The 54,417-nt window shown below is 66.6% G+C and carries 63 protein-coding genes and 4 pseudogenes (1 of these 67 only partly in view); 24 read left to right on the plus strand and 43 right to left on the minus strand.

Annotation, left to right across the window (positions count from 1 at the left end):
* Positions 1–124, plus strand: a 124-nt coding sequence (locus tag B1790_RS35345) for a hypothetical protein (RefSeq protein ID WP_233165195.1), incomplete at its 5' end; no start/stop codon positions are given.
* Here the strand turns inward: B1790_RS35345 and B1790_RS18195 are convergent.
* From B1790_RS18195 to B1790_RS18220, 6 genes are all read right to left on the minus strand, one after another.
* The gene (locus B1790_RS18195) at positions 121–1,341 is read right to left on the minus strand and encodes an SfnB family sulfur acquisition oxidoreductase (protein WP_079924678.1); all 1,221 of its coding nucleotides are present in this window, start codon (positions 1,339–1,341) and stop codon (positions 121–123) included. The genes B1790_RS35345 and B1790_RS18195 overlap by 4 nt on opposite strands.
* On the minus strand, positions 1,338–2,507 hold the full coding sequence (locus tag B1790_RS18200) for an LLM class flavin-dependent oxidoreductase (protein WP_079924679.1): 1,170 nt from the start codon (positions 2,505–2,507) through the stop codon (positions 1,338–1,340). The genes B1790_RS18195 and B1790_RS18200 overlap by 4 nt, the downstream gene beginning before the upstream one ends.
* Before the next feature lie 10 nt (positions 2,508–2,517).
* Positions 2,518–3,969 (minus strand): LLM class flavin-dependent oxidoreductase, encoded by a 1,452-nt coding sequence (locus tag B1790_RS18205; protein WP_079924785.1) that lies wholly within the window; start codon positions 3,967–3,969, stop codon positions 2,518–2,520.
* A 73-nt stretch (positions 3,970–4,042) separates the two neighbouring features.
* Entirely contained in the window at positions 4,043–4,345 is a 303-nt protein-coding gene (locus B1790_RS18210; RefSeq protein ID WP_142271374.1) for a hypothetical protein, read from the minus strand.
* A 136-nt stretch (positions 4,346–4,481) separates the two neighbouring features.
* Entirely contained in the window at positions 4,482–4,799 is a 318-nt protein-coding gene (locus B1790_RS18215; RefSeq protein ID WP_079924680.1) for a hypothetical protein, read from the minus strand.
* Between the two features lie 129 nt (positions 4,800–4,928).
* Complete coding sequence (locus B1790_RS18220; RefSeq protein ID WP_079924786.1) at positions 4,929–6,098, minus strand: S9 family peptidase; 1,170 nt, start codon at positions 6,096–6,098, stop codon at positions 4,929–4,931.
* 96 nt (positions 6,099–6,194) lie between these two features.
* On the opposite strand from B1790_RS18220, the gene ddaH reads away from it, so the two are divergent.
* The 4 genes from ddaH (at position 6,195) to B1790_RS18240 (ending at position 10,337) form a co-directional block, all read left to right on the plus strand.
* Positions 6,195–6,959, plus strand: coding sequence for a dimethylargininase (gene ddaH / locus B1790_RS18225; protein ID WP_198952038.1), 765 nt, complete (start codon positions 6,195–6,197; stop codon positions 6,957–6,959).
* 16 nt (positions 6,960–6,975) lie between these two features.
* Complete coding sequence (locus B1790_RS18230; RefSeq protein ID WP_079924681.1) at positions 6,976–8,151, plus strand: metallophosphoesterase; 1,176 nt, start codon at positions 6,976–6,978, stop codon at positions 8,149–8,151.
* Positions 8,152–8,182: 31 nt separating this feature from the next.
* A complete protein-coding gene (locus tag B1790_RS18235) occupies positions 8,183–9,202 on the plus strand; it encodes a DUF2993 domain-containing protein (RefSeq protein ID WP_233165185.1) in 1,020 nt (339 codons plus the stop codon).
* Positions 9,203–9,314: 112 nt separating this feature from the next.
* On the plus strand, positions 9,315–10,337 hold the full coding sequence (locus B1790_RS18240; protein WP_079924682.1) for a 1-aminocyclopropane-1-carboxylate deaminase: 1,023 nt from the start codon (positions 9,315–9,317) through the stop codon (positions 10,335–10,337).
* Here the strand turns inward: B1790_RS18240 and B1790_RS34710 are convergent.
* Entirely contained in the window at positions 10,316–10,477 is a 162-nt protein-coding gene (locus B1790_RS34710; protein WP_158083832.1) for a hypothetical protein, read from the minus strand. The genes B1790_RS18240 and B1790_RS34710 overlap by 22 nt on opposite strands.
* Positions 10,478–10,547: 70 nt before the next feature.
* On the opposite strand from B1790_RS34710, the gene B1790_RS18250 reads away from it, so the two are divergent.
* From B1790_RS18250 to B1790_RS18265, 4 genes are all read left to right on the plus strand, one after another.
* On the plus strand, positions 10,548–11,525 hold the full coding sequence (locus B1790_RS18250; RefSeq protein WP_079924684.1) for a GlxA family transcriptional regulator: 978 nt from the start codon (positions 10,548–10,550) through the stop codon (positions 11,523–11,525).
* 4 nt (positions 11,526–11,529) lie between these two features.
* Entirely contained in the window at positions 11,530–12,240 is a 711-nt protein-coding gene (locus tag B1790_RS18255) for an MBL fold metallo-hydrolase (protein ID WP_079924789.1), read from the plus strand.
* 8 nt (positions 12,241–12,248) lie between these two features.
* A complete protein-coding gene (locus B1790_RS18260; RefSeq protein WP_079924790.1) occupies positions 12,249–12,614 on the plus strand; it encodes an RNA-binding S4 domain-containing protein in 366 nt (121 codons plus the stop codon).
* An 84-nt stretch (positions 12,615–12,698) separates the two neighbouring features.
* Positions 12,699–13,283 (plus strand): hypothetical protein, encoded by a 585-nt coding sequence (locus tag B1790_RS18265; protein WP_079924685.1) that lies wholly within the window; start codon positions 12,699–12,701, stop codon positions 13,281–13,283.
* A gap of 4 nt (positions 13,284–13,287) precedes the next feature.
* Here the strand turns inward: B1790_RS18265 and B1790_RS18270 are convergent, their stop codons facing one another.
* The 4 genes from B1790_RS18270 to B1790_RS18285 all read right to left on the minus strand — a co-directional run bounded on the left by B1790_RS18270 (position 13,288) and on the right by B1790_RS18285 (position 15,667).
* Complete coding sequence (locus B1790_RS18270; RefSeq protein WP_142271376.1) at positions 13,288–14,007, minus strand: phytanoyl-CoA dioxygenase family protein; 720 nt, start codon at positions 14,005–14,007, stop codon at positions 13,288–13,290.
* Positions 14,008–14,046: 39 nt separating this feature from the next.
* A complete protein-coding gene (locus tag B1790_RS18275) occupies positions 14,047–14,322 on the minus strand; it encodes a YdeI/OmpD-associated family protein (protein WP_369832371.1) in 276 nt (91 codons plus the stop codon).
* 80 nt (positions 14,323–14,402) lie between these two features.
* Positions 14,403–14,834 (minus strand): pyridoxamine 5'-phosphate oxidase family protein, encoded by a 432-nt coding sequence (locus B1790_RS18280; protein WP_079924688.1) that lies wholly within the window; start codon positions 14,832–14,834, stop codon positions 14,403–14,405.
* Positions 14,831–15,667: an NAD(P)H-binding protein gene (locus tag B1790_RS18285; protein WP_079924791.1), complete on the minus strand. Its 837-nt coding sequence runs from the start codon at positions 15,665–15,667 to the stop codon at positions 14,831–14,833. The genes B1790_RS18280 and B1790_RS18285 overlap by 4 nt, the downstream gene beginning before the upstream one ends.
* An 82-nt stretch (positions 15,668–15,749) precedes the next feature.
* On the opposite strand from B1790_RS18285, the gene B1790_RS18290 reads away from it, so the two are divergent.
* Positions 15,750–16,679 carry an AraC family transcriptional regulator gene (locus tag B1790_RS18290; RefSeq protein WP_079924689.1) on the plus strand — a complete coding sequence of 310 codons (930 nt, stop codon included), beginning with the start codon at positions 15,750–15,752 and terminating at the stop codon, positions 16,677–16,679.
* Here B1790_RS18290 and B1790_RS18295 read toward each other — a convergent pair.
* Genes B1790_RS18295 through B1790_RS18305 form a run of 3 tightly spaced genes read right to left on the minus strand, consistent with a single transcriptional unit; the run spans position 16,669 to position 18,038 of the window.
* Positions 16,669–17,286, minus strand: coding sequence for an FKBP-type peptidyl-prolyl cis-trans isomerase (locus B1790_RS18295; protein WP_369832372.1), 618 nt, complete (start codon positions 17,284–17,286; stop codon positions 16,669–16,671). The two genes, B1790_RS18290 and B1790_RS18295, sit on opposite strands and share 11 nt — an antisense overlap.
* A 39-nt stretch (positions 17,287–17,325) precedes the next feature.
* On the minus strand, positions 17,326–17,622 hold the full coding sequence (locus B1790_RS18300; RefSeq protein ID WP_079924691.1) for a barstar family protein: 297 nt from the start codon (positions 17,620–17,622) through the stop codon (positions 17,326–17,328).
* Positions 17,619–18,038, minus strand: a complete 420-nt coding sequence (locus B1790_RS18305; protein WP_233165187.1) for a ribonuclease domain-containing protein — start codon at positions 18,036–18,038, stop codon at positions 17,619–17,621. The genes B1790_RS18300 and B1790_RS18305 overlap by 4 nt, the downstream gene beginning before the upstream one ends.
* Positions 18,039–18,135: 97 nt before the next feature.
* Between B1790_RS18305 and B1790_RS18310 the strand changes: the two genes are divergently transcribed.
* Positions 18,136–18,681 carry a GNAT family N-acetyltransferase gene (locus B1790_RS18310; protein WP_158083833.1) on the plus strand — a complete coding sequence of 182 codons (546 nt, stop codon included), beginning with the start codon at positions 18,136–18,138 and terminating at the stop codon, positions 18,679–18,681.
* A 3-nt stretch (positions 18,682–18,684) separates the two neighbouring features.
* Here the strand turns inward: B1790_RS18310 and B1790_RS18315 are convergent, their stop codons facing one another.
* A complete protein-coding gene (locus B1790_RS18315) occupies positions 18,685–19,539 on the minus strand; it encodes an NAD(P)-dependent oxidoreductase (RefSeq protein WP_158083834.1) in 855 nt (284 codons plus the stop codon).
* 229 nt (positions 19,540–19,768) lie between these two features.
* Here B1790_RS18315 and B1790_RS18320 point away from each other — a divergent pair, with 229 nt between their 5' ends.
* Positions 19,769–20,425: a cysteine hydrolase gene (locus tag B1790_RS18320; protein ID WP_079924694.1), complete on the plus strand. Its 657-nt coding sequence runs from the start codon at positions 19,769–19,771 to the stop codon at positions 20,423–20,425.
* A gap of 90 nt (positions 20,426–20,515) precedes the next feature.
* Positions 20,516–21,127: a DUF6461 domain-containing protein gene (locus B1790_RS18325; RefSeq protein ID WP_233165196.1), complete on the plus strand. Its 612-nt coding sequence runs from the start codon at positions 20,516–20,518 to the stop codon at positions 21,125–21,127.
* Between the two features lie 116 nt (positions 21,128–21,243).
* On the opposite strand, the pseudogene B1790_RS18330 reads toward B1790_RS18325, so the two are convergent.
* The 3 genes and pseudogenes from B1790_RS18330 to B1790_RS18340 form a co-directional block, all read right to left on the minus strand.
* Positions 21,244–21,585, minus strand: a pseudogene (locus B1790_RS18330) (transcriptional regulator); the annotation flags it as partial.
* 423 nt (positions 21,586–22,008) lie between these two features.
* Positions 22,009–22,854: a GNAT family N-acetyltransferase gene (locus B1790_RS18335; RefSeq protein ID WP_142271379.1), complete on the minus strand. Its 846-nt coding sequence runs from the start codon at positions 22,852–22,854 to the stop codon at positions 22,009–22,011.
* Positions 22,855–22,964: 110 nt separating this feature from the next.
* The gene (locus tag B1790_RS18340; protein WP_198952039.1) at positions 22,965–23,918 is read right to left on the minus strand and encodes an RNA polymerase sigma factor; all 954 of its coding nucleotides are present in this window, start codon (positions 23,916–23,918) and stop codon (positions 22,965–22,967) included.
* 120 nt (positions 23,919–24,038) lie between these two features.
* Between B1790_RS18340 and B1790_RS18345 the strand changes: the two are divergent.
* Positions 24,039–24,122 (plus strand): annotated as a pseudogene (locus B1790_RS18345) (hypothetical protein); the annotation flags it as partial.
* Between the two features lie 54 nt (positions 24,123–24,176).
* Here B1790_RS18345 and B1790_RS18350 read toward each other — a convergent pair.
* From B1790_RS18350 to B1790_RS18395, 10 genes are all read right to left on the minus strand, one after another.
* Positions 24,177–24,746, minus strand: a complete 570-nt coding sequence (locus tag B1790_RS18350) for an HD domain-containing protein (protein ID WP_079924699.1) — start codon at positions 24,744–24,746, stop codon at positions 24,177–24,179.
* A gap of 71 nt (positions 24,747–24,817) precedes the next feature.
* Positions 24,818–26,203 (minus strand): FAD-binding oxidoreductase, encoded by a 1,386-nt coding sequence (locus B1790_RS18355; protein ID WP_079924700.1) that lies wholly within the window; start codon positions 26,201–26,203, stop codon positions 24,818–24,820.
* Positions 26,200–27,090: an ABC transporter permease gene (locus B1790_RS18360; RefSeq protein WP_079924701.1), complete on the minus strand. Its 891-nt coding sequence runs from the start codon at positions 27,088–27,090 to the stop codon at positions 26,200–26,202. Before B1790_RS18360 ends, B1790_RS18355 begins: the two co-directional genes overlap by 4 nt.
* Positions 27,087–28,046 carry an ABC transporter permease gene (locus B1790_RS18365; RefSeq protein WP_198952040.1) on the minus strand — a complete coding sequence of 320 codons (960 nt, stop codon included), beginning with the start codon at positions 28,044–28,046 and terminating at the stop codon, positions 27,087–27,089. The genes B1790_RS18360 and B1790_RS18365 overlap by 4 nt, the downstream gene beginning before the upstream one ends.
* The gene (locus tag B1790_RS18370) at positions 28,043–29,191 is read right to left on the minus strand and encodes an extracellular solute-binding protein (RefSeq protein ID WP_079924702.1); all 1,149 of its coding nucleotides are present in this window, start codon (positions 29,189–29,191) and stop codon (positions 28,043–28,045) included. Before B1790_RS18370 ends, B1790_RS18365 begins: the two co-directional genes overlap by 4 nt.
* Before the next feature lie 49 nt (positions 29,192–29,240).
* The gene (locus B1790_RS18375; RefSeq protein ID WP_233165188.1) at positions 29,241–30,389 is read right to left on the minus strand and encodes an ABC transporter ATP-binding protein; all 1,149 of its coding nucleotides are present in this window, start codon (positions 30,387–30,389) and stop codon (positions 29,241–29,243) included.
* Positions 30,386–32,038 (minus strand): amidohydrolase, encoded by a 1,653-nt coding sequence (locus B1790_RS18380; RefSeq protein ID WP_079924703.1) that lies wholly within the window; start codon positions 32,036–32,038, stop codon positions 30,386–30,388. The genes B1790_RS18375 and B1790_RS18380 overlap by 4 nt, the downstream gene beginning before the upstream one ends.
* 4 nt (positions 32,039–32,042) lie before the next feature.
* Positions 32,043–32,687 (minus strand): helix-turn-helix domain-containing protein, encoded by a 645-nt coding sequence (locus B1790_RS18385; protein ID WP_158083835.1) that lies wholly within the window; start codon positions 32,685–32,687, stop codon positions 32,043–32,045.
* A gap of 219 nt (positions 32,688–32,906) precedes the next feature.
* Positions 32,907–33,386: a DinB family protein gene (locus B1790_RS18390; protein ID WP_079924705.1), complete on the minus strand. Its 480-nt coding sequence runs from the start codon at positions 33,384–33,386 to the stop codon at positions 32,907–32,909.
* 140 nt (positions 33,387–33,526) lie between these two features.
* Positions 33,527–34,453, minus strand: coding sequence for an NADP-dependent oxidoreductase (locus tag B1790_RS18395; protein WP_079924706.1), 927 nt, complete (start codon positions 34,451–34,453; stop codon positions 33,527–33,529).
* A 72-nt stretch (positions 34,454–34,525) separates the two neighbouring features.
* On the opposite strand from B1790_RS18395, the gene B1790_RS18400 reads away from it, so the two are divergent.
* Positions 34,526–34,906: a helix-turn-helix domain-containing protein gene (locus tag B1790_RS18400; protein WP_079924707.1), complete on the plus strand. Its 381-nt coding sequence runs from the start codon at positions 34,526–34,528 to the stop codon at positions 34,904–34,906.
* A 62-nt stretch (positions 34,907–34,968) separates the two neighbouring features.
* Here the strand turns inward: B1790_RS18400 and B1790_RS18405 are convergent, their stop codons facing one another.
* Complete coding sequence (locus tag B1790_RS18405) at positions 34,969–35,421, minus strand: DUF6636 domain-containing protein (protein ID WP_142271380.1); 453 nt, start codon at positions 35,419–35,421, stop codon at positions 34,969–34,971.
* Between the two features lie 188 nt (positions 35,422–35,609).
* On the opposite strand from B1790_RS18405, the gene B1790_RS18410 reads away from it, so the two are divergent.
* Complete coding sequence (locus B1790_RS18410; protein WP_079924708.1) at positions 35,610–36,731, plus strand: epoxide hydrolase family protein; 1,122 nt, start codon at positions 35,610–35,612, stop codon at positions 36,729–36,731.
* A 142-nt stretch (positions 36,732–36,873) separates the two neighbouring features.
* Positions 36,874–37,248, plus strand: a pseudogene (locus B1790_RS18415) (epimerase); the annotation flags it as partial.
* A gap of 67 nt (positions 37,249–37,315) precedes the next feature.
* Here B1790_RS18415 and B1790_RS18420 read toward each other — a convergent pair.
* Complete coding sequence (locus tag B1790_RS18420; RefSeq protein ID WP_079924710.1) at positions 37,316–37,837, minus strand: nitroreductase family deazaflavin-dependent oxidoreductase; 522 nt, start codon at positions 37,835–37,837, stop codon at positions 37,316–37,318.
* A 119-nt stretch (positions 37,838–37,956) separates the two neighbouring features.
* Between B1790_RS18420 and B1790_RS18425 the strand changes: the two genes are divergently transcribed.
* A complete protein-coding gene (locus tag B1790_RS18425; RefSeq protein ID WP_079924711.1) occupies positions 37,957–39,240 on the plus strand; it encodes an EAL domain-containing protein in 1,284 nt (427 codons plus the stop codon).
* Positions 39,241–39,327: 87 nt separating this feature from the next.
* Here B1790_RS18425 and B1790_RS34325 read toward each other — a convergent pair whose 3' ends face one another.
* On the minus strand, positions 39,328–39,699 hold the full coding sequence (locus tag B1790_RS34325) for a hypothetical protein (RefSeq protein WP_233165189.1): 372 nt from the start codon (positions 39,697–39,699) through the stop codon (positions 39,328–39,330).
* Positions 39,700–39,787: 88 nt separating this feature from the next.
* Positions 39,788–40,693 carry a LysR family transcriptional regulator gene (locus B1790_RS18435; RefSeq protein ID WP_079924712.1) on the minus strand — a complete coding sequence of 302 codons (906 nt, stop codon included), beginning with the start codon at positions 40,691–40,693 and terminating at the stop codon, positions 39,788–39,790.
* 185 nt (positions 40,694–40,878) lie between these two features.
* On the opposite strand from B1790_RS18435, the gene B1790_RS18440 reads away from it, so the two are divergent.
* Positions 40,879–41,628, plus strand: coding sequence for an SDR family NAD(P)-dependent oxidoreductase (locus B1790_RS18440; RefSeq protein ID WP_079924713.1), 750 nt, complete (start codon positions 40,879–40,881; stop codon positions 41,626–41,628).
* Between the two features lie 48 nt (positions 41,629–41,676).
* On the opposite strand, the gene B1790_RS35035 is transcribed toward B1790_RS18440, so the two are convergent.
* The 6 genes from B1790_RS35035 to B1790_RS35350 form a co-directional block, all read right to left on the minus strand.
* Complete coding sequence (locus tag B1790_RS35035; RefSeq protein ID WP_198952041.1) at positions 41,677–41,826, minus strand: hypothetical protein; 150 nt, start codon at positions 41,824–41,826, stop codon at positions 41,677–41,679.
* Positions 41,827–41,999: 173 nt separating this feature from the next.
* On the minus strand, positions 42,000–42,416 hold the full coding sequence (locus B1790_RS18445; protein ID WP_079924714.1) for a PPOX class F420-dependent oxidoreductase: 417 nt from the start codon (positions 42,414–42,416) through the stop codon (positions 42,000–42,002).
* Positions 42,417–42,466: 50 nt separating this feature from the next.
* Positions 42,467–42,595 carry a hypothetical protein gene (locus tag B1790_RS35870; protein ID WP_142271381.1) on the minus strand — a complete coding sequence of 43 codons (129 nt, stop codon included), beginning with the start codon at positions 42,593–42,595 and terminating at the stop codon, positions 42,467–42,469.
* A 25-nt stretch (positions 42,596–42,620) separates the two neighbouring features.
* On the minus strand, positions 42,621–43,313 hold the full coding sequence (locus B1790_RS18450) for a YafY family protein (RefSeq protein WP_079924715.1): 693 nt from the start codon (positions 43,311–43,313) through the stop codon (positions 42,621–42,623).
* A gap of 20 nt (positions 43,314–43,333) precedes the next feature.
* Entirely contained in the window at positions 43,334–43,738 is a 405-nt protein-coding gene (locus tag B1790_RS18455) for a nuclear transport factor 2 family protein (protein WP_079924796.1), read from the minus strand.
* A 239-nt stretch (positions 43,739–43,977) separates the two neighbouring features.
* The gene (locus tag B1790_RS35350; RefSeq protein ID WP_233165190.1) at positions 43,978–44,322 is read right to left on the minus strand and encodes a hypothetical protein; all 345 of its coding nucleotides are present in this window, start codon (positions 44,320–44,322) and stop codon (positions 43,978–43,980) included.
* On the opposite strand from B1790_RS35350, the gene B1790_RS18460 reads away from it, so the two are divergent.
* Positions 44,285–44,698, plus strand: a complete 414-nt coding sequence (locus B1790_RS18460) for an HPP family protein (RefSeq protein WP_233165191.1) — start codon at positions 44,285–44,287, stop codon at positions 44,696–44,698. The genes B1790_RS35350 and B1790_RS18460 overlap by 38 nt on opposite strands.
* Positions 44,699–44,719: 21 nt before the next feature.
* On the opposite strand, the gene B1790_RS18465 is transcribed toward B1790_RS18460, so the two are convergent.
* The 4 genes from B1790_RS18465 to B1790_RS18480 all read right to left on the minus strand — a co-directional run bounded on the left by B1790_RS18465 (position 44,720) and on the right by B1790_RS18480 (position 49,619).
* Complete coding sequence (locus B1790_RS18465) at positions 44,720–45,676, minus strand: cyclopropane-fatty-acyl-phospholipid synthase family protein (RefSeq protein ID WP_142271382.1); 957 nt, start codon at positions 45,674–45,676, stop codon at positions 44,720–44,722.
* Between the two features lie 269 nt (positions 45,677–45,945).
* Positions 45,946–46,752: an LLM class F420-dependent oxidoreductase gene (locus tag B1790_RS18470; protein ID WP_079924717.1), complete on the minus strand. Its 807-nt coding sequence runs from the start codon at positions 46,750–46,752 to the stop codon at positions 45,946–45,948.
* Between the two features lie 106 nt (positions 46,753–46,858).
* Positions 46,859–48,544 carry a GMC family oxidoreductase gene (locus B1790_RS18475; RefSeq protein ID WP_198952042.1) on the minus strand — a complete coding sequence of 562 codons (1,686 nt, stop codon included), beginning with the start codon at positions 48,542–48,544 and terminating at the stop codon, positions 46,859–46,861.
* A gap of 364 nt (positions 48,545–48,908) precedes the next feature.
* Positions 48,909–49,619 carry a response regulator transcription factor gene (locus tag B1790_RS18480; protein WP_079924798.1) on the minus strand — a complete coding sequence of 237 codons (711 nt, stop codon included), beginning with the start codon at positions 49,617–49,619 and terminating at the stop codon, positions 48,909–48,911.
* Positions 49,620–50,873: 1,254 nt separating this feature from the next.
* Between B1790_RS18480 and B1790_RS35355 the strand changes: the two genes are divergently transcribed.
* Positions 50,874–51,122: a hypothetical protein gene (locus B1790_RS35355; RefSeq protein ID WP_233165192.1), complete on the plus strand. Its 249-nt coding sequence runs from the start codon at positions 50,874–50,876 to the stop codon at positions 51,120–51,122.
* 81 nt (positions 51,123–51,203) lie between these two features.
* Here the strand turns inward: B1790_RS35355 and B1790_RS35875 are convergent.
* Positions 51,204–51,359 (minus strand): annotated as a pseudogene (locus B1790_RS35875) (TetR/AcrR family transcriptional regulator); the annotation flags it as partial.
* Between the two features lie 561 nt (positions 51,360–51,920).
* Between B1790_RS35875 and B1790_RS18490 the strand changes: the two are divergent.
* The 3 genes from B1790_RS18490 to B1790_RS18500 form a co-directional block, all read left to right on the plus strand.
* Positions 51,921–52,811 carry a Stf0 family sulfotransferase gene (locus tag B1790_RS18490; protein ID WP_079924720.1) on the plus strand — a complete coding sequence of 297 codons (891 nt, stop codon included), beginning with the start codon at positions 51,921–51,923 and terminating at the stop codon, positions 52,809–52,811.
* 150 nt (positions 52,812–52,961) lie between these two features.
* Complete coding sequence (locus B1790_RS18495) at positions 52,962–53,681, plus strand: glycosyltransferase (protein WP_079924721.1); 720 nt, start codon at positions 52,962–52,964, stop codon at positions 53,679–53,681.
* A 534-nt stretch (positions 53,682–54,215) separates the two neighbouring features.
* Positions 54,216–54,417, plus strand: the beginning of a protein-coding gene (locus tag B1790_RS18500; RefSeq protein ID WP_079924722.1) for an SDR family oxidoreductase. Its footprint extends 593 nt past the window's final position; the window shows 202 of its 795 coding nt (coding positions 1–202); the start codon lies at positions 54,216–54,218; the stop codon falls past the right edge of the window.

Raw genomic sequence — 54,417 nt, forward strand, 5'->3', positions numbered from 1 at the left:
CCGCCACGACTTGACCGTCCACGACGTGAAAGTCCTTCCCGCCGGGGCAATTCCACGCACCACCAGTGGGAAGTTGGCCCGAAGGGCGTGTCGGGCGCAGTATCTCGACGGCGCCTGGGCCTAGATCTGTCCGTGTCGCGGCGGCCGGGTCCCCGAGAGGGCATGGCGGCCGATGTGCTGGATCTTCCACCGCACCGGATCGTGCAGGGTGTGGGTACGGGCGTCGCGCCAGTAGCGCGACAGGTTCCCGCTCGCCGAGGCGCTGCGGGTGCCGCCCAGTTCGAACAGGGCAGCCGACGCCTCGAGTGACGCGCGCACCGCGGCGACCTTGGCGACCGCGACGGCGATCGACGCGGCCGCCGTCGCGTCCGCGGTCGGGTTGGCCCGCGCCGTGTCGACCTGACGGGCCGCCTCGGCGAGCAACGCCTGCGCGCCACGCACGGTGACCACCAACTCCCCGGCGAGTGCGACGACGGTGGGGTCGTCGACGGTCGAGTCGACCCGAGCCTCGAAGTGCGGGCGGGCCTTCGTGGCGTTCCGTACGCCTTCTTCGAGTGCGCCCGTGGCGATCCCGACGTCGATGGCGGCGTGCAGCAACTGGGCCTGGGCGCCGTAGGTGGTCGGCTCGGCGAAGATGGGGGAGAAGGGGACGACGTGCTCCTCGGGTACCCGTACGTCGTCCAGGGTGACGGTGCCCGACGCGGTGGTCCGCTGGCCCATGCCGTCCCAGTCGTCGACGATCTGCAGGCCTGGAGCATCGCGTGGCACGAAGGCCAGTGCCTTGGGCGTGCTGGACGTCGGCGCGTCGCCGGAGCCGTCCGCGACGGACGCCCTGACGATCACCCAGTCGGCGAAGAGCGCTCCCGTTGAGTAGAACTTGCGACCGGCGAGCACGTAGTCACCGGACTCGGCTTTGGTGAGCGTGGTGGAATCGACGTCGATCGGGTGCGGACCGCGTTCGGATTGGGCGTTGGCGAGCAGTCCGCCGCCACGGACGACGCCGTAGAAGAACGACTGTTGCGATGGCGTCCCCTTCAGCCGCACGGCTTCGAGAAAGGTGAAGTGCGAGTGGGGAATTTGCGCCAGTGACGGGTCCGCCTCGGCGACCGACCGAAACACCTCGGACACCACCTCGAAGGGGGCGTCCACCCCGCCGAACTCTTCTGGCACCGTCAGGGCCAGCAATCCGGATTCCTTGAGCGCCCGGACCTGGTCGTGCGGCAGGGCGCGTTCGGAGTCGCGGGCACTGGCGTCGGCGCCGAACTCGACAGAGAGGCGACGCGCCAACGCCACCGCGTCGGCGGCGGTCGTGACGACCTCCGTCGCGGCCGGTGCGGTCACCGCGCGGTGCCAAGGAAGGGGACCGAGGTGGGAGTCGCATCGATCCGACCGGCGTCGAAAAACCCGCGCTCACGCAGCACAGGGACGACGCCCTCGCCGAACCAGTACAGCTCCTCGAGGTGCGGATAACCGGAGAAGATGAACTCGTCGATGCCAATTTCGGCGTATTCGGCGATCCGGTCGGCGACGTCGGTGTGACTACCCACCAGAGCGGTACCCGCCCCGCCGCGGACAAGGCCCACGCCCGCCCACAGGTTGGGTGCGATCTCCAGGCTGCGGGCGTCGTTCCAGGACCCGTCGGCACGGTTGGCTTCGTGCAGGGCGAGCATGCGCTTCTGTCCCTCGGACTGGCTGCGGCTCAGCCCGGCCTGGGCGTTGCGCACCGTCTCCTCGTCGAGCGCGTCGACGAATTTGCCTGCCTGCGCCCACGCTTCGTCGGCGGTGTCACGCGAGATGGTGTGCAACCGAATGCCGAAGCGCACCGTGCGGCCCTCGTCGGCGGCCTCCTTGCGGATCCACTCGATCTTGTCGCGGACCGCTTCCGGCGGCTCGCCCCAGGTCAGGTAGACGTCGGCGTGCTTGGCGGCCACCGGGCCGGCGGCCTTCGAGCTACCGCCAAAGTACAGCGGCGGCACCGGGTTTGGCGGCAGCGCCAGCGCGGCGTCCTCCACCTGGATGTGCTTGCCGTCCAGGGTCACGGTCTCGCCTGCCCACAGCCGCCGCACCACGTCGAGGAACTCGTCGCATCGCTCGTAGCGCGCGTCCTTGTCGAGGTAGTCCCCGAACGACCGTTGCTCGTGGGCTTCCCCGCCGACGACGACGTTGAGGAGCAGACGACCCGGGGCGTGTCTGGCGAACGTTGCCGCCATCTGAGCCGAGAGGGTGGGGCTGACGAGGCCGGGGCGGAACGCGACGAGGAAGGCCAGCGACGTGGTCTCCCTGGCCAGCAGGGCGGCGGTGATGAAGGCGTCCTCACACCACGCGCCGGTGGGGATGAGCGCACCGGTGAACCCGAACGACTCCGCGGCGCGAACGATCGAGCCGAGGTAGTCGATCGAGGCGTCGCGGTCGCTGTGTGCCGATCCGGCCGGGGTGCCGTGACCGCCGCCGACGATCAGTCGGCTGTCGCCATAGGTGGGCAGGAACCAGTGAAGCTTGACGGGCATGGCGAGACTCCTAGCGGCTGGCCGTCGGCTGCGAGGCCGTCGACGACGATGATGAGGGCTTGGTGGAGGGTCGTTCGATTGTCGTCGACGACGGCCCGCCCACCCGGTACCGGGATCCGCGATGTTCGTCGGGGAGGCGGTCGCCCCGGCCAAACAGCTTGTTGCGCAACGTGCCCGGCGCGTACTCCGATTGGTAGGCGCCACGCGCGGTCAACACCGGCACCACGTGGTCGACGAAGTCGGCGAAGGTGCCCGGCGTGATGGCGTAGGCCAGGTTGAAGCCGTCGACGTCGGTTTCGGCGACCCACTCCTGCAAGACGTCGGCGACGCGTTCACCCGAGCCGACGATCAGCGGGCCGATGCCGCCGATCTTGCCCCAGTTGGCGATGTCGCGGACCGCCCATTCACCGCCGTCCGGATCGGCGGACTGGAAGGCCTTGACCGCCGAGAGGATGGCGTTGGAGTCGACGTTGCCGATTGGCTCGTCGAGCCCGTAGCCGGCCAGGTCGACGCCCATCCAGCCGGACATGAACACCAGGGCGCCCTCGGGGTCGCCGTAGGAGAGGTACTCGGCGTGCTTGGCCCGGGCTTCCTCGTCGGTCTCGGCGGTGATGACCGTGGACAGGTTGAAGATCTTCGCCGCGTAGGGATCTCGGCCCGCCAGCTCCAGCTCCCGGCGAATCGTCGTCACCGTCTCGCGAAGGATCTCCTTCGTCGGGGCCGCGGTGAAGATGGCCTCGGCGTTCTCGGCGGCGAACCGGACCCCACGCGGTGAGGCTCCGGCCTGGAACATGACGGGTGTCCGCTGCGGGGACGGCTCGGAGAGGTGGATTCCCGGCACGGTGAAATGCGTTCCGGCATGGCCGATGTGGTGCACCTTGTCGGGATCGGTGAAGACACCGCGTTCGCGGTCGCGGATGACGGCGTCGTCCTCCCAGGACCCTTCCCACAGCTTGTAGAGGACTTCCAGGTACTCGTCGGCGTGGTCGTAGCGGGCGTCGTGGGCCGGTTGGTCGGTCTGGCCCATGTTGCGGGCCGCCGAGGGAAGGTAGCCGGTGACGACGTTCCAGCCGACCCGGCCCTTGGTGAGGTGGTCGAGCGTGGACACGCGCCTGGCGAACGGATACGGGTGCTCGAACCCCGTTCCGGTGGTGATGCCGAAGCCGAGGTGCTCGGTGACCAATGCCATCGCGGACACCAGCAGCAGCGGGTCGTTGACCGGAACCTGGGCGGCCTGCCGGATCGCGGCCTCGTCGCTGGCGCCGTAGACGTCGTAGGTGCCGAGGACGTCGGCGATGAACAGCCCGTCGAACCGACCTCGCTCGAGGAGTCGGGCGAGGTCGGCCCAGTAGGACAGGTCCTTGTACTGCGAGGACCTGTCCTGCGGGTGCCGCCAGAGGCCGGGTGACTGGTGGGCGACGCAGTTCATGTCGAACGCGTTGAAACGGATCGGTCGGGTCACTGGCACGAGTTTGGCGACCGGACCGCGCGACGTCACTGCTTTGCGTCAGGGCGATTCGAAGGGTGCGCGGACGCTACACGCAGAACGGCCCGATGCAGATGCCGCCGTTGGGTTCCCAACCACCGTTCCAGCCGCCGGGGATGGGTCCGCCCTGGTAGGGCGGAGGTGGTGGCGGGCCCCAGCCGACGGGACCGGGACCCCAGGCCGGCGGCGGTGGCGGGCCCCACGGTGCGGGTGGGGGAGGCGGGCCCCAGCGGGCGGGTACGGGTCCGCCCGGGGCGGGTGCGGCATTGGCCACGCCGGTGCTGACTCCCAGGGCGGCGGCGGCGAGTCCGCCGGCCATGGCAATTCCGGCGACGATCTTCGTGGACTTCATCGACATTCGGTCCTTCCGGGTTCGGCGCTGGGCGGAATGTTCCGCCTAGCAACACACCCGTCACGGTAGTTAGCCATGTTAAGTACCAGCTGTGAGCACCGTCAGCATCCGCTTTGCGGCGCCGACGGCCGGGCGACTATCCGCCGCCGAGGCTCTTCTGAAGCGCGATGCACTTGCCGTAGTTCTCGGGGGTGCACGGGATGCCCTGCACCGATCCGTACCCGTTGAAGTTGGGGTCCACGATCGGGCCGGTGGCGGACGCCTGTGGCGGGACGACGACACCCGGAGCGCCGAAGCCGCCCGCCTGGCCCGGGGAGCAGACTCCCTCGAACCGGGTTGGCACGGTGCCGAACGGGCAGTCCTTGGCCACTGCCGGGGAGGCGGCAACCAGGGGCGCAGCAACGAACGCGGCGGCACAGCCGAAAACCCAGATTCCGCGTCTGACGTTGATCATTTTGCTCCAAACGGTTAGCCCGACTCGCGTTAGCTTAGCCTGTCCGCTTCACGTGCGGTGCCCGTGTGGGAACCCGGCCCCTCGTTCGCGCGTGCAGGGTTGTTGGTGCGGGTGGTCAACAGGCGGTGATCAATCGTGGCTCTCGAACAAGTGCCGAAGGAATGGGGTGGTGTCGGGCGTCGACGCCAACACAGTGCCGCTGTGGTCCTCGTCGGGATAGATCTTCAGGGTGACGTCCTGGTTGTTGGTCGTGAGCTGGTCGTAGAGCACCAGCGACGACTTGGCGGGCACATCGGTGTCCAACAGACCCGCGCCGAGGAATATTGGACGGTCGTACCCTGTGACAGCTGTGCCCATGTAGGCGTCCAGCGCTGCGTCGACACCGGGCAGCGCAGCCAGCGGCCGACTGAAGAACGTCGTGGGAGTCATGCCGGCCAGTTCCGTGTCGAGCTGAGGTTTGCAGGTGGTTTCGGCCTTGGCCACGGCATCGAGTCCTACGGGGGACAGGACTGAGTCGACGTCGATGTCGGGGTTGGCCTCGCGGAATCCGGCCAGGATGTAGGCGGTGTAACTGTTGGCGGCGGGTCCCAGTTGTGCAGGCAGCGCCAAGTCCGGTCCACCGAGCTTGATGACGGCCTCGATGTTGGCCGGGGTGCCAGTGGCGACTACGCCGCGGTAGTCCAACCCGGAGCCTGCGCTGAACTCGGTGGCCCAGCGGGCGCTGTTCACCGCCGCGCCGCCGCCTTGGGACTGGCCGATGATGGCCCACTCCGGTGACAGCGGCAGGTCCATGTGATGAAGGGCGAGCACCGAGTCGACGACGGCGTGAGCGGTGGCCATGCTGTTGAGATAGCTCATCAGCCCCGGTGTGCCGAGTCCGACGTAATCACTGGCGACGATCGCGTAGCCCTGATCCAGCCAGTGCGACAAGTACTCGTCGTCCCTGGCGCTGCGTGGCTGCGCCGACGGGGTGCAGTCATCACCCAACCCGACAGTGCCGTGCGCCCACGCCACGACTGGCCAACCACCCTCGGGTGCCGGCCGCTTGGGCAGGAAGACCGCGGCGGTACTGACCGCAGGCTGGCCGTGCTGGTTGAGTGTCGAATACAGGATTCGGTACGCCGCCCCTGCCCCGGTGACCGAGAGGGCCGGATCCAGCGGGACGGTGTCGATCAATCCGCCTGGCGGAGGGATCGGCCCGTCGTAATGCGTGGCGTTCAGACCCGACCAATGCGGGGCGGTCGCCGCCACCGCCGAGGGGGACAGGGCGAACCCCATGGCCGCGAACGCGGCAATCATGAAGGCGAGCGTGATTCTCACAGGAGGGAGCGACGGCACCCTCGCGATGCTGTCACACGGAATCTGATCAGCGCGCCGCTCACCTACGATGTCGGGATGCCTGAGCGCCCCTTCGCACTCGTCCGTCGACCAGCGGACACCCTGGCCGAGGGCATCGTCACCTTCATCGAACGCCATCCCGTCGACCTCGAGTTGGCGAAGCGTCAATGGGACGGTTACGTGGCGGCACTGCACCGCAGCGGTTGGCCGACCGTGGTGATCGCCGGCGACGACGCCATGCCCGACTGCGTCTTCGTCGAGGACGTCGTGGTGATGTTCGGAGACCTTGCGGTGGTGACCAATCCGCGTCAGCCAACGCGCAACCCGGAGACGACGGCGGTGCGGCGAACCCTCGACGACCTGGGCCTCGAGTCGACCTCGATCACCGAGGGAACCCTCGACGGTGGTGACGTCCTCAAGGTGGGTTCCCAGGTGTACGTCGGTCTCAGCGGCACCACCAGCGCCTCGGCGATCGACCAGTTGGCCCGCATCCTGACTCCGCGGGGATACACCGTGACCGCGGTGCCGCTGACCAAGGCGCTACACCTCAAGAGCGCGGTCACCGCGCTCCCGGACGGCACGATCATCGGGTACGAGCCCGTCGTGGACGACCCAGGCATCTTCGAGTCGTTCCTCGCCGTCGCGGAGGAACCCGGTGCGCACGTGGTCGTCCTCGACGACGACCTGCTGCTGATGAGCTCCGCCGCGCCGGAGACCGCCGCGCTGCTCACCGACCGCGGCTATCGACTGGAACGCGTGGACGTCTCGGAGTACGAAAAGCTGGAGGGCTGCGTGACCTGTCTGAGCGTGCGGGTCCGCTGACCATGACGTTCGCCTGATGTTCCTCGTCGTCCTCGGCGCGGTTCTCGCGTCGATGCACTTCTTCGTCTGGGCGAGGTTGGTCAAGGACACCACCCGCCCCGGTCGGGTCCGCTGGATCCTGTCGGGCCTCGTCGTGGCCCTGGCCGTCCTGCTGATGGCGACGTTGGGCCTCCGTGGGGTCGTTCCCGCGGAGATAGCCTGGCCCGGCTACCTGTGGTTCGCGCTCGTCGCGTACCTGTTCTTGGTGCTGCTCGTGCTGGAGCCCGTTCGCTGGATACTGCGACGACGGATCCGGCGGCGCCCGGCGGGGGAGGTGCCGACGGCGCCAGAGCCGGACGCTCCCGAGCCGGACACGGTGAACCGGCGGCTGTTCCTGGCCCGGGCCAGTGCGGCGGCGGCGGGCGCCGTCTCGGTCGGCGTGGTCGGGGTCGGTGCCGCGACGGCGCTGGGGCCGCCGAACGTCGTGCACGTCCCGGTGCGATTGCGCCGACTCGACCAGGGGTTGAGCGGCTTTCGGATCGCCGTGGTGTCCGACATCCACCTGGGGCCGCTCGCGGGCCGAGCGCACACCGAACGCATTGTCAGGATGATCAACGAGACCTCGCCGGATCTGGTGGCGATCGTCGGCGACCTGGTTGACGGCACGGTGGCCGAGCTGGGCTCAGCGGCGGAACCGCTGCGCGACTTGCACTCTCGCGAGGGCACGTTCTTCGTCACCGGAAACCACGAGTACTTCGTCGACGACACGGCCTCGTGGCTGACCGAGCTCGAGCGGCTTGGGGTGCAGCCGCTGCGCAACGAGAACACGGTGATTCGGCGCGGTGGCGCGGCGTTCGACCTCGCCGGAGTCAACGACGTCGCGGGTGCGTCCCGGTCGGACCCGCCCGACTTCGACAAGGCGCTGAGCGGGCGGGACCCGGCCCGGCCGACCGTTCTCCTGGCTCACCAACCGGTGCAGGTGGCCACGGCCGCCCAACACGGCGTGGACTTGCAACTGTCCGGGCACACCCACGGTGGCCAGATGTGGCCGTTCCACTACGCCGTCCGCGCGGTGCAGCCGTCGCTGGCGGGGTTGTCCGCCGTCGGCGACACCCAGCTGTACGTGACAAGGGGAGCCGGGTTCTGGGGTCCGCCGGTGCGAGTCGGCGCGCCACCGGACATCAGCGTGATCTCGCTGGAGCAACGAGGCTGACCCCGCGGACGGCTAGGGCAGAATCGAAGGCGTGACGACACCGCCGCAGGGTCCCAGGCGACCGGGCGAGCGCGGTGAACCCGCTCGCCGGGACGTGCCGCCTCGCCGCAATCCGGGCCCCCCGCGACCCGAGCCGCCGACCCAACGATTCCGAGCGCCGCAACGCCCCGCCGACGCGGCGCCCACCGAACGGCTTCGTCCGCCGCCCCCTGCGCCGCCCGCCGACGCCGTGCCGACGGAGCGGATGCGAGTTGCACCGCGGCCGCTGGAGCGGCCGCACCTCGGTTCTCAGGACACCCCGCCACCGGCGCCCAAGAAGGCTCGGCTTTCGTGGCTGCGCGATCCGCTGTCGCTCGCATTGCTCGCGGTCATCGTCGTCGCGGTCCTCGTCGGCGGGCTCGCCGGTGGCGAGCTGTATGCGCGGCATCGCGTCGACGCGCTGCTGGTCGAGGTCGCCGAGTGCGTCGTGAGGGACGGTGCCAGCGTGTCGTTCGGCGTCAATCCGCCGTTCCTGTGGCAGCACGTCACCGGGCACTACACCAACATCTCGGTGGTCACCGACGGCGACAACGTGCAGGACGCCAAGGGTATGAAGGCCGACGTGTCGGTGTCCGACGTCCGGCTGCTCGGCACGGCGGATTCCAAGGGGACCATCGGATCCCTCGATGCCACGTTGACCTGGACGGCGGCGGGCATCAAGGACACGGTGGCCGCGAACCTGCCTGGCGTCGGCAGCCTCGTCACCGGGGTGACCACCGATCCGGCGGCGGGGACGCTCAACCTCGAGGCGGGCGACATCACCGTGACGGCCAAACCGGTGGTGAACGACGGCGACCTCGCCTTGGAGGTCGTCGACGTCACGGGTCCGCTTGGCAGGGACACCGTGCAAACGGCGCTCGACGGGCTGACCGCGAAGCTGAACGCCCAGTACCCGCTTGGGATTCACGCCGACAGTGTCGAGGTGACCCCGACCGGAGTGGTCGGGACGTTCTCCACGCGCAACGCGTCGATTCCCCAGGACGACGCCGATCCCTGCTTCGCAAGGCTGTGACGGCGGCGCCAGCCCCGTTGTGCTGAGACCCGGCTCGGCACGGGGCTGACGCTCGCTGAGGGTTATGCGATATATTGCGTTTCGCAATCCGCGACGAGCCAGAGGAGCAGGAATGTCCATCGAGGACTTCGAGAGGTATCCGCTCACGTTCGGGCCGAGCCCGATCCACCCGCTCGACCGGCTGACCGCCCACCTTGGCGGCGCACGAATCTGGGCCAAGAGGGAGGATTGCAACTCGGGTTTGGCTTACGGCGGCAACAAGACTCGCAAGCTCGAGTACATCGTTCCCGACGTGCTCGCCTCTGGCGCCGACACGTTGGTCTCCATCGGCGGCTATCAGAGCAACCACACCCGTCAGGTCGCCGCCGTGGCCGCGAAGTTGGGCCTGAAAGCCCGCCTGGTGCAAGAGAAGTGGGTCGACTGGCCCGGCGCGTGGAACGAGACGCGGTTGGACGAGACCGTAGGCAACATCCTGCTGTCCCGCATCATGGGAGCCGACGTACGACTGGACCCGTCGGGGTTCGACATCGGCATCCGCTCCTCGTGGGAGGACGCCCTGCGCGAGGTCACGGAGGCCGGCGGCAAGCCGTATCCGATCCCCGCTGGCGCGTCGGAGCATCCGCTGGGCGGTCTCGGCTTCGCCAACTGGGCCTACGAGGTTCAGCGTCAGGAAGCCGAACTCGGCGTCTTCTTCGACACGATCGTCGTCTGCACGGTGACGGGGTCTACCCATGCCGGAATGATCGCCGGCTTCGCCGGTCAGGATCGGCCGCGAACCGTCCTCGGCATCGACGCCTCCGCGACGCTGGAGAAGACCCGGGCTCAGGTCGCCCGCATCGCCCGGCGCACCGCCGACCTCATCGGCCTCGGACGCGATCTGCGCGACGACGAGATCACCGTCCTCGAAGGCTGGGCAGGCGACCTCTACGGCGTTCCCGTCCAGTCGACGATGGACGCCATCAGGCTCTCCGGCAGTCTCGAGGGCATGATCGTCGACCCCGTCTACGAGGGGAAGTCGATGGCCGGTCTGGTCGACATGGTGCGCGACGGCACGATTCCGAAGGAGTCCAACGTGCTCTACGCACACTTGGGTGGCCAGCCCGCGCTCAACGCCTACTCGGGCTTGTTCGGGTAGCGCGCACGGGAGTTCGCCGACGGCTGCACGCCGTGGGCGAGACCGTTGGCGGCGTGGATGCCGGCCGCCATGTCGGCCATCAGCCGGAACGCTCGGGTACGGCGGATCTTCTGGGGGCGAGACACTCTCTTGTAGAACATGTTTCCACCATTGCCGCCGCGCTCGGCATTGCCCAGTGGCACTAAGGCCGTTATCCGCTAAGATAGTGACATGCATTCGGTGGCCGTTCTCGCCTACGACGGGATGTCGGGTTTCGAGTCGGGCCTGGCGGCGGAGATCTTCGGGATGCACGATCTGTCCGCGGCGTTCTCTGCGGGCATCCCCACGCCCTGGTATTCGGTCAAGCTGTGCTCCGAGAAGCCGGAGGTCCGGATGTTGGGCGGCGCCACGGTGCGGACGTCGTACGGACTCGCCGACCTGGCGGCCGCCGACACGGTCGTCATCCCCAGCGTCGGAGACACCACGAAGCCCGCCTCGCAGGCGCTCGTCGAGGCGATTCGCGCTGCCCACCAACGTAATTCGCGCCTGGTATCCATCTGCTCCGGCGCCTTCGCGCTCGCCGAGGCCGGTGTGCTCGACGGCCGGACGGCCACCACCCACTGGATCTACGTCGACCTCATGCAGGAACGCTTCCCCGAAGTCGACGTCGACCCGACCCCGCTCTACGTCGACGGCGGCAACGTCCTCACCAGTGCGGGATGCGCGGCCGGCCTCGACCTGTGCCTCCACATCGTGCGCTCCGACCATGGCGCCCACGTCGCCAACGACGTGGCGCGACGACTGGTGATCGCGCCGCACCGGGCCGGCGGCCAGGCGCAATACATCGAGTCGCCGATTCCCGAACCGACCACCGACGGCCAGATCGCCGGCGGAATGGCTTGGGCCCTGGCCAATTTGGACGCACCCATCACGCTCGACCAGCTGGCGGCGCGGTCGTCGCTGTCGCGGCGCAGCTATCTGCGTCGCTTCGCCAAGGCAACGGGGACCACGCCCATCAAATGGCTGATCACCCAGCGCATCCAGGCGAGTCTGGCGCTGCTGGAGTCCTCGGACCTGTCGATCGAACAGATCGCGGCGCGGGTCGGGTTCGACTCGCCCGTCACGTTCCGCCACCACTTCGTCCGTGCGCTGCGGACGACGCCGAGCGAGTACCGCAGCTGTTTCACCGGACGGGTGCTCGGTGCCTGAACCGCTGTCCTACGCCTGGGAGACGCCTGCCGAGGGCGTGTACCGGTGCCGGTTGCCGTTCCTCGACGTCACCGTGGGGTTGGTGCGGGGGAGCACTGCCACGCTTCTGGTCGACTGCGGGACGACGTTGGTCGAGGCGGCGGCGGTCGCGGCCGACGTCGAGACCCTCGGCGCGGGAGCGGTCACGCACCTGGTGATGACCCACGACCACTTCGACCACATCCTTGGTTCGGCCGGCTTCCCCGACGCCGAGCTCTTCGGCCCGCCCGCGGTATCGGCGGCCTTGACGACCGGGCTCGCCGGCGTTCGCGCGCACGCGCTCGGCTACGGCGCCGACCCGGTGGAGCTGGATCGCGCCGTCGCCGCCGTCCGGGCGCCGGACCACCAGCTGATCGACGCCGACCTGGACCTCGGCGGCCGAGTGGTACAGGTCAGGCACCTGGGCCTCGGTCACACCGATCACGACCTGGTCGTCGTCGTCCATGGCCGGCCCTCCGTCGTCTTCTGCGGTGACCTCGTCGAGGAGTCGGGCGACCCCTCGATCACGGCCGAGTCCGACCTGGCGTCGTGGCCGCGCACCTTGGACCGACTGCTGGAACTGGGCGGCGAGGACGCGGTGTACGTGCCAGGCCACGGCGCGATGGTGGATGCTGGATTCGTGCGGCGACAGCGCGACTGGTTGACTCACCGGCACCACACCGGTGGCACGCCGTGACGGCTGCGATCGAGTCGGCCCGGGTGGACCGCTGGTTGTGGGCGGTCCGGCTGACGAAGACCCGGCCAGACGCCGCCGCAGCCTGCCGCGGAGGGCACGTCCGCATCAACGACCGACCGGCCAAACCATCGACGACGGTCGTGCCCGGTGATCGGGTGCAGGCTCGGGTGGGAGATACGACGCGCATCGTCGAGGTGGTGCGCGTCATCCAGAAGCGCGTGGGGGCTGCCGACGCCGTCACCTGCTTCCTCGACCACACGCCAAAGCCGCCTCCGACGGTGGCCATCCCGGTGGCCCTGCGTGATCGGGGCGCCGGGCGTCCGACCAAGCGGGATCGGCGACTCCTGGACAAGTGGCGCGCGGGCCAAGGATGAGCCGGCCTCGGCGGCGATGTCGGGTCGTGCGGGGTGGATATATGGGACGATGGCCGGGCGTCAGCAGAGAGGACACCCGGTTACATGACTGAACGACGTCGCACCACGGCCGTGAACGCCGCGAAGATCGCCTGTGCGGGGGTGTTCCTCGCCGGCGGTGCGCTGAGCATGGCGGGCCAGGCCGCCGCCGATCCAGAGGTGCCGTTCACGCCGGTGCCGGGAGCTCCCGCCGCGCCGGCGCCTGACCAGCAGGTCGTCGCGGGCGGTGACGCCCCGCCTGCACCGCCGCCCGTCGGAGCACCGGTGGTGCCCCAGGTCGCCAACCAGCAGTACGGATCGGGATCGGGACCCCTGGGCTTCATCAGGGATGCCTGGAACCAGGCGAAGGACCCCTATGGCGTCGGTGATTCGCCGGACGGCATGCCAGTGGGCGCGCCGCCCCCACCAGGGGCAGGTCCGCCACCGCCGCTTCCGCCGGGATTCAAGTCGTTGCAGTTCCCCGAGTCCGAGACGGCTCCCGTGGCGGCGGCCCCGAACTCCGGTGGACCGGCGCTGCCGCCCGGCTACTACCCGCTGAACGGTCCGCCGCCCCCCGGATTCGACGCTCCGCCGCCGGCGCCGGCCGATCCGGCGGCGCCACCGACGATCGTCCCTGCCCCGCCGGGTTAGCTCCTCAGCGTCGCCACGCCGATCCGAGCGGCAACTGCGTGAACGGGGTCAGCGGCTCGGTGAGTAGTACCGGCGCCTGCGCCATGAATCGTGGTGTGTGACCGCGATGTTCGTCCGCGGCGTGCACGGTCAACGGGTGCACCACGTACATGTCGCCGGGTCGGCCCGTCGCGACGACGACCTCTCGATGGGTACTGGCGTCGGCGACCAGCGGACCGCACGCGAAGGCGTCGACCGACTGTTCGCCGAGGACCGCGGCGGCGTCGCGGTGCGACCCGGCCCGAATCCGGGTGGGTGCGTTGTCGGGACCCACCTCGGACAGGATGGTCAACAGCAACACCGTGTGGGGGCGACCGCTGACCGCCCACGTGCCGTCTGGCAGTGGAGTGTTGAGGTCGACGTGCCACCCGCGGTCGTCGACGACGGGGCGCACCGGGAACCGGATGGGTACGTTGCCCAACGATCCGCGCGGCAGCCAGCCACCAACCCCGCAGATCGCGTCGAGGGTGTCGGCCAGTTTGCGGCTGCGGGTAAGGACGCCGAACGGACCGTCACCGCGCAGATCGGCGGCCCACACCACCGGCTCGGTCCACGTCTCCGGCTGGTCTGGCGACATGGGAATCCGGGTCCACAGCTCCCGCTGTGCCGCCTCGGCGACCTCGCGCGGCGCCGCCGCCTCGATCTTGACGTAGCCGTTTTCGGCGAAGTCGTCGACGTCCATCACCCAAGCGTCGCGGATCGAGTACCGCTGGCGCCAACGGTTTTACGGAGCTGGGGGTCGCTTGGTGGTCGTGCGGTGCTTGCATCCTGGCCAGCAACACGGACGGCGCTTGCCCTCCTCGAGCTCCTCCTGCGTGCGCCGGATGCGACGCTCCCTGGTCTTGTCCTGCTTGGCGTCCTCGACCCAGCAGATGAACTCGTTGCGTGCCAGCGGCGTGATGTCCTGCCACGCAAGCAGAGCCGTGTCGTTCGCGACCAGTGCGCTGCGCAGATCGGCGGGCAGTTCGTGCACCACTCCGCCGGGTACGTTCGGGCTCATGATGTCGGGTCCTCAAGAGGGCAGACGGCTGGGTCAATCGACAACGTACACCGACCTCACCAGTTCGCGTGAGGCGCAACTCAATCCATCGTGTAGCGGTTGACCGTCTCCGCACGGATGATCAGCCGCACCTGGTCGTCGGCCAGGATGTCGGCCAGGTCGTCGGCCCTGGCTGGGTCGCCGAGGTCCCAGTAGCGGGCGGCCAGTCGCGTGGCCAGCTCGTGGGCACCGTCGGCCACCACCTCGGTGGGACCGGCGATCGCCACCCAACGCTCGCGTTCGCCGACCGGCGCGGCGACGACGAGCGAGGCGCGGGGGTCGCGGCGCAGGCGCCGTACCTTGGCGGTGTCCGGGCCGGTGAACAATTCGACCGTGCCGTGGTCGGTCGCCTCGAACCAGACGGGCCGGGGTTGCGGTGGCTGCGGGCCCGTGGCGACCGTCAGGAATCCGAACAGCGGTCGTCGCAAGAACTGCAAGTCGTCCTCGGTCAGCGAGGTGGTGCCGTCGCTCATCGTTGCCACGCCCCCGTCGCGGCGGTCCGCACGACGTAGTCCTCGAAGCTGCGAGGCTGCCGGCCCAGTACGGCGGCGACGTCGTCGGTCGTGGCGGCGATCAGCCCGCCTGCCATGAGCTCGAACATGTCGGCGACGGAGCGGGCCTCCTGCTCGCTCAAGCCCTGCTCGACCGCGGCGGCGACGTACTCCGCCGTCGACACCTGCTTGTAGGTGATGGGCAATCCCGACGCTCGGGAGATCTGCTCGACCGCTTCGCCGAAGGTGAGCCCGCGCGGTCCGGTCAGTTCGTAGGTCCGGCCGGCATGGTCGCCGGGCTGGGAAAGGACCGCGGCGGCCACGGCGGCGACGTCCTCGACGTCGACGAACGGTTCGGGCACTTCGCCGGCGGGAAGCGCCAGTTCTCCGGCGACCAGCGGCGCGTGGAAGACGTCCTCGTCGAAGTTTTGCTGAAAGTTGGACGCCCGCAGGATGGTCCACTCCAGCGTTCCGCCGCGGACCGCGTCCTCGGCGGAGCGCATGTCCTGCCCGAACCGGGAGTCACCCCAGGTGTCGGCCCCGCGACCCGACAGCAGCACCAGCCTCCGCACTCCGGCCGCCTCGGCCGCGGCGACGAAGTCGTGTGCCGTCCCCACCTGGCCGGGGGCGATCAGATAGGCGGCGGTGATTCCTCGAAGCGCGGCGTCCCAGGTGTCGGGTTCGGTCCAGTCGAACCGGATTTGGCTGGAGCGCGAGGCGGTTCGGACGGGGGTGTCAGCGAGGCGCAAGCGGGCGGCGACGCGTCGGCCGGTCTTGCCGGTGGCGCCGAGGACCAGGGTGTTGTCAACGCTCATGATGTTCATTCAACGCAGGCACGTCGGACGAATCCATGGGTGATCGGCCGATTTGCATGTGCAATCGTCTAACGTGGCTGTCGTGAGTGTGTTCGACGACCTGATTCGCGGGGTGCGGGCCAACGGCTCGTTGTTCGGCAGTTCGACTCTGTCGCCACCGTGGGCGCTGCACTTCGTCGACGGTGCGCCGCTCACCTTGTGCACCGTGCTCGGCGGATCCGGGTGGATCGTCGCCGACGGCTGTCCGCCCGAGCCGCTCGGCCCCTACGACACGATCGTCGTGCGGGGCCCGACGACGTTCACCTTCGTCGACGAGGTGGGAACCGCGGCCGAGCCGATCGTCTGCGGCGAGGATTGCGCGACACCCGACCAGGGTGGCACCCGGCATCGGCTCGGCTGGAGCGACGTCGACGAGGGCACGGGTGGGACCACCCTCATCGTGGGCGCCTATCCGGTCCGCGGCGAGATCAGCCGCCCACTCCTGGACGCCCTGCCGGTGATCCTCCGCGTGGATGCCGGGGGCACCGGCGACCCGGTGCTCGACCACCTCGCGGCGGAGGTGGCCCTCGACGTCCCGGGTCAGCAGGTGGTGCTGGACCGGTTGCTCGACTGGATGTTGGTGTGCACGCTGCGCGAGTGGTTCGACCGGCCGGATGGCGAACCTCCGGCGTGGTGGGCCGCGCAGCGCGATTCGGTCGTCGGTGACGCCTTGCGCCTGCTGCACGCCGACCCGGCGGCGCCGTGGACGATCGCCTCACTGGCCGAGGGGGCGAATGTGTCGCGGTCGACGTTGGCCAAGAGGTTCGCCGACCTGGTCGGCGAACCTCCGCTGACCTACCTCACCAGGTGGCGCATGACGCTCGCGGCCGACCTGCTGGTCGAGCGGGAGAAGGCCACCATTGCCGACGTCGCCCGCGAGGTGGGGTACTCGGACCCGTTTGGTTTCAGTGTGGCGTTCAAACGGGTCCGCGGCGTCAACCCCAGCGAGTTCCGCCGCGCGCTCAGCCCGTGATGCCGAGGATCTTGATCGCGAAGACGAGCGAGTCGCCCTTCTGGATGCCGGCGCTCGGCTGGCCCTCGGGGTAACCGTCGGCCGGGTCCATGGCCACCGCGACGGTGGACCCGACGTTCTGGCCCGCGATGGCCTTCTGGAAGCCGGGGACGACGCCGTCGAGTGGGAACTCGGCAGGCTCGCCACGCTGGTAGCTGCTGTCGAACACGCTTCCGTCGCGACCGTTGACGCCCATGTAGCAGACCGAGACCGTCGCCGTGTCGGGGACGACGGGGCCGGAGCCGGCCTGAAGGGTGTGCACCTGGGTGGCGGTGACGCTGAACGGCCCGGTCACCGTGACTTCTGGTGCAGCCGAGTCCGTCGACCCGGTGACCGCGACGGTGCCGGTCGCGCCTGGCAGCGTCCACTCGGGGGTGCCACCGGCGGCGGGGGCGGCCGACGGGCACGACGCCGCGGCGGGTGCGGCGACCGCCGACGAGGTGCTCGCGGCAGAGGTGGACGAACCGGGTTCAGCGTCGGCGTCGGAGCCGCACGCGGCGAGCATCATGACGAGCGGCGTGGCACATGCCACGAACGCGACGGAACGGGACCCGCGAGTTGAATTCACGGTGGCCACGCTACAGAAGGGGCGTTTCGCGACGGTCGCTCACCTCAGGTGCAGCGGCACTCCGGCGTCGTCGAACACGTCCCGTACCGCGTCGACGAACTTCGCCCGTCCGCGATTCTCGTCGCGCAGATGCCGGCGGGACAGGTCGCTGTGCTGCCAGTCGAACTCGTAGGGCTCATCCGCAGGCGTGCCGAATCCGCCACGCAGACAGTCGGCCAGGGCGTCGAGGTTGTTTCCGAAGTATCCGCCGGGACCGTTGACTGCTCGACCTATTTCTCGGTAGAAGTCCTTGGGGGTCTTGATGTTTCGTCCGTCGATTCGGATGGTTCGCGTCACGGTTGCCCGCCTACGTCGGTGATCAGGCAGAAGGAGTCGTAGTGATCGGCGGTGTAGAAGTACTCGCGCGGATCGGTAGCCGGTGATCCGCCGGTGACGATGCGCCGCGTCGCCCGGTTGTGCGCACCCGGTGTGACCACCGTGTACTCCCGGTAGTAGCCCCGTGCCTGGTCGGGCAGGTGACCCTCGCGGTTGCCGAACACCGCCCCGTCGTCGTGCGGAAAGGTGAAGGGGCCGTTCGAGTGGATCGCCCGAAGGGTGTCGGGGACCTGGGGCGGGAGGGTTGCCACCGGGCAGGTCCGGGGGCCCGACGCCGTCGGAGTGGCGGGCGGCGTCGGCGGCGCGAACGTCCAGGCGACGGCGGCGACGATCAGTCCGCACAGGACGACGAGTGCCCACCTTCCTCGTCGACCCACCTGAGCTCCCCTCCGACGTCGGATCGTTCGTCGACTACATCATCACCCTCTGGCGTGCCGTCGCGGGCAAGCCCCGCCCGGCTGGCATTCTGGGTCCGTGACGAAGGTGCGCGTCGCCGAATCGGGTGAGCTGAGCCAGGGCCAGTTGGACACTGCCGAGGCGTTGGTCCGCTCGGCGTTCGGTGACGGTTTCCGTCCGCACGACTGGCTGCACGGCGTCGACGGGGTGCACGTGGAGATCAGCGACGGCGGCGTCCTGCTGGCGCACGCGTCGGTGGTCACCCGCACCCTGCGCCATGACGGCCGTAACTTCGATACCGGGTACGTCGAAGCGGTCGCCGTGCGCGAGGGCCATCAGGGCCGTGGCCTTGGTCGTCTGGTGATGGATTACGCCGAGTCCGTCGTCCGCGAGCGGCATGTCCTCGGGGCTCTCAACGCCGTGAAGAGCGCTGTCCCGTTCTATGCCGCCCGCGGCTGGGCGCCGTGGGAGGGGCCTACTCGGGCCGACACGCCGGAGGGATTGGTCGACACCTACGACCCCGCGGACCGAATCTTGCTGTTCGCGACGCCGTCGAGTGAACTGACCGGGTTCTCGAAAGGTGTTCCGCTGATTTGTGATTGGCGCGAAGGGGATCTTTGGTAAGAATCACCCGCGGAAAGGCGGCAGCGCCGTCGTCTTGCGGGTCAGTTCGACGAACATCGGTTCATGGGTCGGGTCGACGGTGATTGCGTTCCACAGCCGGCTCCGTCCCGCGGCCGAAATCGGAAGCAACGACGGGTCGCCCACCGCCGCCAGCAGCGTGTCGAAGTCCTCCGCCGACGCACGCAGCGGTCGCGGATTGGATTCGTCCAGCGCGCGTGTGACGACGGCTGCCATGGGCCCCAGCCGGAAGAGGCGCAGGGCCGTCTCGTAGTCCCCGCCGAGGACGTCGGTCAGGTCGAGTGCTTCCCGCAGGCCCACCTCGGCTGCCATGACGAAGGAGTTGGTGATGAGCTTGTAGGCGACGCCCGAACCAGCCGGTCCGACCTTCTCGACCTTGCCCAAGGACGTGAGCACCGCTTCGGCGCGGTCCACTGCCGCAGGCACGCCCCCGACCAGAAAGGTCAACGACTTCTCCCTGGCGTAGCGGACCCCACCCACGATCGGTGCGTCCACGACCGCCACCGCGGGATCGGCGTGACGGTGCACGGCCTCCATCATGTCCGGCGTGGTCGTCGACCCGACGACGAGCACGGCCCCAGGCCGCAGGCCAGCGAGGATGCCTTGGTCGCCGAAGTGCGCTGCCGGAATGTCCTGGGACATGACCAGACTCAAGAGGACCTCCGCGCGGGTGGCGGCGTCGTACGGCGACACCGCGCGTTGCGCTCCCGAGGCCACCGCAGCGTCCAATCGGGCCGGGTCCACGTCGAACGCCGTGACCGCGTACCCGTCGGCGACGAGATGCGGGACCAGCTCCGACCCCATGTCGCCGACGCCAACGATGCCTACCGAGATCGTCATTCTTGCCTCCATCGGAGCCGCCGCTCCTGTGCGCGATTGTCTACGTAGGTCGTCGTCGACCCGCCCGTCGAGAACGTATGCGGCGTCCGGCGTCCGGCGCATTACCGTCAGCAGGCATACGCGGCCGGGCGTCAGCGGGGGTACGCAATGGTGGCGAACACTGACGACAGCGGTCGCCGGCAGCGGCATCATCAAGCGTGACAACCCTCGAGCGGAAAGAGTCACCCCGATGAACTGGATTCAAGCCGACACCGCCGTCGTCTTCATCGACCCGCAGAACGACGTCCTGAGCCCCACCGGCGTCAACTGGGGAGCGACGGGCGCCAGCGTCACCGAGAACGACACCGTCGCGCACATGCTCGCCATCTTCAAGGCGGCAAAGGCCGCGTCGTTCGGCATGTTCATCTCACCGCACTACTTCTATCCGACCGATCATCGCTGGCTGTTCAACGGCGCATTGGAAGCCGACGAATTGAGCACCGGCACCTTCGACCGGCCGGGCCCCCTGAACCTGGACGGCTTCTCGGGCTCGGGGGCAGACTGGCTCGAGGAGTTCAAGCCCTACATCGAGGATCCGAACACGATCGTCGTCAGCCCGCACAAGGTATTCGGTTCGCAGACAAACGATTTGGTGTTGCAATTGCGCAAACGCCGAATCAACAAGGTGCTGCTGGGTGGCATGCTCGCGAACATGTGCGTCGAATCGCACCTACGCGATCTGCTCGAGCAGGGTTTCGAGGTCTACGTGGTCCGCGACGCGGTTGCGGGACCGCGTCACCCCGAGTGGGGTGACGGCTATCAGGCCGCTCTGGTCAACTACCGCTTTCTCGCCCATGGGGTGGTCACCACCGAAGAGGTGGTCGCCGCAATGCAATCGACCGTTTAGTCGGCCGACGAACCGCCGACTGTGGGCACCGCGCAGCGGACCGGCCGCACTAGAATCGCCGCGTCGAGGGGAGACGGTGTGTCGGTGACGATGAACGACTATTCGTGGTGGCGAACCTGGCGACCGGCGTGGGCGGAGGCCCATTGCGTCACCCTCGTCGGCGACGCCACCGCCGACGGCGTCGTCGACGCGCTCCACGCCGATCCCGTGACCCGCGTGCGCGGCGCCGACGCACTCTACGACCACGCCGTCGCCGACTGGACCGGTGGCTACGACCCGTCCCGCGCCGTGATCGGCGTCGCGACGCTCGACGACGCGTGGACCTTGGTCGCCGAGGTCAACGGCTACGTCGGGGTGACCGAACGACTCGTCGGACCGTTGTCGTCAGGGCGAACGGTGGTGTCGCACTTCCGCAACGTCAACGCCGTCCACACCTTCCACTGGTGGCACGACGGGCGGCTGCTGGTCGACGCCGACCTGATGTTCCCGGCGGAGCGCTCCGGCAGCGACCCGGACGCCATCGTCGAGCACGTCCGAGGCGTGGGCCTTCCCGTCGACGCCGACCCCGAGGAGATCGCGACGACCGACCTAAGTGCAGCGGGATTCGCACTTGCCCAACGCATTACCGGTGTCGAGTGCACCCCGGTACTGTTCGAACGCAGTGACTTCGTCGTCGCGACGGTCGACGTACTCGACGGGTGACTCGATAATCCACCATCAAGTCGTCGCGAGTGTGGAGTTGTTGGCGCCATTTCACCGAAAACCGATGCATAACTCCACGTTCGGCGATCGGTGGGGTCGTCGCGTCAGGCACTCGGCGAGAGGCGGCCGACGAAGAGGTACCCGCGACCACGGACGGTGCGGATGTACCGTTGCGACTCGCCGTCGTCGCCAAGCGCACGCCGCGCCGCCATGATCCGGCTGCTCAGCGCGGCATGACCGACGAAGCGTCCACCCCAAACGGAATCGAACAATTCGTTCCTGCTGACGAAGCGGTCATGATGTCTGACCAGTTTCGCAATCACTGCGAAGACCTGCGGTTCGACGCTGACGCGTTCGTCTCCACGCCGAAGTTCGGCACGACGGGTGTCGAGGACGAAGTCGTCGAAGCGCCATGCGCCGGCGTGCGTGACGTCGTTGTCCCTCAGGGGATTTGGCATGGCGGCTCTCCGACGTCCTCGGCAAGTGGCTTCCCGACGGGATTGGCGTAGAGGACTTCGGGCGTGGCCGTCGCGGCGTCGCTTCCCTTCGTGCTGATGCGCCTGTTTCGAATCGTGTTGTGCAACAGAACATCTCCATTCGATCTCCATATGCTCTTCATGTAATCGGCCTGCCGGCGCGTGAGGCTTGTCGGCATGACGAAGAGCGAGTACGTCGGAACCCGCCCCCCGCATGTTGAAAGTGTTGTCCCATGCCATGGTTCGGACTCCGTGCATGTCGAACCCGGCCGGCTCCGTGGGTGGTTCCGATCCTTGAGCCGCCGACGCAACGGGCGGTCTCGGACGCGCACCAACCGGCCAGGGCAGCACGCCCGTCGCGCCGACTTCGTCGAACGTGCGGCCATGGCGCGCGAGATGCACCGGCTATGAACCGTGGGATTCCGTTGAGTCACCGGGTGACCACATCCAGTTCTGCCGCTCGTACAGCGGCCGCAGGCCGCTACGCACGAGATTGGTCAACGACGGGTTGACTTCACCGTCGCCGGGCTTCCCCGTCTCGGCACACAGCCAGCGGCAACCCGCGTTTGCGGCCTCGTTGGCCCGGGCGGCGATCAGCGCCGACTGCGCACCGCGATTGCGATGGGTGTCCAGCGTGGCCGTGGCGTTCAGGGACCCCACGGGCCCGTGTACGAACAGGTTTGCCGCGGCCACCATTTCGTCGCCGTCCCAGGCGGCGAAGGGACGAAATCCCGGGTGGGTGAGGGCCTCGGCCAGCATGTCCGACAAACCGGCCGTCGGCATGCCGAACCCGCGCAGCGCCGTCGACGCCCACAGCGGATAGTCGAACGCATCGACGGGCCTGATGGACAAGTCGGTGGCGTGACTCATCTGGACGTCGTCGGCCGCGCCGACGAGCTTTATCCACGGCGACGTCGGGGTCAGTCCGTGACGGCGACAGATTTCGGGCCAGTCCTCGGGCAGGCGAGCCGGCGCGATCTGGATGACGGCGCCTGTCGCCTTCTCGGCGAGATAGAAGGCGACGAGTTCCTCGACGAGCTCTTCGGTGACCGGTTCGGTCACCCCGAAACCAAGCGCCTTGCTCCAGTATCCGGTGACGTCATGGCGCACCGACAGACACACGCCGCCTCCGATCCGTGCGGTCGCAATGCCGAGCGCACGCTTGGTCGCGGGGGACGCCGTCGACTCGTACCGGTACATGAACTCGGCCTCGGCCGCCTCGGCCAACGAACCGATCTCGTCTTCACGCATGTGAACCTCACCGTGGGTTGTGGCCCGCTCCATCAGCGGACCTCTACCTGCACGATGCGCAGCGGGGGTAAAAGGTTCGGTCCGGCGCCCAGGTTTTCGTGCGATGTGCGTCACACTGCCGGTCGAAGCTCAGCTCGCGGGCGCGGATGGAACAGCCGCACACGGCTGACCCGGCCCTCGTCGGTGAACAACGCCCATGCCACCCCGGGTGGGCAGTGGAACGGGTCGTGCGGCGGATTGATCAGGTCGGATTCCCAGATCACCACGTCACGACCGGCGACGACGTTGGCGATGCGGTGGCGGACGCCGGCGGCCAGGTCGCGGTCCATGGCTCGGACGATGTAGTCGAACCCGTGGGTGTCCTTGCCCGTGGGCCACGTGATGTGCACCGCGGGACTCCACCTGGCGCTCAACTCGGCCAGGAACGAGCCCCGCTGGGCAGCGTCGATGACGTTCTCGGCGTCATCCCGCGCGGCGAGCCGTGTCGCGGCGTCGTCGTGGGACAGATCCGCCGTCCTCATCAGCGCGTCGTGGAGTTTCACCCGAGCCTGGTTGAGCCGGCTGCGGACCGTTCCGATCGGAACGCCGCACAGTTGCGCGATCTGTCCGTACGCACTGACGTCGGTGAAGTACCGCAGGATCACGACCAGCCGAAGGTCGGGCGACAGCTCGTCGACGGCGTGCCACACCCAGTCCCGCATCTCGTGCCGCTCCACCAACGCGGCGGGATCCATCGGGTCGACCGACGCAAGCACGGACTCGTCGTGCGACATGGGCACGGCAACCCTGGACCGCAGATGCATGCGGCAGGCGTTGCGGACTATCGCGTGCAGCCATGGAGCAGCCGCTTCGGGTCGTCTCAGGTCGCCGATGCGCTGCAGGGCCACCAGAGTGGCGTCTTGGACCGCATCCTGTGACTCGGGACCCGAGCCCAGGATGCTCAACGCCACGGCCCGCATGCTGGTCTCGTGCCGGGCGAGCAGCTGACCAAGTGCTGAGACGTTTCCGCTCTGGGCGGCCACGACGAGCTCTGCGTCGGCAGTGAGTCCGGTGCCGGCCGCCATTTGCCTCATCTCCTTGGATTTCGGACGTGCTGCATTGCTTGCCCAAAAGGTACCTGCGGCAGCTGGCAGATTCCTTTGGTGCGCAGCGCCTTCGGCGGTCGGCGCTGGCCGAGTGCCTAAATGTCGCGCGGAATCTTGGGTGCCGGGGGAGGTGACGTCTCAACACACCTGAGTTGGTCGGGCCTTCCCGACGACACGCGCAGCTTCACGGTCAGCGTGTCCGACCCCAACGCGCCGAGCAGGCGAGTTTGCCATGCGTCAGTCGGTAGAAGTCCACGGCTCCCTGGCGAAGACCCGTTCCACCATAGGTCGAAAGAAGTCGAGTGGACGGTGCTCGAAGTCCACGTCGAAACAGTTCTGGTCGTACTTCTCGCAGAACTCCACGCAGTCGTCGAACCACTGGTGCCCGCGGTACTTCTCGCGGGCGTCGCGCACACCACCCATGTGAGGGGCGTAGTAGTACTGCTGAAACTCGGGGTGCACCTTGACTATCCAGGCCAGTCGCTCGGATACGTAGGGCGCGATCACCGAGGCGGCGAAGGCGCCGTGGGCGTGCGGTGCGTAAGTGTCACCCACGTCGTGCAGCAGCGCCGCGACGACGTACCCGTCCGAACGTCCGTCGTCGACGGCCCGGGTGGCCGACTGCAGGGAATGATCCAGTCGGCTGATCGGGTAGGCCTGTCGACCGTCGGCGAGAGCCTCCACCAGGCTGAGGACACGGGGCACCAGCCCCGCATTGTTCGCTTCCTCCGCGCGGTCGATGAGGGCATAGTCCTCCGCGGTGCCCTCGGACATCGTGCGGTAGGTGGCGCGTGTCTTCGTGTTCATGGCCTGTTCCTCTCGACGAGCTTTCCCCTTCAACCGTAGTGACGGCGTGGGGCAGGTGCCTGCCGAAGCGGTCAGTGGCCGCGACCGGAGACGAGGTCGGCGGCCGTGGCGATCGGCGACGTCGTGGCACGACCGCGCAGCTCCGCCCGGTCGGCGGCGTAGTAGGCCTTGTACATGGCCTGCACGGCGATGTACCGCAGCGGCTCCGGCTCCCACTTGCGTACCTGGTGGTTCACCCAGGGCAGCTCGGTGAGTGCCGACGGGGTCTTGAGGATGAGGTCACGCAGGGTGCGTCCGGCGAGGTTGGTCGAGGTGACACCGGTGCCCACGTAGCCACCGGCCCAGCCTAGCCCGGTCGAGGTGTCGAGCCCTACCGTCGCCGACCAGTCCCGAGGTACCCCGAGGACACCCGACCAGACGTGCTCCACCGCGGCCCCTGCCGTTGCCGGAAAGAATCGGACCAAGATGTCACGAAGCAGCCCAACGGTTTTCGGGTCGGTCGCCCCGTCGACGTCGGTGCCCGAGCCGTAACGGTAGGGGGCGCCCCGTCCGCCGATGGCGATGCGGTCGTCCGCCGTGCGCTGGGCGTACATGTAGGCGTGGGCTTGGTCGCCGAGAGTCTCGTAGCCGCCCCAGCCGATGTCGGCCCAGACCTCGGGGGACAGTGGCTCCGTCACGATCAACGAGGAGTTCATCGGCAGCCACGTGCGCCGAAGGCCGTCGATCTGGGCGGTGAATCCCTCGGTGGCCCTGACTACGGTCTCGGCGGTGACGGTGCCGGCCTCCGTGACCGCCTCGTGCGGGCGGATCTCGGAAACCCGTGTCTGCTCGTAGATCTCGACGCCGAGCGACTCGACGACGCGGGCCAGGCCCGCGGCGAGCTTCGCCGGATGCAGTCTCGCGCAGTGCGGATGCCACATCGCGCCCGTCGTGCCGCGCACGTTGATCCGTGCCGTCGCCTCTGCCGCGCTGAGGAGTTCGACGTCGGTCATCGGCCAGGAGTGGGCCTCCTCGACGGCGTGCACCAGGCGGGTCTGCTGGGCGGCGTTCGTGGCAACCGTGAACTCGCCACCCTTGACGACGTCGGACTCGATGTTCTCGTCACGGGTGACGCGGATGACCTCGTCAACCGTCTCGTTCATTGCCGTCTGCTGCCGTCCCACGGCCTCGCGGCCGTGCGACTTCAGGTACGAGCCACGCCCACCGGTGATCTCGTTGGTCAGCCAACCACCGTTGCGGCCCGACGCCCCGAAACCCGCGAACCGCTGCTCCAGCACGACGATTCGCAGCTGGGGGGCAGCCTTCTTGAGGTAGTACGCGGTCCACAGCCCGGTGTACCCGGCCCCGACGATGCAGACGTCGGCCTGGGTGGAACCGGGCAGTGGCGGTCGCGCCGGTTCCCGCCCGATGCTGTCCCACCAGAAGGACACCTTGCCGTTGGTAAGTGCGGTGCTCATCGGCCCACCATCGCACTCGTCAGGCCGGCGGCGCCACCACCCTCACCCGTCGGGTCGCGGCGGAGGATCAGGGCGGCCACGGCGAGGACGATCAGGGTGAGCACCAGCATCAGCGTCGACATCGCGGCGATGTCCGGCCGTAGTGACGCCTTCAGGGACGCGAAGATGTACACCGGCCACGGCGTCGAGCCTGCGACCGACACGAATGACGACACCACGGTGTTGTCGAGGCTCAGCGTGAACGCCAGCAGCGCACCGGAGATGACGGCGGGACGGATCAGCGGCAGCGTGATGTCGGTGAACCGCCGAAACGGCGGGGCGTACAGGTCGGCGGCGGCCTCTTCGAGAAACTCGTTCATCCCCGTCATCCGGGCCCGCACGATGAACGTGACGACCGCGCTGGCGAACAGCGAGTTGGCGATGATGAGGCGCACCTGGCCGATGTTGAAGGCGTCGAAACCCCAGTCGACGCCGAGGGTGACGAACCAGGGGAGCAGCGAGATCGCGCTGACGATCTCCGGTGTGACCATCACCAGACCCAGGAGGACGAGCAGTCCCGGTGCCCACCAGCCGGGGCGCCGGGTCAACGCGATGCCTGCGAAGGTGCCCAGCAGGGTGGCGACCACCGCGGTGCCCGCGGCGGTGATCAAGGAGACGGTGATCGCGTTGACGATCGCCGGGTTGTTCATTGCCGAGACGTAGGCGTCGACGCCGAACCCCTCGAACATCTGCAGGGTGCGCCCGGTGTTGAACGAGAACACCACGATGACGACGATCGGGAAGAACAGGAACAGCAACCCCAGCAAGCCCCACACGTTCAACAGGGCGTCGCCGGGCCGAATCCGGCGTCGGCGAACCGGTTTCGAGACGGACGCGGTGTCGGTCACGCATTCTCCTTGAGCGGCAGTTTCAGAGAGGTCGCGGCGGTGGCGATGGCACCGACCACCTTGAGTGCGGCACCGACCACGGCGCTGGTGCCGAAGATCGCGAGCATCAGCAGTACCGCCATCGCCGAACCGAGCGCCCAGTTCTGGGCACTCTGGAACTGGGCGGCCACCATCTGGCCGACCATGCTGCCGCTTGCCCCGCCGAGAACGGTGGGGGTGATGTAGTCGCCCATCAACGGCACGAAGACCAGAAGCATTCCGGCGGTCACGCCCGGCATGGACAGGGGAATGGTCACGTGCCAGAACGTGCTCCACACCGTGCCGCCGAGGTCACGGCTGGCCTCGAGCAGTTTCAGGTCGAGGCGTTCCAGCGCGACGTATAGCGGAAGGATCATCAGCGGCAGGTAGTTGTAGACCACGCCGAGCTGAACCGCGGCCGAGGTGTAGAGCACGTGCAGTGAGCCGTCGGTGAGATGGGCCCATTGCAGTGTCTTCGACACGAAACCCTCTGGGCTGAGCGAGATTTGCCATCCAATGGTGCGCACCAGGAAGTTGGTCCAGTACGGGATGAGGATCAGGGCCAGCACGATGCCGCGCCACTTGGGGGCCAGTTTGACCGCCATCCAGTAGGCCATCGGAAATGCGACGGCCAGGCAGATCACGGTTCCCGTGACGGCGATCTTCAACGTGCGGACGAAGATCGAGAAGAAGGCCGGTGAGGCGGCCTGTCCGTAGCGGTCGAACGAGAGGACGTCGTTGGCATGGGTGACGTAGAGGCCGGGTTTGTAGCCGAAGCTGTACCAGACCACCAGGCCGAACGGCAGGATGAAGAACAGCAGAATCCACACGCTGATCGGCAGTGCCCCAAGACCCTTGGGTGCGCGCAGCCGCCGGCGCGCGGCCGGTAGGTCGACCGTGCCGGGCGCCGGCGCCGCCCGGCCTTCCAGGGTGGTCACTTGCCCGCCGCGGCCTTGAGCTCGTCGTAGATGCCGATGATGGTGCCGTCCGCCGACGTCATCTGGCTGTAGACCAGCTTCGACATGACGGCGTCGCTGATGAAAATCAGGTCGGGTCGCTTGACGTCAGCCTTCTTGGCCGCGTCCTCGATGCCTTGGATTCCGGTGTTGTACCCGATGTAGGTGAGTTCCTTGAGGGACACGGTCGGGTCGAGAACGTAGTTGATGAACTCGTAGGCGGCGTCCTCGTGGGGCGCGCCCTTGACGATCGCCCAGTTGTCCTGCCACAGGTTCGCGCCCTCCGAGGGCCACACCCACTTGTAGCGATCCGGCTCCGAGTTGGCGAGGATTCCGAGACGGGCGTCGCCGTTCCAGCAGTGGATCAGCGTCCGGGCCGACGAGGAGATCGAGGCGTTGGTCGACGATTCGAAGGCCTGCACGTGCGGAGCGATCTTGTCGATGATGAACGAGCGATACGCCGCGATGTGGGCGGGATCGGTTGTGTTCTCGTCGATTCCGTTGGCCCAGAAGTAGGTGTACGACACCTCGCCCTGGTCTTCGAGAAGCGACATGCTGCCCGATGCCTCCTTCTGCGCGGCGTCGAGGAAGTCCGCCCACGACGTCAGGTCGCGCTTGATGACGGTGGTGTCGTAGACGTAACCCGTCGAGCCCCAGTCCTTGCACACGCTGTACTTGTTGCCGGGATCGAACGGTGTGTTGAGAACCTTTGGGCTGAGGTTCTTCATGTTCGGCAGCTTGGAGTGGTCGAGCTCGGTGAGCAGCCCGCCCGTCGCCATCTGTTGAACGGACGAGTGGGTGGGCACGCAGATGTCGTAGCCCGTCGTGCCCTTTGCCGCACTGAGCTTGGCGATCATCTCGGGGTTCGAGCCGTAGGAGTCGAGGGTGATCTTGGGGCCCTTGGCCGCGGTGAAGTCGGTCAGCACCGCGGGATCGTCGTACTCGCCCCAGGTGTAGATGTTGAGGCCGTCGGATGACGCGCTACCACCGCCGCCTGAGGAATTGGAGCACGCGGCGAGGAAGGCGCCGACTCCGAGCGCCGCGGTTCCACCGAGGAAGCTGCGACGGGTCAGTGAACTCTTCAGTGCCTCGGGAATGAGTGCGCGGATGTGGGGTTGCTGTGTCATGACGGGACCTCCAGGTCGAGTTGGCGAGACGGTAACGGGTAGCGGGCGATTACGAGGTGAAGATCCGGACGGCTTCTGCGGACCACGAGCACAGCACTGGTGATCCGAGTTCGGTGGGTGGGTTGGCGGCTCGGGGGAGGCGAGCGAGGATTTGGTCGTCACTCGGGGTGTGGATGACCAGCTGCAGGCTGTGACCGAGTTCGGAGACTCCGAGCAGCGTGCCGGTAACGGAGTTGACCGAGGTGTCCGACGCCGTGTCGGTCACCGCCGCGCTCGAGACCACCACCGACTCCGGCCTGATCGCGGCGCTTACCTCGGCACCACTTGCGGCGGGCACGGTGCCCTTGGTCGGGCGCGAGGAATGCAACGACAGGCCCTTGGTGTGCACGCGCACACCGTCGGCGTCGAAGGACGCGATCGTCCCCGCAAAGGAATTCTGCCTGCCGATGAAACCCGCCACGAACGACGACTCGGGCGCGTCGTAAACGTCTGAGGCGGTGCCGATCTGCTCGATGCGGCCGTCCTTCATCACGGCGACCCGATCGCTCATCGACAGAGCCTCTTCCTGGTCGTGGGTGACGAAGACGAAAGTCGTGCCGAGTTCGTGCTGCAGAAGTTTGAGCTCGACCTGCATCTCCTCCCGCAATTTCCGGTCGAGGGCACTCATCGGTTCGTCGAGGAGCAGAACGGCGGGACGGTTGACCAGAGCCCTCGCCAACGCGACCCGTTGCTGTTGGCCGCCGGAGAGCTGCGCGGGCTTTCGCGATGCGTATGCGGTCATCCGCACCATCTCGAGCGCTCGGCTCACGCGACTTGCCATGTCCGCCTTGACTACTCCCGACCGGCGTAGACCGTAGGCCACGTTGTCGGCGACCTTCATGTGGGGGAACAGGGCGTAGGCCTGGAAGACGGTGTTCACCGGGCGCTTGTGCGGTGGCAGGTTCTCGACGTTCTGGCCCGAGATTGCGATGGTGCCGTCGTCGGGAAACTCGAATCCACCGATCATCCGCAGCGTCGTGGTCTTGCCGCAACCGCTGGGCCCGAGCAGGCTGAGGAATTCACCGGGTTGCACTTCGAGGCTGAGGTTGTCCACCGCGACGGCCGACCCGTACGTCTTCGTGAGGGAGCGCAGTTCGACCGATCCGGCCACCGAACTGGGTGCGGTCGTGGCCGGGGCGGTCATGTCCACGGTGCTCACGCCGACACCAGCGTCGAGGTGGCGTCGTAGACGACCTCGCCGCCGATGATCGTGTAGGCCACTGTGGCCGAACCGATCTCGGCGACCGGTGCGGCGAAGATGTCCCGGTCGAGGATGACGATGTCGCCCGCCTTGCCGACTTCGATGCTCCCCGAACGCTCCTCGTCGTGGTTGAGGTAGGCGGTGCCCAGGCTGTGCGCGATCAGTGCGTCGGCCAACGAGAGTGCCTGCTCGCCGAGGAAGGGCAATGCGGAGGCTCCCGTGGCTCCGGCCGGCGCGCGGTTGACGCTGGTGTGGATGATCTCCAGTGGGTTCGCCGTGCTCACGGGCCAGTCGCTGCCCGAAGCCAGCGGCGCTCCGGCCCGATGCAGCGAGCCGAACGGATATTGCCAGGCGGCTCGGCGGGTGCCGAGGAAGGGGATCGTCAGAACGTCCATCTGGGCCTCGTGCCTGGCCCAAAGCGGCTGCATGTTCGCGACCACCCCCAGCTCGGCGAAGCGGGGGACGTCGTCGGGGTGGACCACCTGAATGTGGGCCAGCGTGTGGCGAAGATCTTTGTCTCCGTTGGCCTTCCGGGCCGACTCGATGGCGTCGAGCGACTCGCGAACGGCTCGGTCGCCGAGGGCGTGGAAGTGCAGCTGGAAGCCGAGCGCGTCGAGCTGGGTGGCGATCTCGATGAGTGTGGTCGGGTCCACGAAGCTCTTGCCGGTGTTCTCCCCTGGGCAGCCGCACGAGTCGAGATAGGGCTCGAGCATCCCGGCCGTGAAGTTCTCGGCGACGCCGTCCTGCATGATCTTGACGGTGGTGGCCGCGAATCCGGCCGCCAGGGCGCGTTCGCGCTTCTCGACGAGCTCGGGTATCTGCTCCAGCCCACGATTGCGATCCCACCAGAGCGCCCCGACCACGTGCGCCTTCAGCACTCCGGACGCGGTGACCCGCAGGTACGAGTCGAGTGTGTCGGGGGTGTCGTTCGTGGCCCCGACGATGGCGTCCTGCCATGCGGTGACGCCCCACGCGAACAGTTGGCGCTGGGCGATGGTCAGGGCTTCGTCAAGGTCTTCCTGGGTCGCCAGTGGGATGTGCCGGGCGACGAGGGCCATGGCACCTTCCTGCAGTGTTCCGATGGCGTGGCCGTCCGCGTCGCGTTCGATGCGACCGTCGAAGGGGTCGGGCGTCGAGTCGTCGATGCCGCCGACCTCGAGGGCCTTGGTGTTGACCCAGGCGCCGTGACCGTCGCGGTTGGGGAAGTACGCCGGCCGGTCGGGGACGACCGCGTCGAGCGCCGCGGCCGTTGGTAACCCGCCGGGGAAGGAGTCCATCGACCAGCCGCCGCCACTGACCCACGGCAGTTCGGGATTGGCGGCCGCGTATTCGGCGATTCGCTCGAGGTAGCCGTCGGCGGTGTCGTACGGGGTCAAGTCGCACGCGATCATGTCGAGACCCGCGTGGTACGGATGGATGTGGCAGTCCTGGAAGCCGGGGCCGACGAGGCCACCCGCGGCGTCGATCTCGACGGCGCCGCTCGCGGCGAGCGCGTCCGCACCGATTGCGGTGATGACGCCGTTCTCGATGAGGAGTGGTTCTTCGACGATTCCGGCGGGGGTGAAGACGTGGCCTCCGGTGATCAGCAGGCGGTCGGGATCGGTCATGGTGTCAGTCCTCGGTGGGTTTGGTGGACGGAACGTGTTGATTCATGGGCGCTTTGAGCGGGTTGGTGTCGATCGGCGGGGTGAAGTGCGACGTGATCCACATGGCCTGGGCCGGGGTGGCGCCGATGTTCACGGCTCGGTGGGGTACCGACGAGAGGTACTCGACGCTGTCGCGGGGGCCGAGGATGAGGGTCTCGGAACCGATCGAGATCTCCATGTGACCGGTCAGCACGTAGAAGAGTTCCTGCGCGTCGTCGTGGGCATAGGGTTCTGGCCCGGTCGACCCGCCCACCTCGAATGTGCCTTCGTAGACCTCGAGTTGGCGGATTGGGGGCCGCGACAGCAGTAGTTTTTGCAATCCACCGTCGCTGGAGAACAGCGGCCTCTCGTGTGCCCGCAGCACGGGGCGCGAGACCGGAGCTTCGTCGGAGAGTAGGTCGGCGACCGAGATGCCCACCGCAGCGGCGATCCGTTTTAGCACGCTGACGGAGACACCGCACTTGCCGTTCTCCAGTTGGCTGATGAAGCCTGCGCTCACCCCGGCCCGGGCGGCCAGGTCCCGGGTGGACAGCCGGGCGCGCTCGCGGGCAGCCCGTAGCCGACCGCCGAGCATCGCGCGAGCGGCACCGTCGGTCGTGGGTACGGCCACCCCAGGATCAGAAAACACTTGCCTCATTTCGTTAAGACTCACTTAACGGATTGCTTACTGGGGAACGGTAAGGCCAGCTGTGAGGTCTCGCAACAGAATGGGCGAATCAAGGCGAACTGTTTACATCACCGAAATGCCGGGATGTCGAGATCTGGGCGGCGTGATCAAACGAATTGCCTTCAAGAACAGGAACATACGAGGCAGAACCTCGTCGATGGCTCAGTCCGCGAGGATCTGCTCGCGGAGGATGTCCGCGTGCCCGCAATGGTGGGCGAGCTCCCTCAGGACCTGCAGATACACCCAGTGCACGGTGCGGGGGCCGCCACGATGGCCGGTGACGACGGCGTCCAACGGAAGATCCGCGACCGTGGTCCGCGCCGTCGCGCAGGCCTGCCGGTAGGCCTCCCGGACACCGGCAATCGTGTCGTCGTCGGCCAGGGCGAATGACTCGTCGGGGCTGTTCACCAATCCGAGTTCACGTCGAGACCGGCCCCCTACGCACTCCTCGAACCAGACGCGTTGCATCCACGTGACGTGTTTGAGCACGCCCAGCAGCGTCGTCGCCGACGGCACCAGCCGGCGGCGGGCCTGTTCGTCGGTAAGACCGTCGAGGGTGCGCTCCACGGCTGTGCGGTAGTCCTCGATGAACGCTTCGAGTTGTGTGCGCTCGTCGGCGACGAGCAGGTCGAACGGACCCATCGCTACCTGCCTCTCCTAGCCCGAGACGACGATACGTCGGCCGCGGTGCCGTCGCCCATACGTGTCGTGGCCAGTTCTGGGGCCGAACTCGGAAGCGTGGCCGATGCCGCAGGATTCGTTCAAATGGACCGCGTCGACGCTCAGACGGAGAGGACGAGCTTGCCGTGAAGATGCCCGGCGTCGAGCAGTCGGTGCGCGTCGACGACGTGGTGGAACGGGAGCGTCTCCTGCACGTGGACCCGGAGCTTGCCTCGTTCGACGAGGTCGACGAGTCCTCGCAATGCCACCGGGTCGGGGTCGACGGCGACGCCGCTGAACCGCATGCCCGCCCGCTCGAACGCGGCGACCAGTTCCAGGTCGCCCTCCGCGACCGCGGTGACGAGGTGGCCGCCTGGGCGGAGCACCCCCAGCGATCGTTCGGCGCTGTCGCCGCCGAGCGTGTCGAGCACCAGATCGACGTCGCGGACGACGTCGGCGAAGTCGACCGTCGTGTAATCGATCACCTCGTCGGCGCCGAGCCCCTCGACCAACTCCCGCTTGCTGCCACTTGCGGTGGTGATCACGTATGCACCAAGGGCTTTCGCTATTTGGATGGCGACGTGTCCGACACCTCCGCCGCCGCCGTGGACCAGGACGCGGTCGCCCTCGGTCACGCCGCCGAGGTCGACCAGACCCTGCCACGCCGTCAGCCCGACGACCGGCAACGCCGACGCCTCGACGTGGGAGAGCGACGCAGGCTTGAGCGCCAGATGCAGTGCCGGCGCGGCGACCAGTTCGGCGTACGCGTTGGCGGGGCGGGGAAACAACGGCATGCCGAACACCTCGTCACCGGGCGCGAATCGGCCCGTCAGGGCCTCCTCGACGACTCCGCTGACGTCCCAGCCGAGGATGAACGGCGGCGGACCGAGCAGTGGGAACTCACCGCCGCGCAGCCGCGCGTCCAGGGGGTTCAACCCGATCGCGTGGACGCGGACGAGCACCTCGGTGGGAAGTGGCCGAGGGGCGGGCGCCTCGACGACGGTGAGCACCTCGGGGCCGCCGAACTCCTGCTGGGTGATGACTCGCATGACTCTCCTCGTCGTTTGGCAATCGAGATCGAGCCTAGGTAGTCGTCGGTTACCTGCGGGTACCTTGGCGCCATGAGCGAATTCGGTTCAAGCGGCGTGTTCCTCGCCGACTGTCCGGGGCGGATGGCGGTCGAGTTGATCGCCGACAAGTGGACCGTGGTCGTCCTGTCTGGCCTCAGCGCGGGGCCGGTGCGCCATGGCGAGTTGGTCGACATGATCGGGGGCATCTCGCGAAAGGTGCTCACCCAGACGCTGCGTCGGCTCGAGTCGCACGGACTCGTCCGGCGCCACGCCTACGCCGAGGTGCCGCCGCGCGTCGAATACGAGCTCACCGCCCTTGGGGAGACGCTCATCGACCCAATTCACGTACTCACCGAGTGGGCGAGGACAAACGGCGACGCGGTCCTGGACGCGCTCGAGGCCAACTCGGAGCCGGTCGTCCGGCGCGGCTGAGGTCTACCGCCGCAACGGCTTCGAGCGCTACTGCGCGTCGGGATCGGCGGTCGTTTCCGCCGTCATCCGACGGACTTGATGCCTGCCGTCGAGATGACGAATCCGCGGCCGTGCGCCGCCGTGCAGGTCATCCCGGTCCGTTCCGAGAGGCACTGGAACGGTCCCAGTGACACCGTCTGGCCGTATGCCAGCGTCGGGGTGCCTTCGGCGGCGTCACCCACGCACGATTGGCCAGAGCAGGTCGTGACCGTTCCGCGGTCGTCCAGCGACGCCGACTGGGCAGGCTCGAGAGTCTTGCAGTACACCGAATCGGGACCCGTCCGGCCGCCGGTGTTCACCTCGCAGTCGATCCGGTGTGACGGCGAGTAGAACCCGCAGAATGCGCCGACCTGTGGGCAAATCGAGCTGTCTGCCGCCGCGACCGGCAGCGTGGCGCCGACGCTCGCGGCCACCGTCAGTGCGGCGGTGGCAACCCATCGCAGGGAGTGGCGTCGGTGAACGGCGGTCTTCGGCACGGGTACACCATTGCAGATGCGATGTCCCTTTGCCGACGTATCGCCGCGGCTGCGGGGATGCGCTAACGAGCCTGCGGGACAAGCGCCAACGCTGGCCATGATCTCGGCGTCGGCGGGCCGGTCAGCTCAGCACCCACGTGGCGGTCGGTTAGCGTGGAACCGAGGTTGCATCGACGAAGGGAGCCGCCGTGGTCGCCGAGCCGTTCGAGGTCACAGTGACTGACGCCGAGATCGAGGACCTGCGCGACCGATTGCGGCGGACGCGGTGGCCCGAGCCCGAGACGGTGGACGACTGGTCACAAGGCTTGCCGCTGACATACGCCCGTGAACTCTGCCGCAGCTGGGCCGAGGACTACGACTTCGGATTCGCCAAGCGGCTCAACGCCTTTCCTCAGTTCCGCGACACCGTCGACGGGCTGGGCATCCACTTCGTGCACGTCCGCTCGCCGGAGCCAGACGCGTTCCCGCTGGTGATCACGCACGGGTGGCCGGGTTCGGTACTCGAGTTCCTGGACATCCTCGGCCCGCTGACCGACCCTCGGGCCCACGGCGGGGACCCGGCCGACGCGTTCCACGTGGTCGCCCCGTCTCTGCCCGGCTACGGATGGAGTGACAAGCCGTCGACGACGGGTTGGGGCGTCGAGCGCATCGCACGGGCCTGGGACGCGTTGATGGCGTCGCTGGGTTATGAGCGGTACGGCGCGCAGGGCGGTGACTGGGGTTCAGCGGTGTCGGGCGCACTGGGGGAGGTGGCACCGGAGCGGGTCGCGGCGGTGCACCTCAACATGGGGGCCGCGCCGCAGGGCACATTCGACGACCCGACGCCTGCGGAACAAGCAAATCTGTTGGCCGTCAAGGAGTTCCAGCGCACAGGTCGAGGCTACTCGGGGCAGCAGTCGACGCGGCCGCAGACCCTCGGGTACGCCCTCACCGACTCACCCGCCGGCCAGGCCGCCTGGATCGCCGAGAAGTTCTGGGCGTGGACGGACAACGACGGCCACCCCGAGGACGCGGTGACGAGGCAGCAGATCCTCGACGAGATCTCGACGTACTGGTTCACCGCGTCGGCCACGTCCTCCGCGCGCCTGTACTGGGAAAGCTTCAGCAGCTTCCGGGGCAAGGTGACCGCGCCGTCCGGTCTGTCGATCTACCCGCACGACCTTGCCCGCCCTTCGCGACGGGAGGCCGAGCTGCGGTTCACCGACCTGCGGTGGTTCGAGGAGATGCCACGCGGGGGCCATTTCGCCGCGCTTGAGCAGCCGGAGTCGTTGGTCGAGCAGGTACGCGGGTTCTTCCGCCTCTTCCGCTGACCGCCCGCACCGCTGGGTCAGCGACGTTTTGTCCCTTGCCGAGCCGGGAACAGCAGTCGCCATGGCACTTCGCGTCGCAGTCACCGGACCGACCGGTGAGATCGGGATCTCGACGATCGAGGCACTTGAGGTCCATCCCGAGGTTACGCAGATCGTCGGAATGGCCCGGCGGCCCTTCGATCCGGCCCACGACGACGTCGCCTCGGCGATCGCCCTGGCGGTCACCACCACGACCGCACCCCCGGGGGCGTACAACATCGCCGACGACGGGTTGCTGACGTTCTCCGATGTCGGCAGGGCTTTGGGGGCCCGGCCGATCAGAGTGCCTCACGTCGCCGCGGTGGTCACGTCGGAGGTGTTGGCGCGCTTGCCGTTCGTGCCTTCGGCGCTGGAGTGGTTGCACGCCGGCCGCGCCTCGACGGTGATGGATACCAGCAAGGCCAAGAATCAGCTCGGGTGGCAGCCGGAACATACCGCTGCGGAGACCTTGGCCGCGTTGGCCAGGACCGTCGGCTGACATTATGGGAGGCCGTCAGAATACGCAAAGGCGTTGCGGTGGAGCGGGTTCCGCCATACCGCAGGCGCTAAGCGGGCGGCGTCGAATTCTGCGTCACCTCGGTGAACGCCACCACGGGAATGCGCCTGCCGCCGGCCATCTTCTCGTAATCGGCGTAATTCGGGACGAACTGCTTTGCGAGGCCGAACAATCGGTCGCGTTCGGCGCCGGTCGTCTCCTCGGCGACGAAGGTGCCCGTGTAGCCGCGCGCCGCCAGCGTGACGCGAGGATGCGCCATCACGTTGTGGTACCAGGATGGGTGGCGCTCGCCGCCGTAGTTGGAGGCAACCGTGATGACCCGGCCGCGGTCGGTGAAGTACGTCAGCGGAGTGCTGCGCTGCTTGCCCGTCTTCGCGCCGATATGAGTGAGCAGTACCTCGGGGAGAACCAGCGACATCGAGACGTGGCCGTTGGTCAGCTTGATGACGGCGCGGTCGACGCGCCAGCCGTAGCGCTTGAGGAATCGGCGGGCGGGGTCGGTGCTCATCATTTTGGCGCCTGCCTTGAACAACGGCGACGGCGCCGTCGGTTCGACCTTTGGGATGCCCATGGTTGGCGACGGTATCTCAGGGGTGGCGGGCCGCGCATGCTTCGCCGAAGCGGCGCTGCGCCCGGCCTTTCCCCGGGCACGGTAGGTTGCAAGGGAGCAGCGGTGGAGGGGTGGCGGGGATGTCCGTAGAGATTCGTGACACCGGAGCCTCGCAGCGTCGGCATCGTGGCCGTGCCTCACCTGCACAGGTGGACGCCGCCATTCGCGGGGTCGGTCTCTCGTCAGCCTTTCAGCCGATCGTGGCGCTGCCCGACGGGGCGGTCGTGGGCTTCGAAGCGTTGGCTCGGTGGCCCGAGTCGACTGGCTTGGGTCCAGAGGTGGTGTTTGCGCGGGCCGAGGCCCTGAACCGCGTCGACGAGCTCGACCGCTTGTGCATCGACACCGCCATCACCGGGGCCTTGGCACAAGGGTTGACTCGAAAGTCGTTGTTGTGCATCAATTGTGAACCCTCGAGCACGATGGTCGACCGCGCGCAGAACGAGGTTCTCAAGCGCGGGCGCACCGAGCTACAGTTGATGTTCGAGCTGACCGAGCGGAGCCTGCTCGCCCACCCCCGCGCGCTGCTGGAGAAGGTCGCCGCGTTACGCGCCGACGGCTTTGGGATCGCGTTGGACGACGTAGGGGCACATCCAGATTCGTTGGCGCTGCTGGATGTGATTGCGCCCGACGTGGTGAAGTTGGACATGGGGTTGGTTCAGTCGCAACCCGACGACGCGCAGGCGCGGACGCTGTCGGCCGTCTTGGCGCACCATGAACGCAGCGGGGCGCTGATTCTTGCCGAGGGCATCGAGACCGACGACCATCTGGAACAGGCGCTGGCCGTAGGAGCCACCCTGGGGCAGGGATACAAGTTCGGGCGTCCAGGCGCGATGAACCACCATGCTCTGGGTGCTGGCTGGTCGCTTCCCACTCGACCGACTGGCCGCGGGCTCGCGTCGGGCTCACCGTTCGACCTCGTTCGAGACAGGGCGACGATCCGCACCGCCAGGAAGCAGACGCTGACGGCGTTCTCCCGCCACATCGAAAGCCAGGCCCACGACGCGACCGACCCGCCGATTCTGCTCACGGCGTTGCAGCATGCCAAGCACTTCACCAGGCGTACCCGTGACGCGTACCGCGAACTCGCCGCCCGCTCGTCGATGGTCGCGGTCTTCGGGTCGAACATGCCCGCTGACCCTGGATCTGGCGTCCGTGGGATAGCGCTTGAGCCCACGGACGCACTGGCCAAGGAATGGACCGTGTTGGCGTTGGGGCCCCACATGGCCGTCGCGCTGATCGCCCGCGAACACGACGGCAACGAAGAGACCGGCCCTGACGAAGACCGGCGCTTCGACTTCGTCATCACCTACGACCGCGCCGTCGTGACTGCGGCCGCGTGCAACATGTTGGCGCGAGTGCCCTGAGCCACCGCCTCGACCTCACGGGGGTTCAGACGCTGGCTCCTTGTCGTCGTTGCCGTGGTCGTGGCTGCTCAGGTATTGCCGCTGACGTCATTTGCCTCCGGCGTGCCGTCCCGAGGCCATGCGCAGTTCCCAGATGACCTGGGTCGTGGTCCATCCCGACGGGGTGAGGATGTAGGAGATCGAGACCATCTTGCAGTAGTGGGCTTCGGACACTTCGAACCGGTATCGCTGCACCACCAGTCCGGTGCCTATCATCTCGACGTTGATCGACATCGGGGTGCCGTCGTCGACGACGGTGTAGCCGGCCGCCTTGTGATCGCCTGGGGCGCAACGCTGATATTCCGGTGTAGGAAAGGTTTTCAGCCACTGGGTGCTGATCCTGTCGTAGCTTTCGAGGCTCGGCCCCTCGGTTCGACAAGCTTGTCTGCGACGGGGTCGTGCCGCCAATGAGGCTGGCATGACCTTCCAGGGTGGTGCTAGCCGTAACTCGCGGCGCATCGAAGACTGAATGCCACAGGTGCTGACATGGTGGCGTAGGCGTCAGATCTCACACGATTGCACGACTGAGAAGGTCTGTGCCACACCAGTTTTGCTGGTCGAGTTGATCGAGCATGGCCATCTCGGCCCCACCCGGATTGCGCCGCACGCCGACGAGGACGGTCTCGGTGAGAGGGGGCGACAGCGGGCAGGCCAGTTCTTCGAAGCCTTCGGGGATGGCCGAGGCCGGGACCACGGTGACACCCAACCCCTGCGCCACGAGCCGCACCGCGGTGGAGATCTGTGACGCTCGGGCCACCGTGTGCGGGCTCAGTCCCGCGGTGGCGAGCAGGCGGGCTAGGTAGTCGTCCAGAAGGCTGTTGTGCCGGAATCGAACCCACCCCTCCTGGGCGAGGTCTTCTAGGCGAAGGTCGGCTCCGGTCGCGAGTAGTGGGTGCCCCTTCGGCACGACGGCGACGTAGGTCTCCTCACCCAGAGGGTGAGAGTCGAAGGCGCACCCGGCAGGAATGCGGTGCACGAGGACCATGTCGAGGGTTCCCTGGCGGAGCAGCCGCTCCATCTCGGCGGGATCGGGCTCTTCGTGGAGGGTCACCTGCAGCTTCGGGTGGCGTTTGCGCAGCTGCCCCAGAGCCTGCGGCAGTTGGCGGGCTCCGAGGCCCATGTGGACGGCAATGATGAGTTCGCCTGCCAGTTCCCCGTTGGCAGCGCGGGCGGCCGTGATGGCACGCCGGGACGCGGTCGTCGCGATCTTCGCCTCCGCAAGGAAGGCCCGCCCGGCCACCGTCACGGTGACCCCGCTCGGCGTGCGGGTGAACAGCTGCACCCCGAGGTGTCTCTCCAAGGTGCCGATCTGCTGGGACAGCGAGGGCTGAGTGACCCGTAGGCGTTCTGCCGCCGCCGTCATGGAGCCCTCGTCGGCGACCGCGAGGGCGTACTCGTACTGGCGCAGGTTCATCCGAATCCACCTTGCCTGACATAGGGAGTGTCAATGCAGAGTATGCATTGCCACTATTTGCCTCTATGTCGCGCCCGTCCTAGCGTGGTGTCCGGCCGTAGCGCACACCTGTGACGCCGGACGTCAAAAGCATGTTCGGCCAACGCAATAGGACCGAACATCTCGGTCTCGACTGGAGGAGAAGCATGCGTCTTGCAAACAAGGTTGCCCTAGTCACCGGCGGAAGCGCGGGCCTCGGTCTGGCAATAGCCCAGAGGTTTGCAGTCGAAGGTGCACACGTCTACGTCACGGGCCGACGGAAGGAGGTCCTAGACGCGGCGACAGCATCCATCGACGGACGGGTCACCGCGATCGCCTCGGACGTGACTGTTCAGGACGATCTCGACTCTGTCGTCGACGCCATCCGTCAGAAGAGCGGGCACCTCGACGTGGTCGTCGCGAATGCCGGGAGCATCGAGCGGCTGAATTTCGAGGACGTCACCGAGGAACACTTCGACCGCACCTTCGACGTCAACGCCCGCGGCACCTTGTTCACCGTCCAAAAGGCGCTGCCGCTTCTACGAACGGGCGGCTCGATCGTCCTGCTGGGCTCGATTACGGCAGTCAAGGGTGCCCCCGGGTCAGGGGCGTACAGCGCCGCGAAGGCCGCCGTGCGCTCCTACGCCCGCACGTGGGCGGCGGAGTTCGGCGACCGCGGACTTCGAATCAACGTGCTCAGCCCCGGCCCGGTCGACACCCTCATCATCGATGGACAGGCCGAGTACTTCGGCCTAGATCCCGCAGCCCTGCGAACCCATATGAGCACCCTCGTCCCGATGGGCCGTCTCGGGCTTCCCGAGGAGATCGCCAACGGTGCACTGTTCCTCGCCTCTGACGAGAGCAGTTTCATGACCGGTGCCGAACTGTGCATCGACGGAGGTATGGCTCAAGTCTAAACCGCTTGCCGCGGAAGAGAATTCAGCCCAAGATGGCACCTTGCGCGGTCAGTCGGCCTCGTTGACGTCACCAGGATGGGGAACGTTGTCGTCGTCGACGTAGGCCGCGTGTTCGGTGTCGACGCCTTCATGATCGCGTGGACCTTCGTTGGATCCGGCGGTCTCGACCGCATCCGTGGCGTCACTGGGCATCGTCATTGCGTGTCCTCCTGGTCAACCCGGGGGGTATGTCCCGCCGGCGTGCGTCGGTAGGCACATGCCCCGTCTGCGGTGGGCTTAATCAGGAAGAGGTACCACGTCGCCGGAGAAGCCTGAGTCATCCGCCAGTTGGTCCCGTTACCGTGCAACTGAGGCGCGTGCGGCCTCCTCGGTCAGGCCTGGTCGTTGTTCTTGTACGCACCCCAGCCATGCACCCGGTCGACTTCGATGAGTGCGCTGACGCGTGCCCGGTCTCGTCGTGGGTAGGGCTTTCCCTGGTAGTGCTGAGACACCGCGTCGATGTCTGCCATGCCTTCGTCGTCGTAAATGTCCACGACTCGGCCGATGAGGGTGATGTGGGTGTACCAACTGGCCTCGTCGAGCACGGTGAGCGACACCCGTGGGTCCTTGCGCATGTGTCCCAGGCGCTTTCGTCCGACATCCATGTTCACCAAGATGTGATCGTCTCGCAGCAGGTACCACGTCGCGGCGGAAACGGGGTGTCCGTCGCTGCGGATCGTGCTGATCACCGCGGGGTTGGGTTTGGCCAGCATGGCCTTTTCGTCGTCCGTCAATTTCGTCGATGGCATCTTGGTGTTCTCCCTTGCCTTGGTTTCAGGTCATTCGAGCAGCGCCGCACTTACAGCCGAAGCAAGCGCTTCGCGTTCTCATACCCAATCTTGCGCTGATCGGCTTCGGAGATATCGCAAGACTCGAAACACTCGGATGCCTCGGTCATGACTTCGTAGGGGTAGTCGACGGAGAACATGATCCGATCGGCGCACCCGGCTCCGTCACCCGAGCCGCCGCGTGCGCCATCGCGACAGATCCTCGTCCAGCACCGCGGGATCACGTTCGGGGAATACCTCTCCGGTCATCTCCAGGTGCCGGATGCGGTCGAGGTGAAATCCGCGGATGCCGTGGCGGAGCCGGCACCAGCCCAAGAACATCCACGAATCCCCTCCGCGCAGCAGACCCATCGCCTCCACGTCACGGGTGGTGTGGGTCTGGCCGTCCTCGGAGGTGTAGTCCAACCGCATGACCCGGCGCGCGGCGATCGCCTCGGGAATCAGGGTGACCGCCGCCTCGGACGGTGACCGGGCGTCGATGACGAACATCGACGCCAATGCCTCGTCGACCGGGGCGAGTTGATCCTCCCGGCTGATCGCGAGGACCTTCGCCCTCGCCCGCCGCGCTGCCGCGCCGTACGGCGAGTTCTCCAGCAAGCCAAGGCCGGCGAGCACCGCGAGTGACTCCGGCACCGTGAGATTCAGCGGAGGAAGGGAGTGCTCACGCAGGATCGAATAGCCGCCCGACGCCCCATGGTCGGCGTAGACCGGGACCCCGGCGAGTTGCAGGGATTGGATGTCACGCTCGATCGTGCGCTTGGACACCTCGAACTCCTCGGCGAGCCGAGCGGCCGACAGCGGCCGGCGTGATCCCCGCAGCAGATCCACCAGCGCGTACAACCGCTCGGCTCTCCTCATGGACCTGAGTCTCCCCGGTCTCAGGTGAGGTGCGTGCGTGTCCCCGTCGTCGACCACACCTCGCGGATCAGCCCATCCTCGGTGAAGTCGAAGACGTCGATCCCGCCCGCGGCCATCGCCCCGTCCTGCACGTTCCACAGCATCCGCCCGTGCGCGCCGTCGACGGCCCGCTCGACCTCGCTGAACACCACCTCCGGATGCTGCTCGCGATACCGATCGAGGAACCGGGCGAAGCTCTCCGCGCCCAGCACGTCGTCGCCGGGGTTCGACCCGTCCGCATTGGATATCAGGAAGTGAATCCGGAAGTCCTCGCTGCAGATTCGACGCGCGATGTCGTGGTCCCCGTTCCACATCTCCAACCACACCGCGAGTGCCGCATCCGCAGCAGCCGAGTTCGTCTCCATTGTCTTCGTGTCTTGGTTCATGACGTCAGCGTCGGGCATCGTCGCGACAACGGTATGTCGGTGTTCGCGTTCGACGTTTCGGGCCATCGGGTCAAGATGTTCTGCCCCACCGCGCCGATCCCGTGGGACGAGGGAACGCCGGCACCATCAATGCGATTGCACGGCCGTTTCCGCTACCGCCGCCGGTGACCAAGACCGTCGTTCCTGTAAACGCCCCCCGCAAATCGACGTCGACTGACCACGTGCACCACGGCTGGCGGTCAGATCATCGTCGATAATCTGCGTGAATCACGGCCGTTGGCGAAAGTGGCAAAACCGTTGTGGCGCACGATAACCAACGTGAATGACCCCATCGGCGCCGTACCCTTCCTGAATCCATGACACCCCGTATAGCTTTTCTCGAATGGGTTCATCAGCCAGGCGAGCCTCGTGACCGAACAGTCCGTGACGTCCGCTTCGCCGCAATTGGCCGAGCCTTCCTCGCCAAGTCGCACGCCGTGGTACGTCAGTTCTGCTCCACCTCGGCAGAGGCTGAGGGTGATCGTCGTCGAGACCATCGCGAGCTTGGTGGCGCTCGCCATCGTGGGGGCGCTGACGGTCTTCACCCACGATCCCTGGTTGATCCCGCCGTTCGCCGCGAGCATGGCGCTGGTCGTCGGCGGCGCACACTTCCCACTCGCTCAGCCCCGCAACGTCATTGGCGGACACGTGGCGTCGGCGACCGTCGGCGTTCTCGTCGGTTTGATCGGCATCGATGTGCTTTGGGCCGGTGCGCTCGCCGGAGCGTTGGCTCTCGGCGCGATGAAGCTCCTACGGATGTCGCATTCCCCGGCCGCCGCCACCGCGATGATCGCGGTCGTCCCCGTCATCCCCCGATGGGAGTTCGTCGTTCTGGTGGGCTCTGCGGCGGTGATCCTGATTGCAGTGGGGTTGGTGGGCAACAAGCTCAACGGGGTGAACTACCCCCACTACTGGTGGTGACGGCAGGGGAGCGGGCGTGCCCTAAGCCCGGGCGACGACGATGCGGCCGAACGGCGTCGACGCCACCCGATCGAGGACGAAGCCCGCAGCCTCGGCCTCGGCGGTCAAATCCTCGGCCGACCGCGCAAACGGCACGCCCCAGCCGGTGAAGACCAGCCGCCGCAATGCGAACGCATCCCGCTCGACGCCGGCCTCGGGCAGGCGCTCCAATTCCTGCATGTAGAGCTTCGCCCCTGGCTTGAGCGCGCGTCGAATGGCAGCGAGTGTTCGAGGCCGCGTGTCCGTCGGGAAGAACGGCTGCGCCCAGAACGCCGCATCGAATTCGTCCTGCACCTCGAGATCGCGCGCGTCCATGCACCGGATGTCCGCCCGGTCGGCCACGCCGAGGGCAGCGGCCCTGCGTGCGCCCTCGGCGGCCACGGCTGGCACCAATTCGATTCCGACGGCCCGCATCCCGGGCAACGTTTGCGCAGTCGAGAGCACGAAGCTGCCGACGCCACAACCGACGTCGAGGTAGCGGCCGTCGACCAGCGCATCGCGGAAGTCTGGAAGCGCGTCCAACAGCTGACCGAACATGGCCCGCGAGGTAGCCGACGGGCGTAGCCCGTACGCGTTGGCGACGGTGAGCGCACTGTCCGGCCCCGACGACACACCGTGGACCGCATCGGCCACTAGCCGACTCATCATCTGCGCCTCGTCGAGCAGACTGTCCAAGGAGAAGGGGGCGTCATCGGAGAGCAGCGCGGCATACTCCGGGGCCAATGCCACTCCCTGGTCGGTCGGCCGCACGACGCCAATGGCTTCCAACGCGGCCACCACGTCTCGCAGCCGGTCGGTGGGAAGCAACGTGAACTTGGCCAACTCATCCAGGCTCCTGGGTTCGGTGAGGTAGGTCGTCCACTGTCGTTCGTGCACTGCCGAAAGCAAGGCGAGCGCCTGTGCCCCCGCCGACCACGCCTTCACCTGAATCATTTGCATGACTAGGAGACGTTCGCGTGCCACGGTTGCATTCGGGCTGGGTCGACATCGTGGTGATCGTCACACCGAAGAGCCGCGGCGACGTTGGTAGACACTCCGCCGTAGGAATTGCAGCGAGTTCTTACTCCAGCAGCCCACCGTCGGGACACCGTCGCTTTGATTCTGCGCACGAGCAGAGGCTGACGCGATCGACACGCATGGCCCGTGTCGACTGAGAACGGGGAGCTGTCAACACACGAAAGTAGCTGCAAAACAACTATTTTCGACCTCTACTGATCTCGCCAAGTGAGCACCGCCTTCAGAGATGCAAGGTCGTAACCGTTGGCCGGAGTGAGTTCGGTCTGGAACAAGGTGACTCCTGCCTCCCGGAAGGCGTCGGCGCCGTCGGCGTCCTTCCACAGCGTCGAGCGTTCGATGTCGGCGCCGTTGCGGCCGAACGTCGCTGCGAGCTCGTCGACGCGGTCGCTGGACTTGCGGAAGGCGTCGAGGTCCGTGAATGCGTGCCAGATGTCAGCGTGCCGGGCAACGGCGGGCAGCGAGCGTTTCGGGCCCGTCCCGCCGATGAGGATCGGCAGCTTGCGCACGGGCGGGGGGATCAGTGCGGCGAGCCGGTTCTCGATGCGGATCAGGCTCTCGTCGAACAGGTCGAAGCGGGATCCGAAGGTGCCGAAGTCGTAACCGTAAGTGGTGTAGTCCTTTTCGTACCATCCCGCGCCGAGGCCGAGGATGAGCCGGCCGCCGCTGATGTGGTCGACGGTGCGCGCCATGTCAGCGAGCAGGTCCGCGTTGCGGTAGCCGACGCCAGTGACGAGGAGCCCGATCTCGGCGTGTGAGGTGATCTCGCCCCACGACGCGAGCGCGGTCCAACCCTCGAAGTTCGCGACGTCGGGCTGCTTGTCGAACATGACCGGCTTGCCGTCGACGAGGCCCTTCATCGCCGGGCGATGGAAGTGGTCGTAGCCGAAGATCACATCGACGCCGAGGTCGTCAGCGGCCAGGACGGCCTCGCGCCAGGTGGCGTAGTCGGGCGTGCCGCCGGGCTGGATCTGTACTGCGACGCGGACGGGACGGGTCATGGATTCTCCTGAGTCGAGGGGAGGGCGACTCTTGAGGCAAGTTCGTTCGGCGCCGAGTTTATTCCGGATCGGCCGTTAGACCGGAGGACCGCCGGTAGTGACCGACTCAGCCCAGAATCGCTCGCGCTGCGCGTTCTGCGATCAGCATGACCGGAGCGTTGGTGTTTCCGGAGGTGATGGTGGGCATCGCCGACGCGTCGGCCACTCGTAGGCCGGCGACGCGGTACACGCGACAGTCTGTGTCGAGCACCGTGGCGGGCGACCGCGGCACGCCGCGTGTGTCGAAGGCTCCCATCGCGCAGGTACCCACCGGATGAAAGATGGTGGTACCGAGCTCACGGGCCGCCTGCTGCAGGTCGTCGTCGCTCACCAGATGCGAGCCGGGAAGTAGTTCTTCTGGGCGGTAGCGCGCCAGGGAGGGCGCCGCCATGATTTGCCGTGTCATTCGAAGGCCGCGCACGGCGAGCTCACGATCGGCGTCGGTGGACAGGTAGTTACAGGAGATCTTGGGGGAGGCCAGCGGGTCTGCATCGGCTATCCGCACATGGCCCCGCGAGCTGGGCCGCAGATTGCACACCGACGGCGTGATCGCTCCGAAGGTATGTAGCGGTTCGCCAAACTTGGCCAAGGACAACGGCTGCACGTGCCACTCCAGATTGGGACTGGCCAACGCGGGATCACTCTTGGCGAAGGCTCCCAGCGTGGAGGGCGGCATGGTCATGGGTCCCGATCGCAGCAACAGGTATTGAAGTCCCATGCCTGCACGGGTGATCCAATTCCGATACAGCGTGTTGACGGTCCGGGCGCCCCGCACCCGGTAGACCGTTCGCAGCTGCAGGTGGTCCTGGAGGTTTTCACCCACTCCGGGAAGGTCAACCGACACCGGCACCTGATGCTGGGTGAGCAGCCCGGCCGGCCCAAGACCCGAGGCTTGCATGAGCTGAGGCGAACCAATCGCTCCGGCGCTCAGGATCACCTCCCGGCGAGCCCGGACGTCGACGATCTGGCCGTCCTTGAGCAGTCGTACACCGGTGGCGCGATGCCGAGCGGTGGTCCAGGCACCGCGACGCTGGTCGTCCTGCACCTGGTCGTCCATCAGCAGCTTCACGGCCTGGGTGTGGGTGTAGACGGTGAGATTCGGTCGTCGGGCGACGGGATGAAGGAAGGAGTCGGCCATCGACCAGCGCCGGCCGCGCCGTTGGTTGACGTGAAAGTACGCACTGCCGGCGTTGTCCCCGCGGTTGAACTCCTCGATCGGGGCGATGCCCACCTGGGACGCGGCGGCCTGCCAAGCGTCCAAGATCTTCCAGCGCACCCGCGGCCGTTCGACGGCGACCTCGCCGCCCGCGCCGTGCCACTCGTCGGCGCCGCCGAAGTAGTCCTCTAGCTCCTTGTAGATCGCCAGGGTGTCGCCCGCACGGTCCTCGCCTCCCCAAAGCCACCGCTCGTCACCGGTGGCCTGCGCCCAAAGTTCGTAATCGGAGGCTTGTCCGCGCATGTGGATCATGGCGTTGATCGACGAGCTGCCGCCGATCACGCGGCCCCGCGCGTAGTGAATGCTGCGACCCGCCAAACCGGGGTCTGCCTCGGTCGTGAAGCACCAGTCGGTGCGTGGGTTGGCAATCGTGTACAGGTAGCCCACCGGGACCTTGATCCAAAACCAATTGTCCTTGCCGCCAGCCTCGATCAAGAGCACACGGTGATCGGGGTTGGCACTGAGCCGGTTGGCGAGCAGACAGCCGGCACTGCCCGCCCCCACGATGACGAAGTCGAATTCGGCGACGGGGTTCATGTCCGGCATTGTTCCTCTATAGCGTCAATGCGGGTCCTAGTGTGCGAGACCCGCCCGGACGCACACAGAGCGACAATGTGATGGTGCGGCGTCGGCCTGTGCCTTCTCGCCTCCCCACACGTTCCGCCGCATCGAGACCACAACCACCATGATGCGGTTCTACGCCGGACCAACACGTCTGGTGACCGACGAACTGACTACCTTCCGCTGCCCGACGAAGCTGCGTCAGAGTTGTTTCAGGTTGTGGCGCAGGGTTAGGTGAAGAACCACCAGCGGAACCCGCCATGACGCAGTTCACAGGTCGGCGCTTTCACCGATCAACACTGGCCACTTCCGCGGCGGTCGGTCGACAACCGAATGGAATCTACCCGGTAGGGCGACTCACTGCCTTGAGCATGTAACCGCAACCCCGTACCGTGCGAATCATCGGCTGATGCCCCGAGTCGACTTTTTTCCGAAGGTAAGAAATGAACAACTCGACGATGTTCGTATTGCCCCCGAAGTCATAACCCCATACTTCTTCCAAGAGCTTCGGTTTGGACACAATCCGGTTGGCGTTCAGCATGAGTAGCCGCAAGAGCCGATATTCAGTTGCCGTTAGCGACACCGGTTTGCCACCACGGGTGGCCTCGTGACTGAACTCGTTGAGGATCAAATCGCCGACCTCGATGATTCCGGACTCCACACCAAGCCCGGAACGCTTTATCAAGGAGCGCAGCCGCAGCACCACTTCCTCGATATGGAATGGCTTCGTGACATAGTCGTCACACCCTTGCGCCAAACCCTCTATACGACTTTCGGGCGCGGTCAAGGTGCTCAGCAGCATTACCGGGATTGTGGGTCGACTGGCCCGTAGACCTCGCATCACCTCCAGGCCGTCGAGACCTGGCAGGTCGACTTCGATGACGACGAGATCGGGTGGATCGCTCCGCCCCATGTGAAGGGCGCCGGGGCCGTCGGTCGCAACCGATACGTGCCAACCCTCGCGGCGAAGTGCGAAGCTGACCAGTTCCGTGGCCAGGGGGTCGACGTCGACGATCAGTGCGTGTATGGGTTCGCCGCTCGCACGAACCATTGGGACCGGTACGTGGTGGCCGTAGCTCTGGGTCCCCCAGGGCGGTTCCGAGATCGTCGTCATTCTCATATCCCTACGGTCGACTTGGTCGGCCAACTTTCCGGCGTTTCCACCTGGCCCGCCTCGACGAGCCAGCTCGACGACATCAGTCCTCGCCTCAATCTGCCATCGGCAACCAGCAAATCGAGGGAGCGGACACGCCTAATTGGCGGTCCATCCCTCTGGCTCGCGACAACTGCTGTTCACGACGTAGAAGATAGCATGTTAGTTGTTTCATAACATCGTAACTTAGCCCTGTAAGCAGCGAGTTTCATGACTGCTCGAACCTTGGGTAACTTCCGCCTCGATGAATCGCAAGTGCGGGATGGGGACGTGCGTGCTGTGGCGCGCTCCCACGTGCGTGCGCATAGTGAACGGGCAAGCTGGCTGCCGAGACGGTGGCAGCCGGCTTCGTCACGTCCTGAATCGGGTGAATGCCCTGGCGCGAGTGCGCACTACTCAGTTCGGAGCGGTGCCGCCCGATCCCTGAGGTCGGGGCCGCTGCTGAGGCGGCCTCGCAGGACCAGGCTGTGATCCGGGAACACCTGCGCGTGGACGGGGCATCGGACCCGACTGTGGTCCCTCGTCCGGCTGAGGTGTAAACAACCCCGGCTGACGATCGGGGCGCGGTGGTCTGGGTCGGTCATTCGGGCCATCGCCACCGCTACTTGCGCCCGATCTCCGGTCGCTCACATCGCCGTCTACGGGCTCTGCCGGTGTCGGCGTCTCAGAGGCCACCGATTCGCCAAATTGCGCCGGCCGTTCAAGGGCAGGCTCGGTTGGCCCGACGGGAATCTCGGCACTGCCCGGCAAGTCCTCCCGGAAGGGGCCGGGCACAGAGGGAACCGGAACCTGCTGCGATCCCTCAGTACGACTGATGTCGACCGGGCCGATCCGAGCCTTGTCGGGATGCAGAACCGCCACGGCCAAGGTGGACGAAACGACGAGCACCGAGAGCAGTGCAGCGGCACTCAGCATCGCCTTTGACCGCCTGGCGTCGGCACCTCTGCTTCTGTCGGAACGGAAGAACCCTCTGTTCCTCGCGCCGATGGCGACCACTTCATCGCCGGCTTGATAATCAGAATCGACGGCCTCGGGGGCGCTGGAGACTTCGCCAACTGAGCGAGCGAGTGGCCCGACGGTGCGTAATGCATATTGCCTGACGTCATCTGGATCGGACAGTGGTTGCCCGGGGTAATCCAGCACCAGCAATGAGTGCATCAATCGCAAGAAGACATCAGCGAGGATTATTTCGTCGCCCGGGTCGAGCTCGGCGTTAGCCAGACGACCTATATGATCCGCAACCACCGGGGCCGCCGACGCTATCATCACCGAGCCAAGATTGTTGTTTCCACGCTGGGAAGTATCTCCACCGTCAGCTGCGAAGGCACCCACGATGACAGCGTTACTTCGAGCCGTATCCAGCATTTCAGTGAAGGCGCGAACAAGTTCTTCATCGAATGATCCGCATTGATCGACGCGGTCGAACGCGGCCGACAACACGCGGGAAAACTCACGAAGAAGGGCTGTTGTGAGTAGCTCGACCTTAGTCGGCCAACGCCGGTAAATCGTCATGTGAGATACGCCGGCGGACTTCGCGACTAGTTCGATGGTTGCGTGCTTGAACCCAAAGTCTTCGAGGACGCCGCGCGCCGCATCAAGGATCTTGGTTCCGGTGGGGTCGGGCACCTGGCCAGACACAACGCTTGCCTTTCGTCACGGCTACCGGGACGCCACCCGCACTATCCATCGCGTGGGATCCCGCAGCCCAAGTACGTTTCCAACCCTACGTCACGGCGCCGCGTAAGTCGCCGATGTGGGGAGGCCCGCACCGTCGCCCGCGAGTTTCACCTCGAGAACATCCCGCACACACATCTCGGGGGACTCCGGCTGGAAGATGCTGCCCGCTGCGCGCGCTCGACATTGACGAGGTTCTGGCTGATGCAGTGTCACGACGGTGCCGAGGTGGGGGAGATGCGTGGGGGCGAGTGGGCACCCACCCGTTCGGACCGAGCCATCGCGATTGGTCCGAGAGGCGATGTCTAGCACATGCGGGTTAGGAAATGCTGCGCGCTGTGAGTATTCATAGGTTCCACTTTGGAGCTCGACGCTGCTGCACCCCGCTGTTACCGTATCGTTCCGGCGCTTCGAAATGCTATTTAATTCTTACTACTTCCGCGTGCACCAGCAATATCGGTAGCCCGTGTGTACGAAGCGCAAATCATATCGGCAACCTGGAAGTGGTCGATATGGCGGCGGCGTATGGCCATGCAATTTGGAGGGATTCGCACCTTGGCGAGAACTGACGCCCATCTTCATCGTCTCAAAGTCGCTGCCGCAGCGAAATCGATTCCGGCAGAGGACTTTGTGGACCGGCAATATGACGAACCCGAAGCAACTCAGACCACCGACGTGATGATTCTGCTCAGCACCCCCCGTAGTGGGAGTACGTTGCTTTGCGAGCTGATACGCAAAAACTATGGCTACACTGCTCACGAGTACCTCCAGCCATTTCAATACATGCCACTGTTGGCGGATCGTTGGAGCTGCCTCAAGAATGGAGTCGTCGACGGATCTGCCTACATTGACGCTCTGCGCCGACACCGGACACATAAGAATGGTTGGCTCGGGATCAACGTTCATGGCAATCATCTGCCGTACTTTGTCGGCGTTGAAGAGCATCTCCGCGACGTACGAATTCATTACTTATATCTTCGGCGACAAGATCATGTCGCCCAAGCCATATCATTTGAAATCGCAAGGCAAAGCCGAAAATGGTCGAATCAGTTTGATTCCACCACGGCGGCCAAGTATTCGTTCCGGCGGATCCTGAGAATGCTGAAGATAATACAAAATCAAAACACCGTCATCCAGAGCTTTCTGACTGAGCGCGGTGTGCCGTATCAAGAACTAACTTATGAGAGTCTGGTCGCCCGACCACGAGAGACGGTGCTTAGCCTCCCGGGCCTTGCGTCAGACCGCCCGCTCTCGCTCACGCCGCGACTTTGCCGCCAGGCCAATCAGCAGTCCGAAGAGTGGACGCAAAGGTTCGTCCGCGACGTCCTGGACGACCAGTTCGATCCAGAGACGGATCTCGGCGCGCTGTTCAAGTTCCGGCACGCACTGAAGCTTCGCCGTTTGCCGACTACGTAATCCCGTCCAGCACGGGTCGGTGGTGCTGATGCGCTCAATGCAATGGTGGTTTATCGAAAATACGCACTCTGTTGACCGACGAAAGCCACTGACATTTCCCGCTCGGAGGTTCATGGATCCCGTGAACCCGCTAACCAGGAGTTTCAGGGCATGATCTCATTCGTCATTCCAACCTTAAATGAATCAAAGACAATCATGAGCACGATCAATTCGATCAAACCATTTTCTCGGGATCACGAGATCATAATATCCGACGGAAATAGTCGCGACGATACGCTTGCTCTCTGTTGCGATCAGGTCACCCAGGTCGTGATCCACGACAAACCGACGAGACAAACCATCGCGATGGCGCGAAACGTGGGTGCGGCGGTTGCGCAAGGCAACTATATCGTCTTCGTGGATGCAGACGTGATAATTCCCGACATCGACGATTTTTTCGAGACGGCATTGAAGGAATTCCGCTCCAGGTCAGACTTGGTCGCGTTGACTGTTAAATATCGAGTGACGCCGGAAGTGAGCACGTTCTTCGATCGCGGCGTCTTCACCATGTTGGGCCTGCAGTTCTTTCTGCAAAACAACGTGTTCAGGATCGGTGCGGCCGGCGGCGAGTTTCAAATGGTGACGGCGGAAGCCTTTCGGAGAGTTGGTGGATTCGATGAACGGCTCGTCGCTGCTGAGGATATGGACCTATTCCGGCGGTTGTCGCGAATCGGTAGAACTCGGTTCGTCAACAGCCTCACGATATTCCATACCGGTAGGAGGGCCCACGCAGTGGGGTGGCCGAGGCTCCTATGGCAATGGTTCATAAATTCCGTGTCCGTCTACCTCTTCAGAAAGTCTGTGAGCCGAGAATGGGAGGAAGTCCGTTGAATCGGCGCATTGCGTCCGACCCGTACGTTCGTCCGGCGCGTTCATGTTCTCCGGCCTATTTGAGACCGCAGAACTGATCTGGGCAACCGGATGCCTTCTGCTCGCCGAGCGCGCACAATGTCGAAACTGCATGTGAGACAACATCCTGTCGTGAGATCGGTCAAGCGACGGTGTGCCTCGACCTCAAAGGTTGAAGTGAAACCCGTTGAGCGGCAGTTGAACAGCGATGTACACCTGCTAGCGACGGTAGAGCGGAATCGGCATTCGAGGGTCGTCCTCGGCCGCGGCCGAGCTCGGCGCGGACATGATTTGTCGACCCTTCCGTACTCTCCTGTGTCCTGGCACCCGGGGCCTGGCGGCGGTCCTTCGTAAGCGCCCTTGCCGCTGGGGGACTCTGGCGGTACCCGTATTGCGGGGTTCTCCCTGGTGCGGGAATGGCCGCATAACGTGCCATCAGAGGTTCCCAGCTGGCCCAGGAGAGGGGCAGCGGTGGGTGGCTTGCACGGTTCGGTCTGATCAGGGAGTAGGCGACGAGTGGAAAACAGCCAATTGGCAACGCATGCAGAGCTATTCGATTTGCGTGGTAAGCGAGGCCTGGTCACCGGTGGCACCAGGGGCATCGGGATGATGATCGCCCGCGGGCTTCTCCAGGCGGGCGCTCGCGTCGTGATCAGCTCACGCAATGCAGACGCGTGCGCTCAGGCACAGGAGCACCTGTCCCAATACGGCGACGTCC

It is taken from the genome of Mycobacterium sp. AT1, assembly GCF_002043095.1.
Classification (GTDB): Bacteria; Actinomycetota; Actinomycetes; order Mycobacteriales; family Mycobacteriaceae; genus Mycobacterium.

Excerpts from the sequence above, each read along its gene's own strand:
- B1790_RS18335 (WP_142271379.1), bottom strand. The coding sequence starts at position 22,854 with ATGCGTGAAGACGAGATCGGTTCGTTGGCCGAGGCGGCCGAGGCCGAG.
- B1790_RS18230 (WP_079924681.1), top strand. The coding sequence starts at position 6,976 with ATGTTCCTCGTCGTCCTCGGCGCGGTTCTCGCGTCGATGCACTTCTTC.
- B1790_RS18210 (WP_142271374.1), bottom strand. The coding sequence starts at position 4,345 with ATGAAGTCCACGAAGATCGTCGCCGGAATTGCCATGGCCGGCGGACTC.
- B1790_RS18220 (WP_079924786.1), bottom strand. The coding sequence starts at position 6,098 with ATGATTGCCGCGTTCGCGGCCATGGGGTTCGCCCTGTCCCCCTCGGCG.
- B1790_RS18350 (WP_079924699.1), bottom strand. The coding sequence starts at position 24,746 with ATGAACACGAAGACACGCGCCACCTACCGCACGATGTCCGAGGGCACC.
- B1790_RS18215 (WP_079924680.1), bottom strand. The coding sequence starts at position 4,799 with ATGATCAACGTCAGACGCGGAATCTGGGTTTTCGGCTGTGCCGCCGCG.
- B1790_RS18250 (WP_079924684.1), top strand. The coding sequence starts at position 10,548 with ATGCATTCGGTGGCCGTTCTCGCCTACGACGGGATGTCGGGTTTCGAG.
- B1790_RS18425 (WP_079924711.1), top strand. The coding sequence starts at position 37,957 with ATGTCCGTAGAGATTCGTGACACCGGAGCCTCGCAGCGTCGGCATCGT.
- B1790_RS18240 (WP_079924682.1), top strand. The coding sequence starts at position 9,315 with ATGTCCATCGAGGACTTCGAGAGGTATCCGCTCACGTTCGGGCCGAGC.
- B1790_RS18285 (WP_079924791.1), bottom strand. The coding sequence starts at position 15,667 with ATGAGCGTTGACAACACCCTGGTCCTCGGCGCCACCGGCAAGACCGGC.
- B1790_RS18495 (WP_079924721.1), top strand. The coding sequence starts at position 52,962 with ATGATCTCATTCGTCATTCCAACCTTAAATGAATCAAAGACAATCATG.
- B1790_RS35035 (WP_198952041.1), bottom strand. The coding sequence starts at position 41,826 with ATGACGATGCCCAGTGACGCCACGGATGCGGTCGAGACCGCCGGATCC.
- B1790_RS18480 (WP_079924798.1), bottom strand. The coding sequence starts at position 49,619 with ATGGTTCGTGCGAGCGGCGAACCCATACACGCACTGATCGTCGACGTC.
- B1790_RS18355 (WP_079924700.1), bottom strand. The coding sequence starts at position 26,203 with ATGAGCACCGCACTTACCAACGGCAAGGTGTCCTTCTGGTGGGACAGC.
- B1790_RS18455 (WP_079924796.1), bottom strand. The coding sequence starts at position 43,738 with ATGAACCAAGACACGAAGACAATGGAGACGAACTCGGCTGCTGCGGAT.
- B1790_RS18370 (WP_079924702.1), bottom strand. The coding sequence starts at position 29,191 with ATGACACAGCAACCCCACATCCGCGCACTCATTCCCGAGGCACTGAAG.
- B1790_RS18280 (WP_079924688.1), bottom strand. The coding sequence starts at position 14,834 with ATGAGCGACGGCACCACCTCGCTGACCGAGGACGACTTGCAGTTCTTG.
- B1790_RS18470 (WP_079924717.1), bottom strand. The coding sequence starts at position 46,752 with ATGACCCGTCCCGTCCGCGTCGCAGTACAGATCCAGCCCGGCGGCACG.
- B1790_RS18315 (WP_158083834.1), bottom strand. The coding sequence starts at position 19,539 with ATGACGATCTCGGTAGGCATCGTTGGCGTCGGCGACATGGGGTCGGAG.
- B1790_RS18435 (WP_079924712.1), bottom strand. The coding sequence starts at position 40,693 with ATGAACCTGCGCCAGTACGAGTACGCCCTCGCGGTCGCCGACGAGGGC.
- B1790_RS18400 (WP_079924707.1), top strand. The coding sequence starts at position 34,526 with ATGAGCGAATTCGGTTCAAGCGGCGTGTTCCTCGCCGACTGTCCGGGG.
- B1790_RS18380 (WP_079924703.1), bottom strand. The coding sequence starts at position 32,038 with ATGACCGATCCCGACCGCCTGCTGATCACCGGAGGCCACGTCTTCACC.
- B1790_RS34325 (WP_233165189.1), bottom strand. The coding sequence starts at position 39,699 with ATGCCAGCCTCATTGGCGGCACGACCCCGTCGCAGACAAGCTTGTCGA.
- B1790_RS18200 (WP_079924679.1), bottom strand. The coding sequence starts at position 2,507 with ATGCCCGTCAAGCTTCACTGGTTCCTGCCCACCTATGGCGACAGCCGA.
- B1790_RS18475 (WP_198952042.1), bottom strand. The coding sequence starts at position 48,544 with ATGAACCCCGTCGCCGAATTCGACTTCGTCATCGTGGGGGCGGGCAGT.
- B1790_RS18265 (WP_079924685.1), top strand. The coding sequence starts at position 12,699 with ATGACTGAACGACGTCGCACCACGGCCGTGAACGCCGCGAAGATCGCC.
- B1790_RS18445 (WP_079924714.1), bottom strand. The coding sequence starts at position 42,416 with ATGCCATCGACGAAATTGACGGACGACGAAAAGGCCATGCTGGCCAAA.
- B1790_RS18395 (WP_079924706.1), bottom strand. The coding sequence starts at position 34,453 with ATGCGAGTCATCACCCAGCAGGAGTTCGGCGGCCCCGAGGTGCTCACC.
- B1790_RS18420 (WP_079924710.1), bottom strand. The coding sequence starts at position 37,837 with ATGGGCATCCCAAAGGTCGAACCGACGGCGCCGTCGCCGTTGTTCAAG.
- B1790_RS18275 (WP_369832371.1), bottom strand. The coding sequence starts at position 14,322 with ATGAGCCCGAACGTACCCGGCGGAGTGGTGCACGAACTGCCCGCCGAT.
- B1790_RS18340 (WP_198952039.1), bottom strand. The coding sequence starts at position 23,918 with ATGGCGGCCGGCACCGGACTCACTGCCGACGCAGAGCTCGTCGTGGCC.
- B1790_RS18465 (WP_142271382.1), bottom strand. The coding sequence starts at position 45,676 with ATGCAAATGATTCAGGTGAAGGCGTGGTCGGCGGGGGCACAGGCGCTC.
- B1790_RS34710 (WP_158083832.1), bottom strand. The coding sequence starts at position 10,477 with ATGTTCTACAAGAGAGTGTCTCGCCCCCAGAAGATCCGCCGTACCCGA.
- B1790_RS18440 (WP_079924713.1), top strand. The coding sequence starts at position 40,879 with ATGCGTCTTGCAAACAAGGTTGCCCTAGTCACCGGCGGAAGCGCGGGC.
- B1790_RS18320 (WP_079924694.1), top strand. The coding sequence starts at position 19,769 with ATGAACTGGATTCAAGCCGACACCGCCGTCGTCTTCATCGACCCGCAG.
- B1790_RS18490 (WP_079924720.1), top strand. The coding sequence starts at position 51,921 with ATGGCCATGCAATTTGGAGGGATTCGCACCTTGGCGAGAACTGACGCC.
- B1790_RS18325 (WP_233165196.1), top strand. The coding sequence starts at position 20,516 with ATGAACGACTATTCGTGGTGGCGAACCTGGCGACCGGCGTGGGCGGAG.
- B1790_RS35870 (WP_142271381.1), bottom strand. The coding sequence starts at position 42,595 with ATGTTCTCCGTCGACTACCCCTACGAAGTCATGACCGAGGCATCCGAG.
- B1790_RS18450 (WP_079924715.1), bottom strand. The coding sequence starts at position 43,313 with ATGAGGAGAGCCGAGCGGTTGTACGCGCTGGTGGATCTGCTGCGGGGA.
- B1790_RS18390 (WP_079924705.1), bottom strand. The coding sequence starts at position 33,386 with ATGGGTCCGTTCGACCTGCTCGTCGCCGACGAGCGCACACAACTCGAA.
- ddaH (WP_198952038.1), top strand. The coding sequence starts at position 6,195 with ATGCCTGAGCGCCCCTTCGCACTCGTCCGTCGACCAGCGGACACCCTG.